This is a genomic window from Labedaea rhizosphaerae, assembly GCF_004362825.1.
In the GTDB taxonomy this organism is placed as follows: Bacteria; Actinomycetota; Actinomycetes; order Mycobacteriales; family Pseudonocardiaceae; genus Labedaea; species Labedaea rhizosphaerae.
On the sequence record NZ_SNXZ01000002.1, the window covers coordinates 1,074,926 to 1,131,900 of the forward strand.

51 protein-coding genes (1 of these 51 cut by a window edge) are annotated in these 56,975 nt (G+C 69.7%); 20 read left to right on the forward strand and 31 right to left on the reverse strand.

What is annotated here, in order from left to right:
* From EV186_RS14200 to uraD, 8 genes are all read right to left on the reverse strand, one after another.
* On the reverse strand, nucleotides 1-1,997 hold the 5' portion of the coding sequence (locus EV186_RS14200; protein WP_133849681.1) for an EAL domain-containing protein. 94 nt of this gene lie to the left of the window's left edge; the window shows 1,997 of its 2,091 coding nt (coding positions 1-1,997); the start codon lies at nucleotides 1,995-1,997; the stop codon falls past the left edge of the window.
* 237 nt (nucleotides 1,998-2,234) lie between these two features.
* Nucleotides 2,235-4,535 carry a xanthine dehydrogenase subunit D gene (gene pucD, locus EV186_RS14205; protein WP_133849682.1) on the reverse strand — a complete coding sequence of 767 codons (2,301 nt, stop codon included), beginning with the start codon at nucleotides 4,533-4,535 and terminating at the stop codon, nucleotides 2,235-2,237.
* Nucleotides 4,532-5,896, reverse strand: coding sequence for an 8-oxoguanine deaminase (locus tag EV186_RS14210; RefSeq protein WP_133849683.1), 1,365 nt, complete (start codon nucleotides 5,894-5,896; stop codon nucleotides 4,532-4,534). The genes pucD and EV186_RS14210 overlap by 4 nt, the downstream gene beginning before the upstream one ends.
* Entirely contained in the window at nucleotides 5,893-6,366 is a 474-nt protein-coding gene (locus tag EV186_RS14215) for a (2Fe-2S)-binding protein (RefSeq protein ID WP_133849684.1), read from the reverse strand. The genes EV186_RS14210 and EV186_RS14215 overlap by 4 nt, the downstream gene beginning before the upstream one ends.
* The gene (locus tag EV186_RS14220) at nucleotides 6,363-7,235 is read right to left on the reverse strand and encodes an FAD binding domain-containing protein (protein ID WP_133849685.1); all 873 of its coding nucleotides are present in this window, start codon (nucleotides 7,233-7,235) and stop codon (nucleotides 6,363-6,365) included. Before EV186_RS14220 ends, EV186_RS14215 begins: the two co-directional genes overlap by 4 nt.
* Nucleotides 7,235-8,101 carry a factor-independent urate hydroxylase gene (gene pucL / locus EV186_RS14225; RefSeq protein ID WP_133849686.1) on the reverse strand — a complete coding sequence of 289 codons (867 nt, stop codon included), beginning with the start codon at nucleotides 8,099-8,101 and terminating at the stop codon, nucleotides 7,235-7,237. The genes EV186_RS14220 and pucL overlap by 1 nt, the downstream gene beginning before the upstream one ends.
* A gap of 3 nt (nucleotides 8,102-8,104) precedes the next feature.
* Nucleotides 8,105-8,419 (reverse strand): hydroxyisourate hydrolase, encoded by a 315-nt coding sequence (gene uraH, locus EV186_RS14230; RefSeq protein ID WP_133849687.1) that lies wholly within the window; start codon nucleotides 8,417-8,419, stop codon nucleotides 8,105-8,107.
* Nucleotides 8,416-8,928, reverse strand: coding sequence for a 2-oxo-4-hydroxy-4-carboxy-5-ureidoimidazoline decarboxylase (uraD, locus tag EV186_RS14235; protein WP_243754034.1), 513 nt, complete (start codon nucleotides 8,926-8,928; stop codon nucleotides 8,416-8,418). The genes uraH and uraD overlap by 4 nt, the downstream gene beginning before the upstream one ends.
* 240 nt (nucleotides 8,929-9,168) lie before the next feature.
* Between uraD and EV186_RS14240 the strand changes: the two genes are divergently transcribed.
* Together EV186_RS14240 and EV186_RS14245 are read left to right on the forward strand one after the other, a co-directional pair.
* Nucleotides 9,169-9,657 (forward strand): hypothetical protein, encoded by a 489-nt coding sequence (locus EV186_RS14240; RefSeq protein ID WP_133849688.1) that lies wholly within the window; start codon nucleotides 9,169-9,171, stop codon nucleotides 9,655-9,657.
* 63 nt (nucleotides 9,658-9,720) lie between these two features.
* The gene (locus EV186_RS14245) at nucleotides 9,721-10,206 is read left to right on the forward strand and encodes a DUF3558 family protein (RefSeq protein ID WP_166659170.1); all 486 of its coding nucleotides are present in this window, start codon (nucleotides 9,721-9,723) and stop codon (nucleotides 10,204-10,206) included.
* Nucleotides 10,207-10,266: 60 nt separating this feature from the next.
* Here the strand turns inward: EV186_RS14245 and EV186_RS14250 are convergent, their stop codons facing one another.
* Both EV186_RS14250 and EV186_RS14255 read right to left on the reverse strand, forming a co-directional pair.
* Complete coding sequence (locus EV186_RS14250) at nucleotides 10,267-12,432, reverse strand: 3-hydroxyacyl-CoA dehydrogenase NAD-binding domain-containing protein (protein WP_133849690.1); 2,166 nt, start codon at nucleotides 12,430-12,432, stop codon at nucleotides 10,267-10,269.
* A 32-nt stretch (nucleotides 12,433-12,464) separates the two neighbouring features.
* Nucleotides 12,465-13,679 (reverse strand): acetyl-CoA C-acetyltransferase, encoded by a 1,215-nt coding sequence (locus tag EV186_RS14255; protein WP_133849691.1) that lies wholly within the window; start codon nucleotides 13,677-13,679, stop codon nucleotides 12,465-12,467.
* 89 nt (nucleotides 13,680-13,768) lie between these two features.
* Here EV186_RS14255 and EV186_RS14260 point away from each other — a divergent pair, with 89 nt between their 5' ends.
* The 3 genes from EV186_RS14260 to EV186_RS14270 are packed head-to-tail and all read left to right on the forward strand — an operon-like array spanning nucleotide 13,769 to nucleotide 16,998.
* Nucleotides 13,769-15,028, forward strand: a complete 1,260-nt coding sequence (locus tag EV186_RS14260) for a TetR/AcrR family transcriptional regulator (RefSeq protein WP_243754035.1) — start codon at nucleotides 13,769-13,771, stop codon at nucleotides 15,026-15,028.
* Between the two features lie 15 nt (nucleotides 15,029-15,043).
* Nucleotides 15,044-16,522: a cytochrome P450 gene (locus EV186_RS14265; protein ID WP_133849692.1), complete on the forward strand. Its 1,479-nt coding sequence runs from the start codon at nucleotides 15,044-15,046 to the stop codon at nucleotides 16,520-16,522.
* Nucleotides 16,523-16,566: 44 nt separating this feature from the next.
* Nucleotides 16,567-16,998 carry a DUF5313 family protein gene (locus EV186_RS14270; protein ID WP_243754036.1) on the forward strand — a complete coding sequence of 144 codons (432 nt, stop codon included), beginning with the start codon at nucleotides 16,567-16,569 and terminating at the stop codon, nucleotides 16,996-16,998.
* Between the two features lie 878 nt (nucleotides 16,999-17,876).
* Here the strand turns inward: EV186_RS14270 and EV186_RS14275 are convergent.
* From EV186_RS14275 to EV186_RS14325, 11 genes are all read right to left on the reverse strand, one after another.
* Nucleotides 17,877-18,998, reverse strand: a complete 1,122-nt coding sequence (locus tag EV186_RS14275) for an HNH endonuclease signature motif containing protein (protein WP_166659171.1) — start codon at nucleotides 18,996-18,998, stop codon at nucleotides 17,877-17,879.
* 280 nt (nucleotides 18,999-19,278) lie between these two features.
* Nucleotides 19,279-19,773, reverse strand: a complete 495-nt coding sequence (locus tag EV186_RS14280) for a hypothetical protein (protein ID WP_133849694.1) — start codon at nucleotides 19,771-19,773, stop codon at nucleotides 19,279-19,281.
* Nucleotides 19,774-19,790: 17 nt separating this feature from the next.
* The gene (locus EV186_RS14285) at nucleotides 19,791-21,056 is read right to left on the reverse strand and encodes a hypothetical protein (protein ID WP_133849695.1); all 1,266 of its coding nucleotides are present in this window, start codon (nucleotides 21,054-21,056) and stop codon (nucleotides 19,791-19,793) included.
* 24 nt (nucleotides 21,057-21,080) lie between these two features.
* Nucleotides 21,081-21,668, reverse strand: a complete 588-nt coding sequence (locus EV186_RS14290) for a hypothetical protein (RefSeq protein ID WP_133849696.1) — start codon at nucleotides 21,666-21,668, stop codon at nucleotides 21,081-21,083.
* Nucleotides 21,669-21,740: 72 nt separating this feature from the next.
* Nucleotides 21,741-22,346, reverse strand: a complete 606-nt coding sequence (locus EV186_RS14295) for a TetR/AcrR family transcriptional regulator (protein WP_133849697.1) — start codon at nucleotides 22,344-22,346, stop codon at nucleotides 21,741-21,743.
* Nucleotides 22,346-23,503, reverse strand: coding sequence for an acyl-CoA dehydrogenase family protein (locus EV186_RS14300; protein ID WP_133849698.1), 1,158 nt, complete (start codon nucleotides 23,501-23,503; stop codon nucleotides 22,346-22,348). The genes EV186_RS14295 and EV186_RS14300 overlap by 1 nt, the downstream gene beginning before the upstream one ends.
* A complete protein-coding gene (locus tag EV186_RS14305) occupies nucleotides 23,500-25,461 on the reverse strand; it encodes an acetyl/propionyl/methylcrotonyl-CoA carboxylase subunit alpha (protein WP_133849699.1) in 1,962 nt (653 codons plus the stop codon). The genes EV186_RS14300 and EV186_RS14305 overlap by 4 nt, the downstream gene beginning before the upstream one ends.
* 8 nt (nucleotides 25,462-25,469) lie before the next feature.
* Nucleotides 25,470-27,068, reverse strand: coding sequence for an acyl-CoA carboxylase subunit beta (locus EV186_RS14310; protein WP_208115599.1), 1,599 nt, complete (start codon nucleotides 27,066-27,068; stop codon nucleotides 25,470-25,472).
* Nucleotides 27,065-28,213: an acyl-CoA dehydrogenase family protein gene (locus tag EV186_RS14315; protein WP_133850255.1), complete on the reverse strand. Its 1,149-nt coding sequence runs from the start codon at nucleotides 28,211-28,213 to the stop codon at nucleotides 27,065-27,067. Before EV186_RS14315 ends, EV186_RS14310 begins: the two co-directional genes overlap by 4 nt.
* 2 nt (nucleotides 28,214-28,215) lie before the next feature.
* Nucleotides 28,216-29,889: an acyclic terpene utilization AtuA family protein gene (locus tag EV186_RS14320; protein ID WP_133849700.1), complete on the reverse strand. Its 1,674-nt coding sequence runs from the start codon at nucleotides 29,887-29,889 to the stop codon at nucleotides 28,216-28,218.
* A complete protein-coding gene (locus EV186_RS14325) occupies nucleotides 29,886-30,614 on the reverse strand; it encodes a TIGR03084 family metal-binding protein (RefSeq protein ID WP_424982815.1) in 729 nt (242 codons plus the stop codon). Before EV186_RS14325 ends, EV186_RS14320 begins: the two co-directional genes overlap by 4 nt.
* Before the next feature lie 176 nt (nucleotides 30,615-30,790).
* Here EV186_RS14325 and EV186_RS14330 point away from each other — a divergent pair, with 176 nt between their 5' ends.
* The 4 genes from EV186_RS14330 (at nucleotide 30,791) to EV186_RS14345 (ending at nucleotide 34,079) form a co-directional block, all read left to right on the forward strand.
* A complete protein-coding gene (locus EV186_RS14330; RefSeq protein WP_133849702.1) occupies nucleotides 30,791-31,348 on the forward strand; it encodes a hypothetical protein in 558 nt (185 codons plus the stop codon).
* A 19-nt stretch (nucleotides 31,349-31,367) separates the two neighbouring features.
* On the forward strand, nucleotides 31,368-33,152 hold the full coding sequence (locus EV186_RS14335; RefSeq protein WP_133849703.1) for an AMP-dependent synthetase/ligase: 1,785 nt from the start codon (nucleotides 31,368-31,370) through the stop codon (nucleotides 33,150-33,152).
* Nucleotides 33,153-33,191: 39 nt separating this feature from the next.
* On the forward strand, nucleotides 33,192-33,776 hold the full coding sequence (locus tag EV186_RS14340; RefSeq protein WP_133849704.1) for an NADPH-dependent F420 reductase: 585 nt from the start codon (nucleotides 33,192-33,194) through the stop codon (nucleotides 33,774-33,776).
* Between the two features lie 66 nt (nucleotides 33,777-33,842).
* Nucleotides 33,843-34,079: a hypothetical protein gene (locus tag EV186_RS14345; RefSeq protein WP_133849705.1), complete on the forward strand. Its 237-nt coding sequence runs from the start codon at nucleotides 33,843-33,845 to the stop codon at nucleotides 34,077-34,079.
* A 1-nt stretch (nucleotide 34,080) separates the two neighbouring features.
* Here EV186_RS14345 and EV186_RS14350 read toward each other — a convergent pair whose 3' ends face one another.
* Both EV186_RS14350 and EV186_RS14355 read right to left on the reverse strand, forming a co-directional pair.
* Nucleotides 34,081-35,034, reverse strand: a complete 954-nt coding sequence (locus tag EV186_RS14350) for an LLM class F420-dependent oxidoreductase (RefSeq protein WP_133849706.1) — start codon at nucleotides 35,032-35,034, stop codon at nucleotides 34,081-34,083.
* Nucleotides 35,031-37,091 (reverse strand): S9 family peptidase, encoded by a 2,061-nt coding sequence (locus tag EV186_RS14355; protein WP_208115646.1) that lies wholly within the window; start codon nucleotides 37,089-37,091, stop codon nucleotides 35,031-35,033. Before EV186_RS14355 ends, EV186_RS14350 begins: the two co-directional genes overlap by 4 nt.
* A 265-nt stretch (nucleotides 37,092-37,356) precedes the next feature.
* On the opposite strand from EV186_RS14355, the gene EV186_RS14360 reads away from it, so the two are divergent.
* Nucleotides 37,357-38,304, forward strand: coding sequence for a S1C family serine protease (locus tag EV186_RS14360; RefSeq protein WP_243754037.1), 948 nt, complete (start codon nucleotides 37,357-37,359; stop codon nucleotides 38,302-38,304).
* On the opposite strand, the gene EV186_RS14365 is transcribed toward EV186_RS14360, so the two are convergent.
* Together EV186_RS14365 and EV186_RS14370 are read right to left on the reverse strand one after the other, a co-directional pair.
* Nucleotides 38,301-38,651 carry a DUF4267 domain-containing protein gene (locus tag EV186_RS14365; RefSeq protein WP_133849708.1) on the reverse strand — a complete coding sequence of 117 codons (351 nt, stop codon included), beginning with the start codon at nucleotides 38,649-38,651 and terminating at the stop codon, nucleotides 38,301-38,303. The two genes, EV186_RS14360 and EV186_RS14365, sit on opposite strands and share 4 nt — an antisense overlap.
* 207 nt (nucleotides 38,652-38,858) lie before the next feature.
* On the reverse strand, nucleotides 38,859-39,251 hold the full coding sequence (locus tag EV186_RS14370; protein WP_133849709.1) for a hypothetical protein: 393 nt from the start codon (nucleotides 39,249-39,251) through the stop codon (nucleotides 38,859-38,861).
* Between the two features lie 101 nt (nucleotides 39,252-39,352).
* Here EV186_RS14370 and EV186_RS14375 point away from each other — a divergent pair, with 101 nt between their 5' ends.
* On the forward strand, nucleotides 39,353-40,183 hold the full coding sequence (locus EV186_RS14375) for a helix-turn-helix domain-containing protein (protein ID WP_133849710.1): 831 nt from the start codon (nucleotides 39,353-39,355) through the stop codon (nucleotides 40,181-40,183).
* A 2-nt stretch (nucleotides 40,184-40,185) separates the two neighbouring features.
* On the forward strand, nucleotides 40,186-40,350 hold the full coding sequence (locus EV186_RS14380) for a DUF397 domain-containing protein (RefSeq protein ID WP_133849711.1): 165 nt from the start codon (nucleotides 40,186-40,188) through the stop codon (nucleotides 40,348-40,350).
* Nucleotides 40,351-40,355: 5 nt separating this feature from the next.
* Here the strand turns inward: EV186_RS14380 and EV186_RS14385 are convergent, their stop codons facing one another.
* The 4 genes from EV186_RS14385 to EV186_RS14400 all read right to left on the reverse strand — a co-directional run bounded on the left by EV186_RS14385 (nucleotide 40,356) and on the right by EV186_RS14400 (nucleotide 44,463).
* Nucleotides 40,356-40,829, reverse strand: coding sequence for an Imm1 family immunity protein (locus EV186_RS14385; protein ID WP_133849712.1), 474 nt, complete (start codon nucleotides 40,827-40,829; stop codon nucleotides 40,356-40,358).
* Nucleotides 40,826-41,437, reverse strand: coding sequence for a DddA-like double-stranded DNA deaminase toxin (locus tag EV186_RS14390; protein ID WP_166659172.1), 612 nt, complete (start codon nucleotides 41,435-41,437; stop codon nucleotides 40,826-40,828). The genes EV186_RS14385 and EV186_RS14390 overlap by 4 nt, the downstream gene beginning before the upstream one ends.
* 76 nt (nucleotides 41,438-41,513) lie before the next feature.
* Nucleotides 41,514-43,004 (reverse strand): CoA-acylating methylmalonate-semialdehyde dehydrogenase, encoded by a 1,491-nt coding sequence (locus EV186_RS14395; protein ID WP_133849714.1) that lies wholly within the window; start codon nucleotides 43,002-43,004, stop codon nucleotides 41,514-41,516.
* Nucleotides 43,005-43,158: 154 nt separating this feature from the next.
* Nucleotides 43,159-44,463 (reverse strand): aspartate aminotransferase family protein, encoded by a 1,305-nt coding sequence (locus EV186_RS14400; RefSeq protein WP_133849715.1) that lies wholly within the window; start codon nucleotides 44,461-44,463, stop codon nucleotides 43,159-43,161.
* A gap of 238 nt (nucleotides 44,464-44,701) precedes the next feature.
* Between EV186_RS14400 and EV186_RS14405 the strand changes: the two genes are divergently transcribed.
* From EV186_RS14405 to EV186_RS14430, 6 genes are all read left to right on the forward strand, one after another.
* Nucleotides 44,702-46,369 carry a PucR family transcriptional regulator gene (locus EV186_RS14405; RefSeq protein ID WP_133850257.1) on the forward strand — a complete coding sequence of 556 codons (1,668 nt, stop codon included), beginning with the start codon at nucleotides 44,702-44,704 and terminating at the stop codon, nucleotides 46,367-46,369.
* Between the two features lie 104 nt (nucleotides 46,370-46,473).
* Nucleotides 46,474-47,193, forward strand: coding sequence for a S1 family peptidase (locus EV186_RS14410; protein ID WP_133849716.1), 720 nt, complete (start codon nucleotides 46,474-46,476; stop codon nucleotides 47,191-47,193).
* Between the two features lie 225 nt (nucleotides 47,194-47,418).
* Complete coding sequence (locus EV186_RS14415; protein WP_133849717.1) at nucleotides 47,419-48,975, forward strand: NCS1 family nucleobase:cation symporter-1; 1,557 nt, start codon at nucleotides 47,419-47,421, stop codon at nucleotides 48,973-48,975.
* Nucleotides 48,968-49,810, forward strand: a complete 843-nt coding sequence (locus tag EV186_RS14420; protein WP_133849718.1) for a nitrilase-related carbon-nitrogen hydrolase — start codon at nucleotides 48,968-48,970, stop codon at nucleotides 49,808-49,810. The genes EV186_RS14415 and EV186_RS14420 overlap by 8 nt, the downstream gene beginning before the upstream one ends.
* A 1-nt stretch (nucleotide 49,811) precedes the next feature.
* On the forward strand, nucleotides 49,812-51,197 hold the full coding sequence (gene hydA, locus EV186_RS14425; RefSeq protein ID WP_133849719.1) for a dihydropyrimidinase: 1,386 nt from the start codon (nucleotides 49,812-49,814) through the stop codon (nucleotides 51,195-51,197).
* An 11-nt stretch (nucleotides 51,198-51,208) separates the two neighbouring features.
* Complete coding sequence (locus tag EV186_RS14430) at nucleotides 51,209-52,216, forward strand: TIGR03842 family LLM class F420-dependent oxidoreductase (protein WP_133849720.1); 1,008 nt, start codon at nucleotides 51,209-51,211, stop codon at nucleotides 52,214-52,216.
* 187 nt (nucleotides 52,217-52,403) lie between these two features.
* Here the strand turns inward: EV186_RS14430 and EV186_RS14435 are convergent, their stop codons facing one another.
* Nucleotides 52,404-53,252 carry a PPK2 family polyphosphate kinase gene (locus EV186_RS14435; protein ID WP_133849721.1) on the reverse strand — a complete coding sequence of 283 codons (849 nt, stop codon included), beginning with the start codon at nucleotides 53,250-53,252 and terminating at the stop codon, nucleotides 52,404-52,406.
* A gap of 140 nt (nucleotides 53,253-53,392) precedes the next feature.
* Here EV186_RS14435 and rocD point away from each other — a divergent pair, with 140 nt between their 5' ends.
* Nucleotides 53,393-54,619, forward strand: a complete 1,227-nt coding sequence (rocD, locus tag EV186_RS14440; RefSeq protein ID WP_133849722.1) for an ornithine--oxo-acid transaminase — start codon at nucleotides 53,393-53,395, stop codon at nucleotides 54,617-54,619.
* 4 nt (nucleotides 54,620-54,623) lie between these two features.
* On the opposite strand, the gene EV186_RS14445 is transcribed toward rocD, so the two are convergent.
* Entirely contained in the window at nucleotides 54,624-56,240 is a 1,617-nt protein-coding gene (locus tag EV186_RS14445) for an ATP-binding cassette domain-containing protein (RefSeq protein WP_133849723.1), read from the reverse strand.
* 84 nt (nucleotides 56,241-56,324) lie between these two features.
* On the opposite strand from EV186_RS14445, the gene EV186_RS14450 reads away from it, so the two are divergent.
* Nucleotides 56,325-56,945 (forward strand): phosphatase PAP2 family protein, encoded by a 621-nt coding sequence (locus EV186_RS14450; protein ID WP_133849724.1) that lies wholly within the window; start codon nucleotides 56,325-56,327, stop codon nucleotides 56,943-56,945.
* Nucleotides 56,946-56,975: the final 30 nt, after the last annotated feature.

Below are 56,975 nucleotides of genomic sequence, written 5' to 3' on the forward strand. Positions count from 1 at the left end.
GCGCGCCACCACGCGGTGCGCGCGTCGTCGTCGAGGCCGGGCGCCAGGACCTTGACCCCTTCGCCGCGCACCAACTCCACCAGGCCCAGCATGGCCTTGCCGTAGAGCGAGCCCGCGACGGTCGCCCGGCCGGCGGCGCTCTCGGAGATGGCCACGATGTGCACCGGCAGGTCCTCCAGGCACGCCAGATCACCGCGGGTGCGGCCGAACCCGTTGAGCACCGCGGTGATGCCGAGGTCGACGACCGTGGTCAGGTTGTCCTCCGCGTCACCGTCCTCTGTGCACAGTGCGGCGACCGGCATGCCGATCCGCACCTCGCCCGCGGGCAGGTCGAACTCGGTGATCAGGTCGCGGACGTGGCGCACCAGGTCCGGATCCGCGGCGTGCGCGACGGACAGGTCGAGCGCGAGGGCCGGCGCCGCGTCACCGAGTTCCGCATGCCAGCGAGCGGCGGTCTCGACGGCGATCCGCAGCAGCGCCCGGCCGATCGTCAGCCCGAGCCCGGTGTCCTCGATGATCTCCATGCAACGCGCGTGGCCGAGCATGCCCAGCTCCGGGTGTTCCCAGCGCAGCTCCGCACGCACGGCCACGGTGGTGCCCGTCGCCAGCTCGACCTGCGGGCGGAACCACACGTCCAGCTCGCCGCGCTCCCACGCGCCGGGCACCGTCGCGGCCAGCGTGTAGTGCGCGATCGCCTCGGCGTCCAGCTCGGCGTCGGCGAGACCCCACTGGCAGCGGCCCTTCGCCTTGACCCGGCGCAACGTCACGTCCGCGATCCGCATCAGCTCGGCCGCGTCGACGGCACCGGCACGCCGCTGCACCACGCCGATGGTCGCGGAGGAGGCGACCGCCCGGCCTTCCTCGATGTAGACCGGCTCGGCCAACTGCTCGTTGATCCGCATGGCCAGCTCCTGCACCGGCGGCGCGGTCGGGGTCTGGTGGATGAGGATCGCGAACTCCACACCACCCAGGCGCGCGACCATCGCCTTCTCCTCGGCGACCACCTCGCGCAGCAACCGCGCCACCCGGAGCAGCAGCTTGTCGCCGACCGCGCGGCCGAGGCCGTCGTTGACCGCGGTCACGTTGTCCAGTGCCAGGTGGTACACGGTGAGCACGTCGTCGGCGGGCAACTGCGCCGCCGTGGCCTCGAGCTTGCTGACGAAGTGCTCGCGGTTGGGCAGCCCGGTCAGCGCGTCGTGCAGCACCTGGAAGGACAGCCGGTCCTCGAGCAGGTGCAGATCGGTGATGTCCTCGATCATCGTGACGTGGTAGCGCGGGGTGTCGCGGCGCAACCGGAACAGCGAGACGGACAGGAACGCCCACTTCTCGTCGCCGTCCTTGCCGATCAGCCGGCGCCGCTCGCGGAAGCGCGGCACGTCCGCGCCGGTCAGCTGTTCGTAGCGCTGGCGCAGGTACGTGCGGTCGTCCGGGTGGAAGATGTCGAAGATCGTGGCGGCCGGCGGGTCGGTCGTGCCGTAGCCGAGGATCTCCGCGAGCGCGACGTTGGTGTCGACGAGCTTGCCGTCGAGCTGGCTGATCGCCATGCCGACCGCGGTCGTGGTGAAGACCTCGCGGAACCGCGCGTCGCTGTGCTCCTTGGCGATGGTCAGCGCCCGGACCACGTCCTGCTGCTGGTCGAACAGGCGCTGGCGCGCGCCTTCGGTGAAGCCACCGGCCATCGCGCCGAGGAACGCCACGATCCGCCGGTCGAGCTCGTGGGGCTCGGCGTGATCGGCGAAGTCGTCGAGCACCGGCAGCCCGCGGCCGAGCACCTCCATGCTGGCCTGCAACGTGATCGGCGCGCGGTAGCCCCACGAGATGAGCCGCGCGCCGGTGTCCAGCGCGGCGGCGCGGTCGAAGTCGTCGGCAGAGATCAACCCGACCGCGGCATCGATCAAGTCGTGCAGCGCGGCCACGGTCGCACCGGGTGACGCCGGCACGTATTCGAGCTCGGCCAGCGTGCCGGCCCACTTCCCGGCGAGGTCAGCGCGGTTCACCGTCCGCCGCCTGACAGTCTCATCCGGCCAACATCCGTGAACTCCTGAGGGGCGTTTTCGGTCACTGACAGTGGTCAGTGGTCATCCAAGTCGCTCGATTGTGGCCTACATACTCTGCACCGAGCACGCCCCGACGGCCAGCCCTACGCGCAACCTGAGTCGGCTTTTTCCACACCCGGCTGGGTGGTGCTGATCAATATAGCCGGTTGCGCGAAATCGCGCGCCTACCCCCGCGAATCAATCGGTCGAGGTGATGTGTTCCGGGCGCACCGGAATGCGGGTCAGGGCGCGTCCGGTAGCAGCCCTTATGGCGGCGACGACGGCCGGGGTCGAGGAGATCGTCGGCGGCTCGCCGACGCCACGAAGTCCGTACGGCGCATGGGGATCGGCGAGTTCGAGCACGTCAACGGCCATCGGCGGCATGTCCAAGATCGTCGGGATCAGGTAGTCGGTGAACGACGGGTTGCGCACCACGCCGCCGGAAACCTGAATCTCTTCCATGATTGCCAGGCCGAGGCCCTGCGCAGTTCCGCCGTGGATCTGCCCGAGGACGGCATCTGGATTAATCGCTTTGCCGACATCCTGCGCGCAGGCAAGCTCGACGACCTTGATCAACCCCAGGTCGACGTCCACGTCGACCACCGCCCGGTGCGCGGCCAAGGCGTACTGAACGTGGGCGTTGCCCTGCCCCGTCACCGGATCGAGCGGGTGAGTCGGGCGGTGGCGCCATTCCACGATCCGCTCGATCGACGTAGAGCCCAGCAGTTCACCCAGCTCCACCAGCACGCCGTGCTCCGCGGACGCGATCTTGCCGCCGCTCAGCTCCAGGCCGGCCCGGGCCACGTCCAGGCGTTGCGCGGCCAGGTCGAGCACCGCGTCGCGCACCTGCCGGCACGCCTCGCGCACCGCGCCACCGGTCACATAGCTCTGCCGCGACGCGGAACTCGAGCCCGCACTGCCCACGCTCGTGTCGGCCTGCTCGACGCTGACCTGCGCGACCCCCAGCTCGGTGCGCGCGATCTGGGCCTGCAGGGTCACCAGACCCTGGCCGACCTCGGCCGCGGCGGTGTGCACCGACACGAGTGGTTCACCGTCGACCGCGAGCAAACGCACACGCGCGGTGGAATAGTCGTCAAAACCTTCAGAGAAACCGACGTTTTTGATGCCTATTGCATATCCGACACCGCGCCGCACGCCCTCACCGTGCGTGGTGTTCGAGACGCCGCCGGGCAGGTCGCGCAGGTCGGCCTCGGCCGCGCGCTCGGCGGGCAGCGGCCGGTCCCGGACGAGCTCCAGCAGCCGCGCCGCGGGCGCGGGCGAGTCGACGACCTGACCGGTCGGCATCACGGCGCCCTCATCGATGGCGTTGCGGACCCGCAGCTCCACCGGGTCCATGCCCAAGGCCGCGGCGAGCTTGTCCATCTGTGACTCGTAGCCGAAACACGCTTGCACCGCACCGAATCCGCGCATCGCGCCGCACGGCGGGTTGTTGGTGTAGACGCCGTAGCAGTCGATGCGGACGTTCGGCACCACGTACGGACCGACGCCCAGCGTCGCCGCGTTCCCGGCCACCGCGGCCGTCGTCGAGGCGTACGCGCCGCCGTCGAGCACCATCCGCGTCTTGACGTAGACGAGCTTGCCGTCCTTGGTGGCGCCGTGCTCGTAGCGCAGCCGGGCCGGGTGGCGGTGCACGTGGCCGAAGAACGACTCCTCACGGCCGTAGACGATCTTCACGGGCTTGCCGGTGTACTGCGCGAGCATGCAGGCGTGCACCTGCATCGACAGGTCCTCGCGGGCGCCGAACGCGCCACCCACGCCGGCCAGGTGCAGCCGGATCTTGTCCACCGGCATGCCGAGCGCGACCGCGACCTGCTTCTGGTCGACGTGCAGCCACTGCGTGGCGACGTAGAGGTCGATGCCGCCGTCCTCGGCCGGGACCGCGAGGCCGGACTCCGGACCGAGGAAGGCCTGATCCTGCATGCCGACCTCGTACTCGCCGGTCACCACGACGTCGGCGGTCGCGCTGTCGGGGTCGCCGTGCTGGATCGGCACGTGCCGCACGACATTGCTGCCGTGGTCCGGGTGCAGCACGGTCGCGTCGGGGGCCATGGCGGCCTCCGAGTCGACTACCGGCTCAAGCACCTCGTAGTCGATATCGATCCGGGCGGCGGCGCGCCGCGCGGTCTCGGGGTGGTCGGCGGCGACGATGGCCACCGGTTCCCCTTGGTAGCGCACGACCTCCGCGGCGAGCACCGGCTGGTCGGGGTGCTCCAGGCCGTAGATGTTCTCGCCGGGCACGTCCTCGTGGGTGAGCACGGCCTTGACGCCGGGCAGCTTCAGCGCCTCGGAGATGTCGATCGAGCGGATACGGGCGTAGGGGTGCGGCGTGCGCAACGTGGCGCCCCACAACATGTCCTCGCGCCACAGGTCCGAGGAGTAGGCGAACTCGCCCCGCACCTTGACAACGCCGTCGGGCCGGGTCGGGCTCTCGCCGACGCCACCCGCGACCGTGCCGCTCCGCTGCTCAGTACTCGTCAACGCAACGCCTCCGCTCGAACCAGAAGCCGCCTGCTCGCCTCCCGCAACCGGTGGGCGACGTCCACTTCGGACACCCCGGTGCACTCGTCGTCCTCCACCACGGTGCGCCCGCCGACCAGCAACAGCCGAAGCGCAGGCAGCGGGCCCAGCACCAGCGCCGCGACCGGGTCGGCGATGCCCGCCTGACCGAGCGCGTCCAGCTGCCACACGGCGATGTCGGCCTGCTTGCCGGGCTCGAGCGACCCGAGTTCGTCCTGGCGCCCGAGGCATTCGGCGCCACCCATGGTGGCCATCCGCAGGGCGTCGCGTGCGCTCATCGCGTCGGCGCCACCATGCAACCGAGCGAGGTAGACCGCCTGGCGCATCTCGACCCCGAGCCCACCGTCCTCATTGGACGCGGCGCCGTCCGCGCCGAGGCCGACCGGCGCCTTGGCGTTGCGCAGGTCCGCCACGCGCGCGATGCCCGCACCCAGGCGGGCGTTGGAACTCGGGCAGTGCGCGATGCCGGTGCGGGTCGCGCCGAGCCGGCGCACCGCGTCGTCGGTGAAGTGGATGCCGTGCGCCAGCCACACGTCGTCGCCCAGCCAGCCGAGCTGCTCGGCGTACTCGAGCGGCGTGCAGCCGTACTCGGCCTGGCACTGCTGGTCTTCCTCGACGGTCTCGGCGAGGTGGGTGTGCAGCCGGACCCCCTTGCGGCGGGCCAGGTCCGCGGCGCCAGTCATCAGCTCCTTGCTCACTGAGAACGGCGAGCACGGCCCGACCGCGATCCGCACCCGCGCGTCCGGCGCGGTGTCGTGGTAGCGGTCGATCGCCGTCTCCGTCGCGGCGAGCGCGTCGTCGGTCGACTCCACGACCCGGTCGGGCGGCAGGCCGCCGTGCGACCGGCCGCGGTCCATCGACCCGCGCACCGCGTGCAGCCGCAGGCCCACGGTGGCCGCGCCCGCGATGACCGCGCCGAGCTGGTCGCCGCCGTCGGCCGGGAACAGGTAGTGGTGATCGGCGCAGGTCGTGGCGCCGGTCATGGCCAGGCGGGTCAGCCCGGCGGTGGCCGCGGCGAGGGTGATCTCCTCGTCCAGCCCGTTCCACACCGGGTACAGCGCGGTCAGCCAGTCGAACAGGATGGCGTCCTGCGCGAGACCGCGGCTCGCCCACTGGTAGAGGTGGTGGTGGGTGTTGACCAGGCCAGGGGTGATCAGGCAGTCGCGGCCGTCGATGCGGCGTTCGGCGTCGAGGTCCTCGGGTGCCGGCCCGTCGCCGACCGACTCGATCACGCCGTCGGCGACCACGAGGTGCCCGCTGGCGTACTCGGTCCCGTGCGCGTCGACCGTGGCGATCGCGGCGCCGTCGATCACGATCCTCATTGCCCGCCCCCGGCGGCGGCCGCGGCGGTCCGCACGGCGTCCATGATCTTCTCGTAACCCGTGCAGCGGCACAGGTTCCCGGCCAGCGCCTCGCGGATCTCGGCGTCCGACGGGTTCGGCGTGCGCGCGATCAGGTCGTGCGCGGCGACGATGAGCCCCGGCGTGCAGAACCCGCACTGCACGGCGCCCTCGGCGACGAACGCGGCCTGCACCGGGTCGAGCTTGTCACCGTCGGCGAGGCCTTCGACCGTGCGCACCGAGCGGCCTTCGGTCTGCCCGGCGGCGACCAGGCACGAGCACACCGGCACCCCGTCGAGGTAGACGGTGCACGAACCGCATTCGCCTTGCTCGCACGCGTTCTTGGCCCCGGGCAGGCCCAGGCGTTCCCGCAGCACGTAGAGCAGGCTCTCGCCCTCCCACACGTCGTCCGCGGTGCGCTGCTTGCCGTTGACCTCGACATTGACCCTCACGCGGCCCACCTCCCGGAGCTGTAGTCCTGCCATGCCCACGCCAGGGTCCGCCGGGCGAGCACGGAGAGCGCGTGGCGCCGGTAGTCGGCGGTGCCACGCACGTCGTCGATGGGGCTCGCCGCCGCGCCGACCAGCTGTCCGAACTCGCGCAAGACGTTGTCCGGCAACGGTTTCGGGTCGTTCCAGCGGCCTTCCAGCTCGGCGGCGAGGTAGAGCTGGGCGTCCTCGGCCCGCAACGGCGTCGGGCCGGCCGAGCCGATGCCGGTGCCGACCGAACCGGTCTTCGGGTGCAGCGCGACCCCGAACGAGCACACGGCGATCACCATGGCGTTGCGGGTGCCGACCTTGGCGAACTGCTGCGGTCCGGTCGCCACCGGCACGCGCACGGCGACGATCAGCTCGTCCGGTTCGAGCACCGAACGCTTGGGGCCGGTGAAGAACTCGTGGATGCCCACCGACCGCGAACCGCGCACCGAGGCGAGGTCCACGGTGGCGTTGACCGCGAGCAATGCCGGGTGCGCGTCCCCGGCCGGCGAAGCCGAACCGAGGTTGCCGCCGACGGTGCCGCGATTGCGGATCTGCGGCGAGCCGACGGTGCGCGAGGCCATGGCCAGGCCTGGCGCGATGTCGGCGAAGCGGCGGATGATCGTCGCGTACGGCACGGACGCGCCGAGCACGAGCGTCTCGTCGTCCTCGGTCCACGTGGCCAGCTCAGGGACCTGGTTCAGGTCGAGCAACGCCTTCGGGCGGCGCTTGTCGAAGTTCAGCTCGACCATGACGTCGGTGCCACCGGCGATCGGCACCGCGTCGGGGTTGTCGGCCTTGGCCCGCAAGGCCTCCGCGAGCGTCGTTGGTCGCAGGAAGTCCATCACCACCACGCCAATCCGGCATCCGGCGCGTCCTCGGCGAGGACCGTGCCCTCGATCAGTCCGTACGGCCGGTCGGCCGCGAAGAACACCTCGCCCGGGTTGTCCAGGTCGAACGGCGACAGGTCCACCAGGAAGTGGTGCTTGTTCGGCAACGACAAGCGCACCTCGACCAGCTCGGGACAGTTCCGCAGGACCCGCTCCCCCATGGCGTTCAGGGTCTGCTGCAACGAATAGCTGTAGGTGTCGGCGAACGCCTCGAGCAGGTGCTCGCGCGCCGCCTCGTGCACGGCCGCCCAGTCGCCACTCGGCTCGGCGTGGCGCCACCGCGCGGTGACCGCCGTGGCCAGGATGCGGTCGTGGGTCTCGGGCAGCGTGGTGAAGCGATCCCTGTGGTAGCCGTGGAATTCGGAGTCCGTGGTGTTCATGACGGTCAGGTCGCCGATCCCTGATACCACCCAGGAATTCGTGCCGTCGTAGGTGACGCTCGTCGTGCGCGTGCCCGCGGCCCGGGCGAACGAGTGGTGCGCGGGTTGCCCCTGCACACTCATCCGCTGCCACGTGTACTGCTCGATCTGCACGCGCGCCCGGTGGATTGTCGGTGCGCCGTCCACGAAGTGGCGGGCGAGCCGCAACCCGAAGTCCTCGATCTCGCCGATGCCGTCGCGGGCGAAGGCGAAGACCGCGTTCTTCTGCGAGTCGGTGGGCAGCACCCCGCTGTTGTCGCCGGTCTCGTGGGTGGCGGCGAGGTCGCCCGCGAGCGTCGTGGTCACGTTCAGGTCGGTGATCGCGTGCGTGTCGCCGCGGTCGACCCGCACGATCCTGGTCTCCGCTTTGCCGTACTGGTTGTCGCCCAGCACTGTGCGCATCGGTCAGCTCCCCCGGTAGGTCGAGTATCCGAACGGGCTGATCAGCAACGGCACATGGTGGTGGGTGCCGTCGGCGATCCGGAACGTGACGACGACCTCCGGGTAGAACCCGGTGTCGCCGAGGTAGGCGTGGGTGTCGAAGACCAGCCGGTACACGCCCGGGGTCAGCGGTGGCGCCCAGTCACGCAGCCGGCCGTCGTGGTCGGTGTGCCCGCCGGCCAGCTGCACGCCGTCGAGGGTTTCCAGCCGCACCGCGATCCCGCTGGCGGGCATGCCCTTCGCCGTGTCCAGAACGTGCGTGGAGAGCGTCGCGGTCATGTGATCACCAGCTTGTCGATCCGCAGGGCGACGATGCGGGTCAGCTCGTCGCGGACCACGACGCGTTCGTCCTCGGGCGAGTTGGCCAGGCGCTGGTCGAGCGCGTCGAGGATGTCCTTGGCGGACAGGCCGGTCGCGCAGATGAGGAAGACGTGGCCGAAGCGTTCCTCGTACCGCCGGTTCCGGTCGACGAGGTCGGCTTGGGTCTGCTGGTCCTGCGTCGCCGCACTCGACTGCTCGGCCCGCGACCACGCCGATTCCGTGTCGGCGCCCCCGGCTCGCTCGCCGATGCGCGGGTGGGCGTCGATGGCCTCCCGCACGTCCTCCCACGGGAGGGCGGCGAGGACGGTGTCCGAATGCGCACGCAACTCCGAGCGGTTGCCGTAGGGGCGCAACCGGATGATCTCGTCCAGCCAGCGGCGCGACGCGCAACACGGGCGCAGCCACTCGGCGGCGTCGGCAGCGGTCGCCTGGTTCAGTTGGGTGAGGGTGATGGGCGTGTCGGCCACGTGGTGTTCTGCCTCCTGCCAGACAGCGACCTGCTGTGCAGCCGTCCCAGTAGACCCTGCTGTGCAGCCGTCTCAGTAGACACCGTGCCACCGGTCACGGCCACCGGCAGAACAGACGAATCAACCGAGGTTCAACCGGCCGGGTATTGGAGGATCCTCCAAACGGCGCCGCTGGCCGGAACGTGCCACCCGGCCCGGCTTCGGGAGCCCTCCCGGCGGTACCCGGTTAGCGTCGTCGCCATGCCGAGGCGAGTCACCCAGGTGGGTATTGGTCTGGTCGCGCTGCTGACGGCCGCGTGCACAACCGTGGAGGGAAGGCCGGTCGCCGCCGAGGTCACGACGACCACCGTGGCCCCCGCGACGACAACCACCAGTGCCCCGCCGACGACTACCACTACCACCCCGACCACCGCGCCGATCCCGAAACCCAAGGGGCCCAAGAAGGTCCAGGTGCACGCCGGGTCGAGCCTGCCCATGCGGTCGGCCTACAAGATGGCCTACGTGCAGATCGTGACGATCAGGGGCGGAGAGGTGGCGATCATCGCCGACTGGGCGGCGGGCAGCGGGGGCTCGTTCAGCTGCTACAACGACTGCTCGTTGTCGGCGGGCGACGTCGTGTCGATCAGCGAACTGTCACCCGGGTCGGTCGTCTCGCTGAACAACCTGGTGCTGGTCGTCGACACGGTCAGCGGCTCGCGGGCCCAGGTCACGGTGGGCACCCTGCACTGATCGGCATCCTCGTACAATCCGGGCCGGACCGGATTCGAGGGGAACCCAATGCGACGTGCGGTGATGACCGCTGCGGTACTGGCTTGCGTGCTCGGGCTCGCGGCCTGCAACGACGACGCAGCAGGCGCGGGCAGCCCCACCACCGGGCAACGACAAGCCGGGATGCCGTACACCGGCAACGATCCGTGCGCTTTGCTGAAGCCCGCCGACCTGCCGGAGCTCAACCAGGACAGCCAGATCCAGCCAACGGCCCTCAACGGTTCCACCTGCGCGGGCGACGACTTCATGGTCCAGATCAGCGACGGCGTCGACGGCGGTCTCGGCGACATGCAGGCAACTGGCCCGGGGGCGAAGCCCATACCCGACGTCGGTGGGTACAAGGCGGCCTTGCGCCAGACCACGATCCCGGGGCAGACGAACTGCGGTGTGGTCCTCCAGGTGACCGAGACCCAGCTCGTGCAGGTCTTCGTGACCAAGAGCGACCCGAAGCTCGCGTGCGACACCGCGAACAAGGCCGCCGCGATCGTGGCAGGCCGGCTGCCCAAGTGAGACAGACGGGCCGGTGGCCGTCACCCTCGCGCGAGTGACGGCCACCGGGGCTCTCGTCGGCTACTCGAACGTCTCGCCGTTCTTCGCCTTCTCCACCAGCGACGCCGGCGGCCGGAACTGCTCACCGTACTTGTCGGCCAGCTCATTCGCCCGCCCAACGAAGCCGGGCAGGCCGCCCGGGTACCCGTTGATGTACTGGATCACACCACCAGTCCACGGCGGGAACCCGATGCCGAAGATCGAGCCGATGTTCGCGTCCGGCACGGTGCGCAGCACGCCCTCGTCGAAGCAGCGCACGGTGTCCACCGCCTCGGCGAAGAGCATCCGCTCCTTCATGTCCTCGAACGGGATCTCCGTGGAGCCCGAGTTGAACGCCGAGCGCAGCCCCGGCCAGATGCCGGTGCGCTTGCCGTCCTCGTCGTACTCGTAGAACCCGGCCCCGCTCGAGCGGCCCTTGCGGTCGAACTCGTCGACCATCCGGTCCACAACGGACTCCGAACCGTGCTCCGGCCACTCCTTGCCCGCGGCCAGGATCGCGGCCTTGGTCTCCTTGCGGATCTTCTGCGGCAGCGTCAGGGTCAGCTCGTCCATCAGCTGCAGCGGCGGCGCCGGGTACCCGGCCTGCGCACCCGCCTGCTCGATCGACGCCGGCTCGATGCCCTCGCCGACCATCGCGATCGCCTCGTTGAGGAACGTGCCGATCACCCGGCTGGTGAAGAAACCGCGGCTGTCGTTGACGACGATCGGGGTCTTCTTGATCTGCAGCGTGTAGTCGAACGCCTTGGCCAGCGCCTCGTCGCTGGTCTTCTCGCCGACGACGATCTCCACCAGCGGCATCTTGTCCACCGGCGAGAAGAAGTGCAGACCGATGAAGTCCGCGTCGCGCTTGACGCCGGTCGCGAGGTCCGTGATCGGCAGCGTGGAGGTGTTGGACGCCAGCAGCGCGTCCGGCAGGACCAGGTCCTCGATCTCCTGGAAGACCTTCTTCTTCAGCTCCGGGCTCTCGAACACGGCCTCGATCACCATGTCGACGCCCTCGACGTCCTCGGCCTTGTCGGTCGGGGTGATCCGGGCGAGCACCTCGTCGGCCTTCTCCTGGGTCATCTTGCCCCGGGACACGGCCTTGTCGAGGATCTTCTTCGAGTACGCCTTGCCCTTCTCCGCCGCCTCGAGCGAGACGTCCTTGAGCACGACCTCGATGCCGGCGCGCGCGCTGGAGTACGCGATGCCCGCACCCATCATCCCGGCGCCGAGCACGGCGACCTTCTGCGCGGTGTACTTCTCCGGGCCGTCGGGGCGGCTCTTGCCCTTGTTGATGGCCTGCAGGTCGAAGAAGAACGCCTTGGTCATGTTCTTCGAGACCTGGCCGGTCACCAGCTCGACGAAGTAGCGGCCCTCGACCTGGAACGCGGTGTCGATGTCGACCTGCGCACCTTCGACCGCGGCCGCGAGGATATTGCGCGGGGCCGGCATCGGCGCGCCTTTGAGCTGCTTGCGCAGGTTCGCCGGGAACGCGGGCAGGTTGGCCGCGAACGACGGGTTCGACGGCGTGCCACCGGGGATCTTGTAGCCCTTGACATCCCAGGGCTGCACGGCGTCGGGGTTGGCCTTGATCCACTCCTTGGCCTTCGCCACCAGCTCGTCGGCGTCGGTGACCAGCTCGTCGATCATGCCGAGCTCCAGCGCCTTGGCCGGCTTGTGCCGCTGGCCCTGCAGCAGGATGTTCAGCAGCGCGTTCTGGATGCCGAACTTGCGCACGGTGCGGGTCACGCCACCGCCGCCGGGCAGCAGACCCAGCGTCACCTCGGGCAGGCCGATCTGGCTGCCCTTCGCGTCGAGGGCCACGCGGTGGTGGCAAGCGAGCGCGATCTCGTAGCCGCCACCCAGCGCGGCGCCGTTGATGGCCGCGACCACCGGCCGGCCCAGCTGCTCCAGCCGGCGCAGGTCGGCCTTCATGTTGGTGACGTTCTCCCACACCTTCGGCGCGTCGGCCTTGGTCGCCTTGATCAGCAGGTCGAGGTCGCCGCCGGCGAAGAACGTCTTCTTGGCCGAGGTGACCACCACGCCGGTGATCGAGTCCTTTTCGGACTCCAGGCGCTCGATCGTCTCGTGGAACGACGTGCGGAAGAGGTCGTTCATGGTGTTGGCCGACTGGTTCGGGTCGTCCATCGTCAGGGTGACGATCCCGTCCGCGTCGGTCTCCCAGCGGAACATGTTCTCACTCATCTTTGGGTGCTTTCCTTGTCTCGCCAGGGTTGTCAGACGCGCTCGATGATGGTCGCGGAGCCCATGCCGCCGCCGATGCACAGCGTCACCAGCGCGCGGCGCAGGTTCTGCCGCTCCAGCTCGTCGACCATCGTGCCGAGGATCATCGCGCCGGTCGCGCCGAGCGGGTGGCCCATCGCGATGGCGCCGCCGTTGACGTTGATCTTCTCGTGCGGGATCTCCAGGTCCTTCATGAACTTCAGCACGACGGCGGCGAACGCCTCGTTGAGCTCCCACAGGTCGATGTCGTCCGGGGTCAGGCCAGCGGACTTGAGCGCCTTGCGCGCGGCCGGCGTGGGACCGGTGAGCATGATCGTCGGGTCCGAGCCGGTGGTCGCGGTGGACACGATCCGGGCCCGCGGGGCCAGGCCGAAGTCCTTGCCGACCTGCTCGTTGCCGACCAGCACCAGCGCGGCGCCATCGACGATGCCCGACGAGTTGGCCGCGGTGTGCACGTGGTTGATCTTCTCGACGAAGTGGTACTTCTGCAGCGCCACCGCGTCGAACCCGCCCATCTCACCGATGCCGGCGAACGACGGGTTCAGCTTGGCCAGACCCTCCACAGTGGGGTCCGGGCGCATGTGCTCGTCGTGGTCGAGCACGGTGATGCCGTTGCGGTCGACGACTGGCACGACCGACTTGGTGAAGTAGCCGCCCTCCCAGGCGCGCGCCGCGCGCTTCTGCGACTCGACCGCGTAGGCGTCGACGTCGTCGCGGGAGAAGCCCTCGATGGTGGCGATCAGGTCGGCGCTGATGCCCTGGGGCACGAAGTAGGTCTCGTAGTTGGTCTCCGGGTCGATGAACCACGCACCGCCGTCGGAGCCCATCGGCACGCGCGACATCGACTCGACGCCACCGGCGATGATCAGCTCGTCCCAGCCGGCGCGCACCTTCTGCGCCGCGGTGTTCACGGCCTCCAGGCCGGACGCGCAGAACCGGTCGAGCTGCACGCCCGCGACCGTGTCCGGCAGCCCGGCCACCATCGCGGCGCTGCGGGCGATGACGCCGCCCTGCTCACCGACCGGCGACACCACACCGAGCACGACGTCGTCGATGCGGTTCGGGTCGACGTTCGGGTGCCGACGGCGCAGCTCGTCGATCAGGCCGACCACGAGCGAGATCGGCTTGGTGCCGTGCAGGGAACCGTTGTTCTTCCCACGCCCGCGTGGGGTGCGGATCGCCTCGTAGACGAAGGCCTCGGTGGTCACTGTCTGATCCTCTCGCCGCTAATCCTCATTAACATGGTGGCCCGAATCCGCTGGTTGTCAACGGCACGTCCGTGTCTTAGCGTTGTTAGTTGGCTCTTACCGCGCCGGGAGGTGACGCCGTGCAGGCCGAGGGTGGCGCCACCCGCTCGAGCAGCCGCAGAGAGCGGCTCGCCGATGCCGCGGCGGAGCTTTTCCGCAGGTACGGGTACCCGGCGGTGAGCGTGGCCGACATCGCCGCGGCCGTCGGCGTGACCGGTCCGGCCCTCTACCGGCACTTCAAGGGCAAGCAGGCGATCCTCGCGCACGTGCTGCTCAACGGCATGGACGCGCTGGCCGCGGTGGTCGATGAGGCATCCGTCACATTCGCCGGCAAACCCCAGAAAGCCCTCGACCGCATCGTCGAACGGCAGGCCGAGCTGTCGGTCGCGCACCGCGACATCTCCGCGCTGTGGCGCTGGCAGGGCATGCACCTCGAGGACGCCGATCGCCGCCGGCTGCGCAAGCGCGGCGGCGCGATGCTCGGCCAGTGGTCGCAGCTGCTGGTGCGGGTGCGTCCAGGCCTCTCCCCCGCCGACGCCGACCTGCTCTGCTGGGCCGCGTTCAGCGTGTTCGGCAGCGTGGCCGTGCACCACGCGTCGCTGCCGAAGCGCCGGTTCGAGCAACTCCTGGTCACCCTCGCCGACGCCGTGCTGTCCGCGACCCTGCCCACCGGCGCGGACGACACGGAGGACGCGGGCGGCGACGAGAGTTGGCGGGCGGTGCCGGCCGAACCGTCGCGGCGCGAGGAACTGTTGTCGGTGGCCACGCGCCTGTTCCACCAGCGCGGCTTCCACGCGGTCAGCATGGAGGACATCGGCGCGGCCGCGGGCATGGCGGGGCCCAGCGTCTACCGGCACTTCGACAGCAAGGCGAGCATCATGCTGGCCGCCGCCTACCGCATGGCCGACGGGCTGGAGGTGGACGTGCGGCGCGCGCTGGCCGCCGCCACCGACCCGGCCGACGCGCTGCACCGCATCGTCGCGTCCTACGTGGACTTCGTGGCCAACTCCGACGGCGTGGCGATGCAGTACGGCCAGGAGCTCGCGGCCGTGGCCGAACGCCACCGCACCGAACTGCGCAAGCGCCAGCGCGACTACGTGGCGCACTGGGTGCGGCTGCTGCGCACCCTGCGACCGGAGGTGTCCGAGGCGCAGGCCCGGATCACCGTGCACGCCGCCCTGACCGTGATCAACGACCTGCCGCGCACCCGCAGCGTGCGCACGCGGCCCGCGCTGGCCGCCGAACTGACCGAACTGGCCATGACCGTGCTGACCGCGGCGGGCCGAACGAACGTGGAGTCGCCAGGGTAGGAACGGGAGGCCGGTATGTCGGTAACAGTCACCAGCACGAGCCCGCGCACACAGCGGCGGCTCACGGGGCCGGTGCGGGTCGGGCGGCCGAGCCCGTTGCTGCCGGGGCTGACCCAGCCGGTCGCCGACCGGTTCGACGACTGGTTGCTGCGGCGCTCGCACCAGCCGACTCCGCTGGCCACCCCGCCACCCGGCCTGAAGCCTGTGATGGGCGATCCCGGCATGCCGGTGCTCGGCTACACGATGCAGAACCTGCGCCTCGGCCTGGAGTTCATGCTGCGCCGCTACGAGACCTACGGGCCGGTGTCGTGGATGCGTGCGTTCGGCATGACCCTGGTGTCGGTGGGCGGCGGGGACGCCGTGCAGGAAGTGCTGACCAACAAGGACAAGGCGTTCTCCCAGCAGGGCTGGACCGCGTTCATCGGGCCGTTCTTCCACCGCGGCCTGATGCTGATGGACTTCGACGAGCACCTGGCCCACCGGCGGCTGATGCAGCAGGCGTTCACCCCGGCCCGGCTCGCCGGCTACCTCGATCAGGTGTCCGCGGTGATCGCCGCCAGACTCGACACCTGGCCGACCGGGCCCGCCGTGCGCGTGTACCCGCTGCTCAAGCGGCTGACCCTGGACGTCGCGGTCCGCACGTTCATGGGCGGCAACCTCGGCGCCGACCGGGAGCGGCTGACCAAGGCGTTCATCGCCACGGTGCGGGCGGGCACCGCCGTCGTGCGCAAGCCCGTGCCCGGTGGCCGCTGGGCGGCGGGGTTGCAGGGCCGCAAGGTGCTGGAGGAGTTCTTCCGCTCGCGGGTCGCGGCCAAGCGGGCCGGCGATGACGACGACCTGTTCGCGGCGCTCTGCCACGCCCGCGACGAGGACGGCTCGGCGTACACCGACGAGGACGTCGTCAACCACATGATCTTCCTGATGATGGCCGCGCACGACACGTCCACGATCGCGACGTCGGCAGTCGTCTACTTCCTCGCCAAGTACCCGGACTGGCAGCAGGCCGTGCGGGCCGAGTGTTCCGGCGACGCGGGGGTGACCACCGACCTGCTCGCCGAACTGTCCACACTGGACATGGTGATCCGCGAGTCGATGCGGCTGGTCGCGCCCGTGCACGTGATGTCGCGGCAAGCGGTGAAGGACACGTCGATCCTCGGCCACCACATCCCGGCGGGGACGATCGTCGGCATGTCGCCGTGGCTGAGCCACATGCTGCCGGAGTACTGGACGGACCCGCTCTCGTTCGACCCTTCGCGGTTCGGTCCCGATCGCCGCGAGGACCGGTCGCACCGGTACGCGTGGATGCCCTTCGGCGGCGGCGTGCACAAGTGCATCGGGATGGTGTTCGGGCTCAACGAGATCAAGACCCTGGTCCGCGCGCTCACGCAGCGGTTCGACTGGTCGGTGCCCGCCACGTATCGGACCCCTTGGGATCCGGTTTCGCTGCCGATCCCAGCCGACGGCCTCCCGGTGGCGCTCACCCGCCGCGCCTGACGCATCTCACACCGCCACGGGGCATGACCGGACCCTAGAATCCGTTGCAGGGAGGGACCGACGCGAAGGAGCTGGTCCTGATGGTGCGGCCGAACCCGCTGCAGTGGATCTGGTACGCGTACGGCGGCACCCTGCCCGAGCGCTACCGCGAGTGGGTGCTGCACGACATCACGACCCGCACGTGGCTGGTGCGCCACACGATCCGCACGCTGATGTTCGTGGTGCCCATCCTGGTCGCGCTCTACCTGGTCTTCGGGCTGGTCGTGCACCTGCCGGGCTCGATCCTGTGGCCGGCGATGGCGCTGGGCGTGATCGTCGGGCTGTACTACTCGTTGTCCTACGCCCGCGAAACCGGCGACCTGCGCCTGGTGAAGTACGGCTACCCCGGCGGGCACGGCACCCAGATCCGCGACAAGCGCAACGAAGGCGCCACCGAACAGCGCGCACGCAACTACGACGCTCGCTGGCGCAGCTGAGTCGCCTTCTCCCGGTTGGCCGGCGCGTGCTTGCGATTGTTTCGGGCCCTCGAGAGGGGTGGCTGCCGCGGGTGTTCGCCGCTGGTGGCTGGGTTGGTCTCGGGGCTGGGGCGGCGAACACACCCTTGCCAACGGTGCCGGTGGTCGCGCTGCTTTAGTGGCTCGGTTGAGGGGTTGCGCTGCGAGAGCGGGCTGCGGCTTGCCGCTGGTCCCGGTGGCGGCTGAGTTGCGGGCATGCGTTCGATGCTGGGCGGCTGTTGCGGGGTGGTGGCCGAGTCTCTTCATGGTGGTTGCTCTCGCGGTGAAGTTGCTTGCCGCGGGTTGGCGGCTGGAACCGGGTGACTGATGTTGGTTGTCTGGTCGTTTTCGGTTGCTCTCGTGTGGGTGTTGCTGCCGCGGGTGTTCGCCGCCGGTGGCTGGTTTGACCTCGGGGCCGGGGCGGCGAACACCCTTGCCAACGGTGCCGGGTGGTCGCGCTGCGAGGGTGGCCTGGCTGAGGGGTTGCGCTGCGAGGACGGGCTGCGGTTGCCGGTGGGGGCTGGGTTGCGGGCATGCGGTCGTCGGGGGCGTTCGATGCTGGGCGGTGGCTGGGTTTTCGTAGGTGGTTGCTCTCGCGGTGGAGTTGCTGGCCGTCGTTGGTGGCTGGGACTGGGTGACTGATGTTGGTTGAGTGATCTTTCCCGGTTGCTCTCGTATGGGCGTGGCTGCCGCGGGTGTTCGCCGCCGGTGGCTGAGTTGGCCTCGGGGCGGGGAGCGGCGAACACCCTTGCCACCGGTGCCGGTGGTTGCGCTGCGGGGGTGGCCCGGTTGAGGGGTTGCGTTGCGACGGCAGCCTGCGGTTGCCGGGGTGGTTCCGGCGGTGGCTGAGTTACAAGAATTCACGCAGAGCGTTGCAACCACGGCGGTGGGGTGAATACCGGCAGCCCGTTATCCATATGCACCGTCCATTCGGTGTGATGGATCAGCCGATGGTGATACGGGCACACCAACACCAGATTATCCAATGTCGTCGATCCGCCGTCGGCCCAATGCTGAATGTGGTGGGCGTGACACTGGTGTGGTGTTCGCGCGCAGCCGGGCGCGGCGCAGCCTTGGTCTCGGATGGCGAGTGCTCTGCGCAATCGTTTATCAGCCAATCGGCGAGTTTCCCCGATATCCAGTGGCTGGGATTTGCCGTCGAGGACGACGGGGATGATTTTCCCCTCGCAGGCCACGCGGCGGGCCTGCTCCGGAGCCAGCGTGCGGCCATCATCGAGCATCGCGCGGCCGATCCGAGTCTGCAGAGTCTCCAAAGAGACCGTCACCGCGATGTGCGGACGCTCGCCGCCCTCGGCGGGGGCGTGGCCGGAGTCGGCGGCGAAGCCGATGATCTCGGCCAGTGCGTCACCCTGACGCTCGCTCAAAGTCCGGTCATCCTGAGGCTGCGGCTTGGCCAGCGGGGAGAGCAGCGCGCGCAGCACGCTCGCGTCTTCGCCGCCGAGCCGGAACTGGCCTGACAGCGACCCGTCGCGGTGTTCGTACAGGTCCAGCGTGTTCTGCGCATCCACCACCGTTCGTTCGACCGGCTTGCGACCGTCCGGGTTCAGAGCGGCGACGATGCGCTCGCCCAGGCGGATGAGCTGGGTCGGGTTGAACTTCCGCGCCAGCCCGGTCATGTCTACTTCGACTTGTTCGGCGTGCTCGAGTGGGACCGACTCCACCGTGGTGGCGATCTTGTCCACATGCGCACCGGAGATCTCCCCAGCCGCCATCGCCGCCCGCGCCGCGGGCAGCCGCGGCGGGATCACCTGCCCGGTGATCCCGACCTTCGGGCACAGCAACTCGACGTGGTGTTCGAGGCGTTTGGCTTCCGGGGCGGTGACGTGCAGGACGTCTTGCAGGAACCGCCATAGCTGGGGGTAGCCGGACTCTTTCCACTCAATCTGGGAAATGTCGTCGAGCAGCTTCAACTCCAGCCGCCGCAACTGCGCGACAGTCGAGTTAAGCTCCCCCAGCTCCATACCCCAGATCATACCACGCCATTCGAACAAATGGTCTAACACGAACGAGGGAACAATCGCCGGAATATTCCGATCTTCCACGCAACCCAGCCATCGCCGGGTCTACCCGCAAACGGCAGGAAAACAGCGCAACGCAACCATTCAACCCAGCCACCTACGCAACGCAAACCGCCGGCACCGTTGGCAAGGGTGTTCGCCGCCCCAACCCCGAGGCCAACCCAACCACCCAGCGGCGAACACCCGCGGCAGCCGCTCGTAATTCGAGGCCAAGAACCCGGAGCTACTTGTCACGCCCCAACGGATCACTGTCCTCGAACCACTCCTCCTCATCCGCATGCTCAAAACGATGCATCTTCCCCAGCGATGTCTGCGCCGGAGGCTCAGAGACACCAGGCAGCACCCCAATGTCGATCAACTTCTCCAAGCTGGCAGGCGGCACCCGCGACAACGACCGGAACGCGGCAGTCACCTCCGAATCGGCCGGCGCGGTCCCCGCCAACCCTTCGACCACCTCGCGCCACGAGAGGTGTCCGCGGTCGATCCGTTCAATCACCTTCTGCCACTCCGGGGTCTGAGCGTGGCCGCGAACGAACTTCTCGATCCGCTCGATGTCCTCATCGGACGGTGGAGCGTCGCCCTTCGCTGCCGTTTTCGCTTCCAGCGCCTCGGTTTTCGCCTCGACCTCGCGCCCTTGTTCATACGCATAGTCGATGCGGGCGTCGAGCTCGCGCTCGGCCTGCTCCATCTCGGCGGTGTAGTAGCCGTGGTACGGCATGGCTTTCCCCCGTTCCGTCAGCGGCCTTGTTCGGCGCCGGTTTGGATCTGGTCGAGTTTCGTCAGCGCGTCATCGGCCTGGTCGACGTGCTGGTTGAGCTTGCCCTGCTGGTCCTGCAAGTTCTTGCGGTGCTCGTTGATGGTCTCGCCGGTGGCCACGGCGTCCTGCAGGTTGCCCACGTCGGGGATGGTCTTGATGGTGTCGATCAGCTCGGACAGCGTCTGGAAGTAGTTCTTCATCGTGTCGACGACGTTGCGGATCGCGTCGAAGAGGTTGAACACGGCCTTGGCGGTGTTCACGATCTCCATGATGTCGTCGTAGAGGTCGTCGATGTCGATTCCGAAGATCCACCCCAGGTACTTGGCCGCGGACTGGATCGCCGTCCACGCCCAGCCGAGGATCGGGATGCACTTCGTGGCGATCTTGCGGGCCGCGTTGAGGATGGCCTTGATCGCGTTGACGGCCAGTTGCGCGATCTTCTTCGAGACGTCGGCGATCTTGTCGTAGCCCTTGGCGACGAACTCGCCCAGGGCCTTGCCCGCCCAGACCGCGCCTTTGTCCCAGAACACGTCGATGAACTGCTTGAGCGCCTCGGCGGCCGACCCCTGCCAGTACGTCGTGCCCAGCGTCGTGGTGTTGGCGCCGAGGTTGCTGATGAACTTGCCCAGGTTGTCGCCGACGCTCTTCCACGCTTCGCCGTTGGCCGAGATGCTGTTGTAGTTGCCCGCGAGCGGCGAGATGATCGAGTCGGTGAAGCCCTTGCCACCGTCCACATCGAACTCGGACCAGATCCAGTCGAGGACGGTGAGCACCGGACCGGTGTCGAGGTCCTCGGTGTAGTTCGTCGGCGGCCGGTCGATCGCCTTGATGTCCAGCTCGGTGTAGTGGAACTTAGAGTAGCCGCCGTCGGTGTAGTTGTCGTAGGCGTCGCCGCCGTACCCCGAGCCGTAGGTGACGTCCTTGTCGTTGTCCTTGTCCAGGCCGTTGCGCTGGAAGATCGTGACGTTCGACTGGTCGACGTAGCCGTAGTGCTTCGCGACGCCCCGCACGCCGTCGCCGAGGTCGCACAGCTTGTGCTGCATCAGGCTGAACGCCGAGCCCACCAGCGTCGACGCGTCCCCGCTGACGATCTTGCCGAGCGGGTCGAGCAGGCCGGTGAACCCGTCGGCGCTCATCCCTTCGCGGCGGGCCAAGTCCTCAATGGACGGCAACGTCTTACCCGCTTCCGCGCCGAGGTAGAGGCCGAAGTCCGCCAGTTGGTCCTTGTCGACGACGTAGTTCATCGCTTGATCCCCCGATTCGTTGTTCTACTTGCCGATCGCCGCTTGGAGCTTCGCCACCAGTTCCAGGGCGAGCGGTTTGAGCTGGGCGAGCGTCGCGTCGCCGAGCACCGACACCTCGAGGGCGAGCCGCTCGCTACCGGCCCGGAAGACCACGGCGAGCTTGTGCGCGGTCAGGCCGCCGCCGCTCATGGTCGCGTCCGGCCCGAACCCGGCGAGCACGCCGACCCCCGGCACCTGCTCGTACTTGCCCGGCGCGGCGTTCTCGGTGGCGCGATCGGTGAACGCGCCGTCCAGCACCTGCTTGTCGGACCTGTCCGCCCTGGTGGTGGCGACGTCGGTCGACAGGCCGGGCACGCCCGTGTGGTAGTTGCACATGTAGGTCACCGTGATCGGTGCCTTGCCGACCCGACGGCTGTCCCGGATGCCGGGTTCGACGTCGAGCGCCTTCTTGATCGTGGCGCTGTCGAGCAGGTCGCACGCCTGCTGCTCGGTGATCTTCGTCAGCACCGAGCCCGGCGCGCCGGTCGAGACCGGAGCCGGGTCATCGGCCTTCGACGAACAGGCCGCCAACGCCAGAACGGCAGCGCACAGCCCTGCGACCACCCTGACCATGACACCCCTTCACGCCGCCCCGTTAGGCCATTCGGCCTAACGGGACCATAGCGTTTCACGACAAAAGGGGCATCAGGATGCGGTCAGAACGTCCTCCAACATGCGGGTCCATTCGGCGAGGACCCGAGCGCGGCGCTTGCTGTCGTCGGTGAGCAGGTTGGCCAAGCCGAGACCGCGGGCGAGGTCCAGGGTAGCCTGGATGGCTTCGCGCACACCGGGTTTCACCTCGTCGGCGGCCAGCGCCTCCACCGTCAGCCGGTGCGCCTCGCGGCCGACGTGGGCCTCGAGCGGCACCACCTTCGCCCGCAACTGTTCGTCGGACGAGGCCGCCACCCACAGTTGCAGAGCGGCGCGGAACATCGTGCCCGAGTACATCTCGCCGATCATGCCGACCACGGTCTCGACGCGGGCCGGGCCCGCGGGCAGGTCGGCCAGCGACGCCCGCAACGCGTCGATGCGCTGGCTGCTGATGTGCTCGACGGCCGCGGTCACCAGGTCCTCCCGGGTCGGGAAGTGGTGCTGCGTGGCCCCGCGGGACACACCCGCGCGCTCCGCGACGACCGCCACCGTGCTGCCCGACCAGCCGACCGTGGCCAGGCAGTCGATGGCGGCCTCCAGCAACCGCTGCCGGGTGGCCCGGCTGCGGTCCTGCTGCGGGACGCGGGCTTCGAGGCTCATCAGTACGACTTCGGCAGGCCCAGCGAGAACTGCGCGATGAAGTTGAGGATCATCTCCCGGCTCACTGGCGCGATCCGGGTCAGCCGGGACGCGGCGAGCAGCGAACCGAGGCCGTATTCGCTGGTCAGGCCGTTGCCGCCGTGGGTGTGCACAGCCTGGTCGACGGCCTTGACCACAGCCTCACCCGCCGCGTACTTGGCCATGTTCGCCGACTCGCCGGCGGCCATGTCGTCGCCCGCGTCGTAGAGCGCGGCCGCCTTCTGCCCCATCAGCTTCGCCAGCTCCAGTTGCACGTGCGCGTCGGCGAGCGGGTGCGCCACGGCCTGGTGGCTGCCGATCGGCGCCTTCCACACGGTGCGGGTGTTGGCGTACTCGACGGCCTTGGACAACGCGAAGCGGCCGGTGCCGACGGCGTAGGCGGTCGCCATGATCCGCTCGGGGTTGAGCCCGGCGAAGAGCTGCGCGAGCGCGGCGTCCTCGGAGCCGACGAGCGCGTCGGCGGGCAGCCGCACGTCGTCGAGGAACAGCGAGAACTGCCAGTCGGCAGACACCATCTCCATGTCGATGCGGTGCGCGGTGAAGCCCTCGGCGTCGGTCGGCACCACGAACAGCGCCGGCTTGAGCTTGCCGGTCTTGGCGTCCTCGGTGCGCCCGACCACGAGCACCGACTGCGACTCGTCGACGCAGGAGATGAACACCTTGCGGCCGTTGAGGATCCAGCCGTCGCCATCGCGCTTGGCCGTGGTGGTGAGCTTGTGGGAGTTGGAACCCGCGTCGGGTTCGGTGATCGCGAACGCCATCCGCAGCGTGCCGTCGGCGAAGCCGGGCAGCCAGCGCCGCTTCTGCTCGTCGGTGCCGAACCGGGCGATGATCGTCGCGCAGATCGCCGGCGAGACGACCATCTGCAACAGGCCGCACCCGGCGGCCGCCAGCTCCTCGCAGACCGCCGCGAGGTCGCCGATGCCACCGCCACCGCCGCCGAACTCCTCGGGCACGTTCACCCCGAGGTAGCCGAGCTTGCCCGCCTCGGCCCACAGCTCGTCGGTGTGCTCGTTTGCCTTGGCCCGCTTGAGGTAGTACTCGTGCCCGTACTTGCGCCCGAGGTCGGCGACCGCCTTGCGCAGCGCGATCCGCTCCTCGCTCTCCACGAAACTCATGATGGGATCTCCTCGGGGGTCACGACGGCGAGAACCGTGCCGACCTCGACCTGGTCACCGGCCGCCACCGGCAGTTCGGACACCACGCCGGTGACCGGCGCGACGATCTTGTGTTCCATCTTCATGGCCTCCAGCCACAGGATCGGCTGGCCTTCGGTCACCCGCTCGCCTTGCGTGGCGCCGACCCGGATCACCGTGCCGGGCATCGGCGCGAGCAGGGAGCCCGGCGCCACCTGCGCGGCCGGGTCGGTGAACCGCGGCGTCCGGGTCAACGTCACGGGCCCGAGCGGCGAGTCGACGCACACCGTGTCCGCATAGGACGCGACCGCGAACGTGCGCCGGACCCCGGCGACGTCGAGCACCACTCGGTTCGGCGAGGAGTCCACAAGCGACACGTCGTCGAAGCCGTCGGCGGTCAGGCCGCCCCGAGTCAGCAAGTACTTGATCTCGTGGTCGCCGTAGGTGCGCACCTGCGGCTGCGACACGACGTTGCGCCAGCCGCTGGGCAACCGGCCGAGCACCCGGGCCTGCTCGCGCTCGGCCGCGGCGTCGGCGAGCGCGGCCGCGAGGGCCGACAGGCGCTCGGTGTCCTTGTCCGCCAACGGTTGTGCGAGCGTTGACAGGCCGTGCTTGTCGAAGAATGACGTGTCGGTGTTCCCCGCCAGGAACGCCTCGTGCCGCAGCACCCGCACCAGCAGGTCCCGGTTCGTGGTGAGGCCGTGCAACTCGGCGCCCGCGAGGGCGGCGGCGAGCCGGCGGGCCGCCTCCGGGCGGGTCGGCGCCCACGCGATCACCTTGGCCAGCATGGGGTCGTAAAAGACGCCGACCACGGAACCGGCACGCACTCCCGAATCTAGGCGCAGCCCGCGCGAACCGCCGAGCGCGAACTCCACGTCGACACCGGGGATGGCGAACCGGTGCAGCACACCGCTGCTCGGCCGCCAGTCCTGCGCGGGGTCCTCGGCGTAGAGCCGGACCTCGATGGCGTGGCCGTGCGTTGCCGGTGACGTCGCGCCGAGCTTGCCGCCGTCGGCCACGTCCAGTTGCAGCGCCACCAGGTCCAGGCCGGTGGTCAGCTCGGTGACCGGGTGCTCGACCTGCAGCCGGGTGTTCATCTCCAGGAAGAAGAACTCGCCCTGCTCGTCGGCCAGGAACTCCACGGTGCCCGCGCCGACGTAGCCGATCGCCGACGCCGCCTTCCCGGCCGCGTCGAAGAGCCGCTCGCGCATCCCGTCGACCCGCTCCACCAGCGGCGACGGTGCTTCCTCGACGACCTTCTGGTGCCGGCGCTGGATGGAGCACTCGCGCTCGCCGACCGCCCACACCGTGCCGTGGGTGTCGGCCATGACCTGCACCTCGATGTGCCGGCCGGTGGCCAGGTAGCGCTCGCAGAACACGGTCGGGTCGCCGAACGCGGACGCGGCCTCGGTGCGTGCCGCCTCGAGCTCGGTCGGCAGGTCGGCCAGCGACCGCACCACCCGCATGCCCCGGCCGCCGCCACCCGCGGACGCCTTGACCAGCACCGGCAGGTCCGCCTCGGTGACCGCGTCCGGATCGAGCTCGGCGAGCACGGGCACCCCCGCGTCGGCCATCAGCTTCTTCGACTCGATCTTCGAACCCATCGACTCGATCGCCTCGGCGGGCGGCCCGATCCAGGTCAGCCCGGCCGCGGTGACCGCGCGGGCGAATTCGGCGTTCTCGGACAGGAAGCCGTAACCGGGGTGGACGGCATCGGCGCCCGCAGCGCGAGCGGCCTCGACGATCTTCTCGGCCCGCAGGTAGGTCTCGCCGGGGGTGTTGCCCGGCAGGCGAACCGCGGCATCGGCCTCGGCGACGTGCGGGGCGTCCGCGTCGGCGTCGGCGTAGACGGCCACGCAGCCGAGTCCCAGCGAACGGCAGGTGCGGAACACCCGGCGGGCGATCTCACCGCGGTTGGCGACCAGTACGGAAGTGATCATGCCCGTCCTCACATCCGGAAGACGCCGAAGCCCTCGGCGCCCTGGACTGGTCCACTGTGGATCGCCGACAGGCTCATCCCGGCCACCGTGCGGGTGTCGCGCGGGTCGATGATCCCGTCGTCGTAGAGCATCCCGGACAGGAACATCGGCACGGACTGCGCCTCGATCTGGCCCTCGACCATGGCCCGCATGTTCTTGTCGAACTCCTCGTCGTAGGGCCGGCCCTTGCTCGCCGCCGACTGCCGGGCGACGATCGACAGCACGCCCGCGAGCTGCTGCGGGCCCATCACCGCGGACTTCGCCGAGGGCCACGCGAACAGGAAGCGCGGGTCGTACGCCCGCCCGCACATGCCGTAGTGCCCGGCGCCGTAGGACGCGCCCATCAGGATCGAGATGTGCGGGACCTTCGAGTTGGACACCGCGTTCACCATCATCGCGCCGTGCTTGATGATCCCGCCCTGCTCGTAGTCCTTGCCGACCATGTAGCCGGTGGTGTTGTGCAGGAACAGCAGCGGCGTGTCGATCTGGTTGGCCAGCTGGATGAACTGCGCCGCCTTCTGCGACTCCTCGCTGAACAGCACGCCTTGCGCGTTGGCGAGGATGCCGACCGGGTAGCCGTGCACCCGCGCCCAGCCGGTGACCAGGCTCGAGCCGTAGAGCGGCTTGAACTCGTCGAAATCGGAGCCGTCGACCACGCGGGCGATCACCTCGTGGGGGTCGAACGGGATCTTCAGGTCGGATGGCACGATGCCGAGCAGGTCCTCGGGGTCGTGCACCGGTTCGGCGTAGTCCGGCTCGGGGGCCGGGCCGTGCTTGCGCCAGTTGAGCCGCTTCACGATGGACCGGCCGATGCGGATCGCGTCCTGCTCGTCCAGCGCCAGGAAGTCGGCTAGGCCGGACGTGCGGGCGTGCATCTCGGCGCCGCCCAGCGACTCGTCGTCGGACTCCTCACCCGTCGCCATCTTCACCAGCGGCGGCCCGCCCAGGAACACCTTGGCGCGTTCCTTGACCATCACGACGTAGTCGGACATGCCCGGCAGGTACGCGCCACCGGCGGTGGAGTTGCCGAAGACCAGCGCGACCGTCGGCACCTTGGCCGCCGAGGCGCGGGTGATGTCGCGGAACGTGCGGCCACCGGGGATGAAGATGTCCTTCTGCGTCGGCAGGTCGGCCCCGCCCGACTCGACCAGGTTGACCGTGGGCAGGCGGTTCTCCGCGGCGATCTGCGCGGCACGGAAACCCTTGCGCAGCCCGTACGGGTTGACCGCACCGCCCTTGACCGTCGGGTCGCTGGCGATCACCAGGCACTCGGTGCCCTCGATGACGCCGATGCCGGTCACCATGCTGCCGCCGACGGCGAAGTCGGTGCCCCAGGCGGCCAGTGTGGACAGTTCGAGAAACGGCGAGTCGCGGTCCAGCAACAGCTCCACGCGTTCACGGGCCAGGAGCTTGCCCCGCTTGTGGTGGCGAGCCGTGTACTTCTCGCCGCCGCCGGCGATCGCCTTGGCGTGCTCGGCGTCCAGCTCGGCGAGCTTGGCGAGCATCGACTCGCGGTTGCCCGCGAAGTCGTCGGTCCGCGCGTCCACCCCGGTGCCGAGCACGGTCATGTGTGGTACCCCAATCGCTTGGCGACGACTTCCGCCATGATCTCGTCGGCACCGCCGCCGATGCCGAGGATCCGCGAGTCCCGGTAGTGGCGCTCCACTTCGGACTCGCGCAGGTAGCCCATCCCGCCGTGCAGCTGGACGGCCTGGTCCACGGCATACTTGCACGCCTCGACCGCGGCGTTCTTGGCCATCGACACCTGCGCGACGACCTCCTGCCCGGCCGCGATGCGCACCGCGACGTCGCGGGCGTAGGTGCGCGCGAGGTCGATGCGCTGGGTCATCTCGACCAGGCGGTGCTGGATCAGCTGGCGCGAGATCAGCGGGCGGCCGAACGTGCTGCGGTTGCGCACCCAGTCAAGGGTGAGGTCCAGACAGCGCTGCGCGGTGGCGTAGGCCTGCACGGCCAGCGTGATCCGCTCCACCTGGAACTGCTGCATGATCTGCACGAAGCCGGAGTTCTCGGGGCCGACCAGGTTGGCCACCGGCACCCGGGCGTCCACGAAGGACAGTTCGGCGGTGTCGGAGCAGAGCCAGCCCATCTTGTCGAGCTTGCGCGCCACGGTGAAGCCAGGCGTGTCCCGCTCGACGACCAGCATGCTGATGCCGCCGTAGCCGTCCGCGCCGGTGCGGACCGCGGTGGTCACGAAGTCGGCGCGGGCGGCCGAGGTGATGAACGTCTTGGCCCCGTTGACGACGTAGTGGTCGCCGTCGCGGACCGCGCGCGTGCGCAGGGCGGCCACGTCCGAGCCGCCGTCGGGCTCGGTGACGGCGAGCGAGCCGATCTTCTCCCCCGCCAGCGTCGGCTTGACGAACCGCTCGATCTGCCGGGCGTCGTTCGCGCCGACGATGTGCGGCAGGGCGATGCCGTGCGTGAACAGCCCCGCGAGGACCCCGGACGAGCCGCCGGCCTGCAGGATCTCCTCGGTCAGCACGACGACGTCGAGCAGGTCGCCGCCGGAGCCGCCGTGCTGCTCGGCGAACCCGATCCCGAGCAGGCCGAGCGCCGCCGCCTTCTTGTGCAGCTCACGCGGCAGTTCGCCGTCGGCCTCCCACCGCGCCAGGTTGGGCACGATCTCGGCCTGGGTGAACTTGCGGACCGTTTCCCGCAGCTGACGGCGTTCCGGGGTCGCGAAGACGTCGTGGATGCTCACAGCAACGCCTCCGGAATGTCGAGCGTGCGCGAGCGCAGCCACTCCCCGACCGCCTTGGCCTGCGGGTCGAACCGGGTGGACGCGGCGACGCCCTCGCCGAGCAGGCCGTGGATCACGAAGTTGACGGCATTCAGGTTGGGCAGCGGGTACCGGTCGATGTCCAGCTCCGCGGCCTCGGGCAGCAGTTCCCGCAGCTTGGCCACGGTCAGCTCTTGCGCGAGCCAGGGGTAGGCGTCGGCTTTGCGCACCCAGACGCCGACGTTGGCGTCGCCGCCCTTGTCGCCGGAGCGAGCGCCGGCGACCACGCCGAGCGGCAACCGTTTGGTGGGACCGAAGTCCACGTCGAACAGTTCTGTTTGCGCCGCAGGCGGTTCGGTGTGACCGGTGACGGGCGGGTCGATGACCTTCTCGGTGCCGTCGGGCAGCACCGCGACGTGCTCGACGGCGTCCAGCGGCACGTACTCGGGCCGGTAGACGCCGACCGGCGTGCCGTCCCCGGGCGGCGACGTCAGCGTGAAGCCCGGGTAGGACGCGAGCGCCAGCTCGACACTCGCCCGCGAGAACGCCTTGGCACGCTTGGGGTCCGGGGTCTTGATGGTGACGTGCAGGAGAGCGCTCGCGGCCTCTTCGGTGTCGGCGTCGGCGTGGTCGGTGCGTGCGAGCGTCCACGTGAGACCGTCGGCACCCACGGCGTCGAGGAGCTGGCAGCGGACCAGCTCGGCCTTCGCGTCGATGTCCAGTCCACACAGGACGAACGTCATGCTGTTGCGGAACCCGGCGAGGGTGTTCACGCAGACCTTGAGCGTCTCGGGCGGCGGCGTGCCGGTCGCGCCGGAGATCCGCACCCGGTCCGGGCCGTCCTGGGTCAGCTGGAGCGTGTCGAACGCCGTGACCACGTCGGGCCCGGCATACGCGGGGCTCGCGATCTCATAGAGCAGCTGCGCGGTCACGGTTTCCACGGTCACCGCGCCGCCGGTGCCCTCGTGCTTGGTGATCACGCACGAGCCGTCGGCCTCGATCTCGGCCAGCGGGAAGCCGGCGTGGCCGAGGTCGTGCTCGGTGAAAAACGAGAAGTTGCCGCCGGTGGCCTGCGCGCCGCACTCCAGGACGTGCCCGGCGGCGGTCGCGCCGGCGAGCGCGTCGTAGTCGTCGCGGGCCCAGCCGAAGTGCGCGGCGGCCGGGCCGACCACCAGCGACGCGTCGGTGACCCGGCCGGTGACCACGATGTCGGCCCCGGCGCCGAGGCACTCGGCGATGCCGAACGCGCCGAGGTAGGCGTTGGCGGTGAGCGCGCCGTCGAAGCCGAACTCGGCCGCGCGCGGCAGCAGGTCGTCGCCACGCACGTAGGCGATCTTGACGTCGAGGTTGAGCGTCGCCGCCAGCTCGCGCAGTGCCTCGGCCAGCCCGGCCGGGTTGAGCCCGCCCGCGTTGGCCACGATCTTGACGCCGCGATCCACGGCGACCGACAGGTTCTCCTCGAGCTGGCGCAGGAACGTGCGCGCATAGCCGCGAGAGGCGTCCTTCATCTTGTCGCGGCCGAGGATGAGCATGGTCAGCTCGGCGAGGTAGTCGCCGGTCAGCACGTCCAGCGGGCCACCGGTGAGCATCTCCTTGACCGCGTCGAACCGGTCGCCGTAGAAGCCGGACGCGTTGCCGATCCGGAACGTCATCGCGATCCCTTCTCGCGACCGCCGCCGGGCGGCCCGGCGAACGCCTGCGCGATGTCCAGCCACGCGTCGGCGTCCGGCCCCTCGGCGACCAGCGCGGTGTCCGCGCGGTGGGTGCGCTGGGTGACGAGCAGGCAGAAGTCCAGGGCGGGCCCGCTGACCCGCTGGGCCGCGTCCTCGGGACCCCAGGTCCACAGTGCACCGTCCGGAGCGGACAGTTCGACCCGGAACTCCTCGGCCGGCGGGGTGCGCCCGTTGAGGACGTGGGCGAAGTCGCGGGTGCGCACCCCGATGTGCGCGACGTGCCGGAGCCGGGCGGTCGGGGTCCGCGTGATGCCGAGCGCGTCGGCGACGTCCTGGCCGTGCGCCCAGGTCTCCATGATCCGTGCGGTGGCCATCGAGGCGGCGCTCATCGGCGGGCCGAACCAGGGCAGCTTCGTGCCCTTCGGCACGGTCGCGAGCGCGGCCGCCAGCTCCTTGCGACCGGCCCGCCACTTCTCCAGCAGCTCGGCCCGCGGCAGGGCGGCACCCTCGTCCGCGCTGCGGTCGACGAAACCCAGCGGGTCGTCGCCGGCCTCCGCGAGACCGCGCTGGAACGCGTCGACGTCGGTGGCCGCGTGCAGGGCGGCGGTGTCGGTCCACGCGAGGTGGGCGATCTGGTGCGCGACGGTCCAGCCGGCGGCGGGCGTCGGCGTGGCCCACCGGTCGTCGGGCAAGGTCGCGACCATGGCATCGACCTCATCACCCTCGGCGGTGAGGTCGGCAAGCAAGGCGCTCAGCTCCACGCGTTCACCGTGGCACGCCGGTTCTGCCGAATCAAGCATGCGTGCTTGATTTTTTCGGTAACGCCCCCGGCGATTCCTCGATAGGCGATTCAGGTCCAGTCCGAAATCGGGGGGTTGTCGTGGTTCAGCCCAGCAGCGAGGTGCCGATCCGGTGGTCGGCGCAGACGCGACGCCGTTACGTGCGGTTCCTGTGGACGGAACTCCTCTCGCTGGTCGGCGGCGCCGCCGTCTTCATCGCCCTTCACCACGACCGGAACTCGGTGTACGGCATCGTCTTCGCGGTCGTCGTCGTGGGGGTGCTGGGCGTGGGACTGCTCTGGTTCGACCGCCGCTGTTCGACCTACGTCCTGTCCGGCACGGTCTTGTGGTCGCGCGGGCTGCCGAAGCGCCGGCGGGTCGACCTCGCCCAGGTGGTGACCGGCGCCATCGCGACCCGCGAGCAGAAGTGGCTCGGCACCAACGGCAAGTGGTCGACGCTGACGCTCGCCGACGCGGCCGGCGGGCGGCTGCGCACCATGGTCACCAGCCAGCGCATCACTCACCTCTTCGAGCCCGAGGACCTCCGGATGATCGCCGATGTGCTGACCCGCTCCGCGGCGCCGAAGGCGCACGACGTCGCCCGGCAGCTGCGCTCGATCGCGGATCAAGGCCAATCGGACATTGACCTGAAGCTGTGAGCCGGGTCACGCTCAGGGCATGACCTCTGATGTCCGCGTCGACGCCGCTCCGGACCCGACGGACCCCGCCGCGCCCGCGCCCGCCACGCTCTGCGCCGCGTTCCAGGCCACCGCGGCCCGCTACGCCCACCAGACCGCGGTGCGCACCCCGGACGACTCGCTGAGCCTGACGTGGGGCGAGTACGCCGACCGGGTCCGCCACATCGCGGGCGGGCTCGCCGGGCTCGGCGTCGGTCCGGGCGACACCGTGGCGCTGATGATGGTCAACCGCCCCGAGTTCCACCTCGCCGACACCGCGACCCTGCACCTGGGCGCGACACCGTTCTCGGTCTACAACACCTCCGCACCCGAGCAGATCAAGTACCTGTTCGGCAACGCGGGCAACCGGGTGGTGATCACCGAGAAGCAGTTCCTGCCGAAGTTGCGGGGCCTCGACCTCGACCACGTCCTGTGCGTGGACGACGGTCCTGGCCTCGGCGGGCTGGCCGAGCCCGCCGACTTCGACTTCGAGGCGAGCTGGCGCGCGGTCGAAGCCGACGACGTCGCCACGATCATCTACACCTCGGGCACCACCGGCCCGCCCAAGGGCGTGGAGCTGACCCACGCGAACCTGGTCGCCCAGTGCACCGCGACAGCGAAGATCTTCCCGCCGTCCGGTTCGGACAGCGGCATCTCCTACCTGCCCTCCGCGCACATCGCCGACCGCTGGGCGTCGCACTACTCCCCCATGCTCTACGGCGGCGAGATCACGTGCGTGGACGACCACCGCAAGGTGCTCGGCGTGCTGACGAGCGTGCACCCGACGATGTTCGGTGGGGTGCCGCAGATGTGGTACAAGCTCAAGGCCGGCATCGAGGCGATGATCGCCCACGAGCAGGATCCCGCGAAGCAGCAAGCGATGCAGTGGGCCATCGACACCGGCCGCAAGTACGTGCGCGCGGGCCAGGAAGGGACCGTCCCCGACGAACTGGCGGCCGAGTACGCCAAGGCCGACGAGCTGGTCCTGTCCAAGATCCGCGCGAAACTCGGCCTGGACCGGGTCCGCAACTCATGTTCCGGCGCCGCGCCCATCGCCCCGGAAGTGCTGGAGTTCGTGTGCGGCTTGGGTTTGCCGGTCCTCGAGCTGTGGGGCATGTCGGAGTTGTCGTGCTGCGCGACGATCAACCCGCCCGGCGGCATCAAGATCGGCACCGTGGGCACGCCGATCACCGGCGTGGAAGTGCGCTTGGCCGACGACGGCGAACTCCTGGTCCGCGGCCCGACGGTGATGAAGGGCTACCGCAACGACCCGGAGCGGACCAAGGAGACCATCGACGCCGACGGCTGGCTGCGCACCGGCGACGTGGCCACGATCGACGAGGACGGCTACGTCACGATCATCGACCGCAAGAAAGAACTGATCATCAACAGCTTCGGCAAGAACATGTCGCCGGCCGCCATCGAGAACGCGATCCGCGCCGCCTCACCGTTGATCGGCCAGGCGGTGGTGATCGGCGACGACCGCCCGTACAACGTGGCGCTGCTGGTGCTGGACCCGGACATGGCCGCGAACTTCGCCCGTCAGTACGGCCTGCCCGATCCGTCGGTGGAAGCGGTGTCCGTCCACCCCGGACTGATCGGCGCGATCGAAGCGGCGATCGACGAAGCGAACTCGCATCTGTCCAGAGTGGAGCAGATCAAACGCTTCACGGTCCTGCCGACGGTCTGGGAACCCGGCGGCGCGGAACTGACGCCGACGGTCAAGCTCCGTCGTCGTCCCATCGCCGACAAGTACAAGGAGCAGATCGAACAGCTCTACGCGTGACCGCGGGAACAAATCGGCCCGCCGTGCGTTTGGGCGGGCATGACAACAGCAGTGATCGGCACCGGGTTCATCGGCGGCACGCTGGGTCGTGCCTTCGCGAAGGCGGGCCTGCCCACCGTCTTCGGCTCCCGCCACCCGGAGGACACCTCGGTCGCCGAGGACTCGGGCGCCACCGTCGCGACGATCGAGGACGCCGTCGCCCAGGCAGACACGATCGTGCTCGCCCAGCCGTCGGCCGCGGTCGAAGAGTTCCTCAAGGCCAATGACCTCGCGGGAAAGCTCGTCATCGACGCCACCAACAACGTCGGCGCGCCCGTCGCCAACCACGCAGCGGCCGTCGCCGAGCACGCCCCGCGGGCCCGCTACGCCCGCGCGTTCAACACCCTCGGCGGCGAGAACTTCGCCGATCCCGACTTCGACGGTGTCAAGGCCGACCTGTTCTTCTCGGCCACGGAGGCGGATCGCGCGGTGGTCGAGCAGCTGATCGAGGCCGTGGGCCTGCGCCCCATGTACCTGGGCGAGAACCAGCAGGACACCGTGGACGGCGTGCTGCGCCTGTGGTTCGCCCTCGCCGTCGGCCAGGGTCGCGGGCGCCATCTGGCGTTTCGCACCCTGACCCGATAGGACCGTTCGGCGGACGCCCGAGCAGCGGATTGCCGCGCGTGCGGGCCGCAGGAACACTTGCGTGTCATGCGAATGGTGTTGGGCGCCGTGATGGCGGTGGTGACCGGTGTGGTGCTCGCGGGTACCGCGTCCGCAGGCACACAGACGACGACTCAGGAGCTCTTCGGGCCGTACCCGACGCAGCAAGCCTGCAACGACGACCGGGTGAACTACCACGACACCCAGCCGTGCTTCTACGGCGACCCGACCGGGCCGTTGCGCCCGCTCGCCTGGTACTTCTGGGCGCCGCTGCAGCCGAGGTAGCTCAGCCCGGCGGGGTGAGCGACAACGCCAGGGCGGCCGGGTCCTCGCCCGTCGGCAGCACGGCGATGACCGGTGTGTCGAGGCCGGCCGCCTGGTATTCGGCGATGCGCTCGCGGCAGGCGTCCACGCTGCCGTGCACGATCAGGTCGTCGACCACGCTGTCCGGGATGGCGGCGTTGGCGCCCTTGCGGTCCCCGGCCGCCCACGCGTCGTGCATGGGCTTCAGGGCTTCGCCGCGGCCGAGCCACTCGTGGAACGCGGCGTACACCGGCACGGTCAGGTAGCTGCTGATCATCATGCGGCCCAAGCCACGAGCGGCCTCTGCGTCCGTGGTCGGGCACACGAAGATCCGCGCCACCAGCTCCGTGTCCGGGCCGACCTCCGCCCGCACGCGCGGCACGTCCGAAGGCGCCAGCCAGTTGGTGATCGCGCCGTCGGCCTCTCGCGCGGCCAGTCGCAACATGCCCGGCCGCAACGCCGCGAGCATCACCTGGGGCGGCGGCACCGGCGGCCGCTCGAGCCGGAACTTCGAGACCGAGAACGTGTCGTAGGAGGCGGTGACCTTCTCCCCCGCCAGCGCCGCGCGCAGGAACCGCAGCGTGTCCCGCGACCGTTTGAACGGCTCGTCGAACGCCATCGCGTTCCAGCTGTTCACGATCACCGGCGACGACGTGCCGATGCCCAGCACGAACCGGCCCGGTGCGAGTTCGGCGATGGTCGCGGCGCTCATCGCGAGCAGGCCCGGACCACGCGTGTACACCGGCACGATCGCGGTGCCCAGCCGCAGCGTCGGCGCCCACTGCGAGGCCAGGGCCAGCGGGGTGAACGCGTCCGTGCCTGCGGTCTCGGCCGACCAGATGTCGGTGAAACCCAAGTCCGGCAACCGTTCCACCAGCGAACGGTGCGCGGTCAGCGGCACGCCGGTCAACGGCAGCGTGATACCCCAGCGACTCATGACTGACCCCGATCCAAAGCCTCGAAAAGCCATCGCACCTGCATCATCAGGAAGTTCTCCGCGGTCTGCTCGTCCTGCGGCGTCATGTGCGTGACCGCCACGAGCGGCACCAGCGCGTGCGGCTTGCCGGCCGCGGTCAACGCCGCGGAGAGCCGCAACCCGTGCGCCACAACGACGTTGTCGTCGGCCAGACCGTGGATGATCATGAGCCGGGCGCGCAGGTTGTCCGCGTCGTCCATCAGCGAGTTGCGCTTGTACACCTCCGGCTCCTCGTCCGGGTGGCCGAGGTAGCGCTCGGTGTAGTGCGTGTCGTACAGCGTCCAGTCGGTCACCGGCGCGCCCGCGATCGCGGCGTGGAAGACGTCCGGGCGGCGCATCGCCGCGAGCGCCGACAGGTAACCGCCGTAGGACCAGCCGCGGATCGCGACCCGGTCCATGTCCAAGTCGGGGTGCGAATCGGCCAGCGCCTGCAACGCGTCGATCTGGTCCTTCAACGTCACCGACGCGAAGTTGTGGTGGATCTCGCGGTCCCAGGCCGGCCCGCGCCCCGGCGTGCCGCGGCCGTCGGTGATCACGACCGCGAAGCCCTGGTCGGCAAACCACTGCGACGTCAGGTAAGCGTTGCGCGACGCGAGCACCATCTGCGCGTGCGGCCCGCCGTACGGGCTCACCAGCACCGGCAGCTTCCCGCTGCCCGGCTGGTGACCGGTCGGGTAGAGCACGGCCGTGCGCAGTGCCCGCTCCCCGACCGTGGCGAACCGGACGTTCGGCGTCAGCGGCGGCTGCACCGGCTCGGATCTGATGGTGCCGACGTCCGCGCCGTCGCGCAGCACCCGCACCCGCGGGCCGGAGTAGTCGAGCGACCACGACGACAGCACCGTCACGTTCCCACCACGCGCGCCGCCGTGCACACCGTCCGCAGTGGACACCTGCACCGCGCCACCCGTGTCGCCGGTGAACACGTGGATCTGCCGCGGGTCGTCCAGCGATGCCGTGAACAGCACGTCCTCGCCGACGTCAAGCACCGACCGCACCTGCGTGGTGTCGCCGGTGACCGCCTTGTCCCCGATCACCAGCCGGTACGCGCCGTCCAGCGCCTGCACGGTGACCAGCTGACCGTCGGCGGTCCACGCGGGCACCCCGGGCACGATGTCGACCCAGGTGTCGTCGGTCTGCTCGAACACGAGCTCGGTCGCCCCGGTCGCCGGGTCGATCGACCGGACCTGGATCGTGCGCTGGTCGCGCGACTGCACGGCGATCAGCGGCGGCCCGCCCGCCGACCAGTGCGCGGTGACCAGGTAGGGCAGCGCCTCGTTGTCCCAGTCCACGTCGACCCGGTTGCCGTCGAGGTCGACCACGCCCACCGTCGTCACGACGTTGGGGGTGCCTGCGGCCGGGTAGGCGACCTTGGTGGGTTCGGTGCCCGGGTTGGCCGGGTCGGCGATGTACCAGCGCTGCACCGGCGTGCGGTCGGTGAACGAGACCAGCAGCCGGGTGCCGTCCGGCGACCACCAGTAGCCGCGCGATCGGTCCATCTCCTCGGCGGCGATGAACTCCGCGACGCCGCAGGCGTGCTCCTCGGTCTCCGGCTCGGCCAGCGCGCGGTCGCCGCTGCCGTCGACGGCGATGACGCGCATGGCGTTGGCCGACACGTAAGCGACGTGCTGCCCGGTCGGGTCCGGTCGCGGGTCGACGACCGGGGTCGCGGTCTCAAGCGCACGGACCTGGCCGTCCACGGCGACGAACACCTTGCCGGACAAGGCGAACGCGACGACGCGGGCATCAGCGTCGGTGGCGAGGCCGACGACCCCGGCGGCCTGCTCGCGGGCGCGTTCGCGGCGGGCCCGCTCCTCGGGCGAGAGCTCCTCGTCGCCGCCGAGCAGGGCCGCGGGGTCCGCCAGCACGGACTCCTGCCCCGTGGCCACGTCGAGCTGCCAGAGCTGGTGGCTGCGGTCCTCGCCGGAGGCCGAGCGCAGGAACAGCACGCGGGCGCCGTCCGGGGAGACGGCGAACTGCCGCGGGGAGCCGAGGGTGAACCGCTGGGTGCGCGCCTGCATGCGCAAGAAGGAGTCACTCACGCCACGACCCTAACCAGCCGGTCCCCGATCGGGCGATGGCGCGCGGGCGCGACTTGCTCACGTCCCGTCCGGGCTTGGACTTGACCACGTACCAACCGCCGCCGGTTTGTCCCGTGCGCAAAATAATCGGACATCTTTATAGTTCATAACCAATAATAATTCTGAGGACGGCTCACACCGCTTTCTTGGCCGCGCCATCGCCTTCTCTCAGCCGGATCACATGAAGCGGGCCTTGAGTGGAGGCATGACCGAGAACATGCAGCAGCAGAATCCCCATGGGCAGCCCAACCCGCTCTTCACCCACCAGCCGCCGCCTCAACAGATGTGGCCGCAAGCACCGCGGCAGCCAACCCGCCAGCCCGGCAAGGGCCGGCGCGGCGCCGTCGCGATCGTCGCCGGCGCCGTGCTCGCCGCGGGGGCGCTGGGCGGGGCGGCGGGCGCGTACTTCGGGCACGACACGACCGCGGGCGTGGCCACCGTGAGCACCCCGCTGGCGACGCCGACGGGCGACACGGCGACGACCGACGTCAGCGCCGTCGTCGCCAAGGTGAAGAACAGCGTGGTCGAGGTGACCGTGACGTTGCCGAACGGCGAGGAGATCGGGTCCGGCGTGGTCCTGTCCGCCGACGGCCGCATCCTGACCAACAACCACGTCATCGCCGACGCGGGCAACGGGAAGATCACCGTCACCTTCGCCGATGGGCGCACCGCGAACGCCACCGTCGTCGGGTCCGACACGACCAGCGACCTCGCCGTCATCAAGGCCGAGGGTGTCAGCGGGCTGACCCCGGCCACGCTCGGCGACTCGAGCACGGTGAAGGTCGGCCAGGAGGTCATCGCGATCGGCTCGCCCGGCGGGCTGCAGAACACCGTGACCACCGGCATCGTCAGCGCGCTGAACCGCGAGGTGAACATCGAGGGCGAGCAGCAGCAGCGCAACCAGCAGCAGTTCCCGTTCACCGGCAACGACAACTCGGGCTCGTCCGGCGTGTCCTACAAGGCCATCCAGACCGACGCCTCGATCAACCAGGGCAACTCCGGCGGTCCGCTGTTCGACCTGAACGGCGCCGTGATCGGCATCAACTCGGCGATGTACTCGCCGGTGACCGGCCAGAACGGTTCCGCGGGCAGCGTCGGGATCGGCTTCTCGATCCCGATCAACACCGCGAAGTCCGTGATCGCGAAGTTCTAGTCGTGCAGCACGGTCAACGCGCTCAGCGCGGTGAGCAGTGCCCACCCGGCCGCGACGCCGACGACCTTCTTGCGGGTGTCGGCGTCGGGCGCGTGCCCGCCGAGCACGACCGCGTCGCCGACGTCGGAGAGCACCCGCACGGCGAGCGCCACCTGGGTGGCACGCGCCGAGGGCGCCACCGCCAGGGCGAGCCCGGACGCGAGGTCACGGGCGCCGATCGACCGGGCCAGCGCCTTCGCCGACTTGGGCGTGCGGCCCACGGCGTCGGTGAGCTTGCACGGCTCGGTCAGCAGCGTCGGCTTGGCCAGCACCGCCCCGCCGTAGATCGCGGTTGCGGCTCCGATCACCCGCGGCACCCAGGACATCGGAAACCCCTCTCACCGGCACATGACTGAAAGGGGCATACCACCAGCCTGGGTGCCTCAAACCGGCAAGATCACTCGTTGCGGGGGAAGCCGAGGTTCACCGAGGAGGTCGCCGGGTCAGGCCAGCGGTTCTTGGCGCCGCCCGAGGCCTGCACCCGCTTGCCGTGGCCCGGGGGCCAGGGATGTCGCCTATCCCATCGGCAGAAGACGTCCGGCCGGTCGGTCAAGTCTCGCGACGATTTCGGCCACGATCGCCTCGCCTTCCGCATGGATATCTGGTCGCCGTTCGGACAGCGGCAGCCATTCGCCGGGTTCCTCACCGCGCGCCCACGCGGCCGATCGACGGCAGCAGTAGGCCATGCCGGCTGTCCACTCCTCCACGAGGTGACGTTTGATCCGATCAGCTGCAAGCTCCTCGGCCCGCTGTTCCAGGCGCCATTCGTAGAAGTCCGCCCATTCCTCATTGGCGGCAGCCACGTCGGGGTTCGGCAGCGTGATCCGCCCGGTAGCGAAGTACCAGCCGATGAAATCGGGCCGCGAATGGTCTCGCAGATATCGCTGGATATGCGGCCACCGGCTCACTTGCATTCCATGCCTCCTGAAAAGATGTGGACCTACTCGACGAACGGTAGGGTCCCTTCCGGAAGCGCGCTTGCGTTTCCCAGGGTGGGAAGGAATCATCAGTGCCGAACAAACGACAGCCGCCGAGGCCCCGCGACCGGATCATCGGCGCTCGCTTGCGCGCGATCCGCAAGGAGCGGACAAAGCTGAGCCTCGAAGCCGCCGCGAAGATGCTCGGGTGGGGTTTGGCGACCATGTCCCGAACGGAGAACGGTCTGCGCTATATCACCACCGAAGAGGTGGCGATGGTGCTGACCGCGTACCGGATTCCGTCGGCCGAACGCAACCAGATCATCACGGAAGCCCGCGCGGAGAACGCCTCGGGCTGGTGGGACCGGCCGCTGCCCGGAGTTCCCGCCGAGATGGGCACCTTGGCCAGTTACGAGGCAGACGCCACCAGCCTGACCGACTGGACGGTAACCATGGTGCCGGGCCTGCTCCAGATCGAGGAGTACGCCATGGCGTTCATGGCGTCGGACGATGTGCCACAGGAACTGGCTGAGTTGCGCTGGGTGGCTCGGCGCAGACGGCAGAAGATCTTGGGCACGCTCGACTACACGTCCTACATCTGCGAAACCGCGCTACGCACCCCGTACGGCGGCCCCGAGGGCCATCGTAAGCAGCTCCGGCACCTGCTGACCGCACGTGACCGTGGAATCCCGGTTCGGGTCGTGCCCGAGCACCTACCAGTCGGACTTGCCAACCACTCCTGGCTATACATGACGTTCCCCCACACCACGCCCGTGGTGAATGTCGAGGTTGCCGGCGGTGGCATCTACCTGCACGACGAACAGGCGGAGCCCTATGCCACGATGCTCGCCAGACTGGATCGCGTAGCCCTTCCCACCCGCGAAAGCCAGACTATGCTGCGGTCGATCCTGAAGGAGGCATGATCATGAATTGGCGGAAGTCAAGCTTCAGCCAGTCCAGCGGCAACTGCGTCGAGGTCCGGCAGGACCTGAACGCATTGCGTGACAGCAAGAACCCCGCTGGCCCAGCCCTGTCCGCGGACCTGCCGCAGCTGCTGGCCACCATCAAGTCCGGCAAGCTGCACCACTGATCAGCTCATTGAACCCACTGGGAGTCGCGCCAGCGGACGGTCTCGGGACGCACACCATCGAGCAAGTATGCCCGCACGATAGCGCGGAGCTGATCGCGGCTCATCACATCCCTGGGCTCGAACTCGATCGCACCCTGGGAGTCGAAGGGAAGCCTCGGCGCGTCGACCCGGCCGTCGCCCTGGGCGATGAAACCGCGTGACCGTCCGTCGGCGTTGACCTCGCGAAAGTAGACCGCACCGCCGTCCGGCCCAACAGCGACAAGCATCATCGGTGCCAACTCGGCGTGTAGCGGGTCGTACGGCCGGTCCCCGAGGTGAATCTCCCGATGCCCACGTACGTACGCCGGGGCGGCCTCGGGCGGAGGGCTCACGATGGCATCGACCAACTCGTCCACCGAGCGCAGTTGGAAGAAATTGCGCCATTCGCGGGGTCGCTCGTCGAACCGGACTGAGATGACCGGCGTCGCCGCTCTCGTCATGGTGTCGCCCTCCCCTCCAAAGTTACGGGTTCGTCAGCGTCAAGCTCCCACACGTACAGTACCGACCCCTCCGGCAGAATGGCCGGAACTGCTTGCTGACAGCCCATCGCCGGGCCACAGACCTGCGGGTTGTTGATGGCCACCACCGCCGCGGTGACGCCGTCGTGGCGCATCTTCGCCGCGATCTTGGTCTCGACGTGCGATATCACCGTGGGCTGGCCACGTTCCGGGTAATTGAAGTCTGAATCGCGCAAATAGGCGTCCGCCAGGTCTGAGAAGTGGTCGTATCCACTGGTCATCGTCTGGGGCGCGGCGCTGGCCGAGGTCATGTACCGACCGACAGTCAACTTGAGATCGCGGATGGCTTCCTGCTGATCATGCGCCCACGCCGAGTCGCCCACGGCCTCGCGGAGGTAGTCCGGACAGCTGTCGTCGTCGGCGTAAGCAACAGCGCCTGACGAGCTGGAACCGGACGCTTCACACGCCGTGTCGTCCCCACCGAACGGGTTGAGGTCAAGCCCGCAGGACTTCGCGACGATGACGACGAGAATCGCGGCAACGGCCCAGCCGACCAACTTTCCGACGCATCCGCTGCCGTTTTGCGCCACTCTTCCCCTGCCGCTCCTCAGCACTCTCCGAGTCGCCAAGGTTACCGACTGTCGCGCAAACCCTGCCAGGCGGCTTTCACTCGTTGCGGGGGAAACCGAGGTTCACCGAAGAGGTCGCCGGGTCAGGCCAGCGGCTGGTCACGACCTTCGCGCGGGTGAAGAACTGGACGCCTTCCGGCCCGTACGCGTGTGCGTCGCCGAAGAGGGAGTCCTTCCAGCCACCGAAGGAGTAGTAGCCGACCGGGACCGGGATGGGCACGTTCACGCCGACCATGCCGACCTCGACGTCGTCGGTGTAGCGCCGGGCCGCGCCGCCGTCGCGAGTGAACACCGCCGTGCCGTTGCCGTAGGGGTTGTCGTTGACCAGCTTGATCGCGTCGTCGTAGCTGCCCGCCCGCACGACGGACAGCACCGGGCCGAACACCTCGTCGGTGTAGATCTTCATCTGCGGCCCGACCTTGTCGAACAGCGTGGGGTTGAGCCAGAAACCGCCCGCCGCGCCGTCGACCGGACCGCCACGACCGTCCACGACCAGCTCGGCACCCTCAGCCACGCCGGACTCCACATAGGACGCGACCTTGTCCCTGTGCGCGGCGGTGACCAGCGGGCCCATGTCGCACCCGCGCCGGCCGTCGCCGATCTTGAGCTTGGCCATCCGCTCGGTGATCTTGGCGATCAGCTCGTCGCCGATCGGGTCGACGGCGACCACGACGGAGATCGCCATGCACCGCTCCCCCGCCGAGCCGAACCCGGCGGACACGGCCGCGTCGGCGGCCACGTCCAGGTCGGCGTCGGGCAGCACGACCATGTGGTTCTTGGCGCCGCCCAAGGCCTGCACGCGCTTACCGTGGCTGGTGCCGGTCTCGTAGATGTAGCGGGCCACCGGCGTCGAGCCGACGAACGAGATCGCCTTGACGTCCGGGTGCTCGAGCAACGCGTCGACCGCGACCTTGTCGCCGTGCACGACGTTGAGCACGCCGTCGGGCAGCCCGGCCCGCGCCCACAGCTCGGCCAGGTAGATCGACGCCGACGGGTCCTTCTCGCTGGGCTTGAGCACCACGGTGTTGCCGGTCGCGATCGCGTTGGGCAGGAACCACAACGGCACCATGGCCGGGAAGTTGAACGGCGAGATCACGCCGACCACGCCGAGCGGCTCGCGCACCGAGTGCACGTCGACCGCCGTGGACGCGTTCATGCTGAACCCGCCCCGCACCGCGGTCGGCAGCCCGCAGGCGAACTCCACTGACTCCAGCGCGCGCTGCACCTCACCGGCCGCGTCGTCGAGCACCTTGCCGTGCTCGGCCGTGATGATCGCGGCGACGTCGTCGCGGTGCGCGGCGAGCAGGTCGCGGAACTTGAAGAGCACCGACGTGCGCGCGGCCAGGGAAGCCTTGCGCCACGCGGGGAACGCCCGCTTGGCCGCGGCGACCGCCTCGTCGACGTCGGCGGCCGAGGCGTAGTCGACGATCCCGGTGACCTCACCGGTGGCCGGGTCGTAGACGTCGCCGGTGCGCTCGGCCACGCCCAAGCTGGGCTTACCGTCGATCCAGTGGCTGATCCTGGTCACAGTTCCGCCTCCCCGGATTTTCCGGAAATGGTTGCGTTGGATTGCGACGGCCCGGCTCCGTGGGCTTCCGTGGCCGGGTTGCGTCCCGTTCCCCTTGGCCGCCGGTTGACGGCTGCGCGGCTTGAGCTCACTCGCGACGCGGACACATGAGGTGTCATCGAGCTTCCTCCAGGTCTTGGGTCGCGGCGGCGATCGCGGCGCCGAGGCCGGCGAGCGCCTCTTCCACCTCGTCGTCGGTCAGGGTCATCGGCGGCGCGAGCCGGATGACGTTGTTGTGCATGCCGCCCTTGCCCACCAACAGGTTCCGCGCCTTCGTGTGCTCCAGCACCCGGACCGCGGCGCGCGGGCTCGGCTCCTTGCCGCCGGGCTCGACCAGCTCGACGCCGATCATCAGGCCCTTGCCGCGCACGTCGCCGACGATGGGGTTGGCGGCGGCGATCTCCCGCAACCCGGCGAGCATCCGCGCGCCCTGGCGGGCCGCGTTGGCCTGCAGGTCGTGCTCCAGCACGTAGTCCAAAGTGGCGTGTGCGCCGGTGGCGGCGACCGGGTTGCCGCCGAAGGTGGAGATGGAGTTCGCGGTCAGGCAGTCCATGACGTCCTTGCGGGCGATCAGGCCGCCGATCGCGAGGCCGTTGCCCAGACCCTTGGCGAAGGTCATCATGTCCGGCACCACGTCGTGGGCCTGCATGCCCCAGAAGTGCTCGCCGGTGCGGCCCCAGCCGGTCTGCACCTCGTCGGAGATCAGCAGGATGCCGTACTCGCGCAGCACCTCGGCGAACGCGCCGAACAGGCCGTCGGGTGGCGTGCAGAACCCGCCGACGCCCTGGATCGGCTCGGCGATCATGCAGGCCACGTCGCCCGCCGTGGTCGTCTGGATGACGTCGCGCAGGTCGGCGACGCACGCCGCGATGTAGTCCTTTTCGGACAGTTCGCCGAACGGGCTGCGGTACGGGTAACCGCCGTGCACGTAGCTCACCTTCACCGGGGAGAGCGCGCTCGCCGCCCAGCCGCGGTTGCCGGTGATGCCGACGGTCGCGAACGCGCGGCCGTGGTAGGAGTTGCGCATCGCCAGCACCTGGTTGCTCCTGCGGTACTGGGTGGCAAGCATCAACGCGGTCTCGTTGGCCTCGGTGCCGGAGTTGGTGAAGAACACCTTGGCGTCCGGGATGCCCGAGAGCTTCGCGATCTTCTCGGCCAGCTCGACCTGCTGACGGATCAGGTAGAGCGTCGAGGTGTGCAGCACGCCGGTGTCCAGCTGCTTGCGCACCGCGTCGCTGATCTCGGCGACGTCGTAGCCGATGGCGTTGGTGAGGATGCCGGCGAAGAGGTCCAGGTAGGTGCGGCCGGTCGAATCGGTCACCCGGCGCCCGGCCGCGTGCACGATCTCGATGGGCTCCTCGTAGTAGAGCGCCAGCCAGTCGGGCAGCACGGCGCGGTGGCGATCGAGGAGTTCGGACATGTCGCGTGTCCTCCCGGAGGTTGGTGACGGCCGTTGCCGAGTGTGCTGGCCACCACGGCCAGGAACCATGCGCAACATGTATCGGCCTGACCGGCCGAGCCGTACAGTGTGTCCGCGTAGCCGAGTACCCCGCAACCGGCGGCCAAGGGGAACGAGACGCAGCTCGGCCACGGACGACCTGTCGGCTGGACCTCGCCGACCCAACGCAACCATTTTCGGAAAATTCGGGGAGGCGGAACTGTATCCGACGGTTGCTCAAGTGCTGGCCCTGCCGATCGTGCGGCAGGGCAAGCCGACCGTGGTGGCCGGCCACGACGCCCTCGACCGGCGGGTGCGCTGGGTGCACGTCGCCGAGATCGCCGACATCGCGAACTTGCTGCGCGGCGGCGAGCTGGTCCTGACCACCGGCATCGCGCTGCCCGACGACGACGCCGCGCTGACCCGCTACATCGACGGCCTGGCCGAGATCGGGGTCGCGGGCGTGGTCGTCGAGCTGCTGCGGCACTGGAGCGACAAGCTGCCGACCGCTTTGGTCGATGCGGCCGAGCGGCACGGGCTGCCGCTGGTCACCCTGGCCAAGGAGACGCGCTACGTCGCCGTGACCGAGGCCGTGGTCGGGCTGATCGTCGAGGCGCAGGTGGCGGAGCTGCGGGCGGCCGAGCAGGTGCACGAGACGTTCACCGCGCTCACCGTGGCCGGCGCCGAGCCCGGCGAGGTGCTGCGTGAGGTCGCGCGGATCTCCGGGCTCCCCGTCGTGCTGGAGACGCTCGCGCACGAGGTCCTCGCCTACGACACCGCGGGCGCCGACCCGACCGAACTGCTGGACGGGTGGGCCGTCCGCTCGCGTGCGGTGTCGCTGACCGAGCGGACCAGCTACGACGAGGAGACCGGCTGGCTGGTCACCGTGGTCGGCGCGCGCGGCAACGACTGGGGCCGGCTCGTGCTCGTCTGCGCGGGGACCAACCCCGGCCCGCCGCCGCACCGCCACGTCGTGGTCGCCGAGCGGGCCGCGTCGGCGCTGGCCGTGCACCGGCTGGTCACCCGGGACCGGGAGAGCCTCGAACGCCACGCCCACCGCAACCTGCTCACCGAACTGCTCGCGTCGCCGACCCAGCGTTCCGACCTCACGGCCCGCACCGCGGCCCTCGGCGTGCCGCTGGCCGGGCGGCGGTTGATCGGCGTCGCCGTACGCCCGGCCACCACGGTGACCGGCACCGGCGCCAAGCCGGCGCCGTCGATGGCGACCCAGGCCGTGCTGCGCGACCTCGCCGAGGCCACGGCGCTGGCCGCGCGCCGGGCCCGAGTGGCCGCGCTCGTCGGCGTCGTCGACGACACGAGCGTGCGCGCGCTGCTCTCGCTCACCCCGCAGGCCGACGAGGAGGCGGTGCTCGGCCGGCTGGCCGAGGCCCTGCACAAGGCGGCGGCCGCCACCGCCCGCGCGGTGCCGGTCGTGGTCGCCGCGGGCAGCACGGTCGCCGAGCCCGGCGGCGGGCGGCGCAGCCTGATCGAGGCCGCGGACATCGCGAAGGCCGCCGTGCGCGGCCCGGCCCCGGCCGGGGGCTACCACCGGCTGCGTGACGTCCGGTTGCGCGGGCTGCTCTACCTGTTGGCTGACGACGATCGTCTGTCGGCCTTCGCCGAACGCGAACTCGGGCCGCTGCTGGCGCGCGACCGCAAGCACGGCAGCCGATTGCTGGACACATTGCGGCACTACTGCGCGCACGGCGGGAACAAGTCGGCGGCAGCTGCCGCGGCACATATGTCGAGGACCGCATATTACCAACAGCTGAGCCGGATCGAGCAGGTCCTCGGAGTGTCCATTGAGGACCCCGAGTCCATGTTGTCGCTGTATGTCGCGTTGCTCGCCTTAGAGGTCAACGAAGGCGAGCCGACGCCGCGGGATTGACGACTTTCGTAGGTGGCCACTCGGCAAAACCGCCGGATAACGTGGAAAACGTCGCGCCCGGATTTGGCGTGACAAATGCATTGTCGTGCGAAGGGTAAAGCCATATGCGAAAGTCGAGGGTCATCGCGGCCGCGGCGGGAGCCGTGCTCGCGATGGGGATCGCATCGGCCGGTTACATCGCGACCGCTGATTCGTCACCGACGCCGAACATCATCGGTGGCACCACGGTGGATTCCGCACCGTGGGGGGCGCAGATCTTCTGGGACGACCAGACGGAGTACGGCGGCTTCGAGTGCTCGGGCACGATCATCTCCGCCGAGTGGGTGCTCACCGCGCAGCACTGCCTCAACGCGCCGGGCATGCACGTGAAGGTCGGCGACGTGGCGCTGGGCTCGGGCACCGAGTCCGCGGTCGACCGGCAGGAGGCGTCGCCCAACGGCGACATCGCCCTGTTGCACCTGGCCACGCCGATCGACGCCGAGTACGTCCAGCTCGCGAACGCCGACCCCGCCGAGGGTGACACGAACCAGATCTACGGCTGGGGCCGCACCGAGGGCGACAGCCCGCCGAGCGACACCCTGAAGACCGCGGACGTGCAGGTCACCGGGACGAGCACGGACGCGTTCGGCGGCACGGCGATCGCCAGCAAGGGCGTGAGCGGTGCTTCGTGGCACGGCGACTCCGGTGGCCCGGAGATGGCCGGCGGCGTGCAGGTCGGCGTCTGCTCGACCGGGGAGAACTCGGGCAGCGACCCGAACGGCACGCAGAACTACGCCAGCGTTGCCGCCAGCCGCGACTGGATCCAGCAGACCGCCGGGGTCTGATGACCGGCACGTAACAGCCGCATAGCGCGAAGGGCGACGGCCACACGGCCGTCGCCCTTCGTCATGTCCGGGGCATGACAGGCAACGGGCAATGTGTTCGCCGTCACAGCCAACGGTGAACACTCTGCCACTGCCGGGCACCTCGGGATCACTCAACGATGCCGTGATGGACCCGGGTGACCGATCCCGGCTGCCGCATTGGGTACGAAGTGGAGTGAGCGCCCGATGACCGACCAACTCGAACAACGGGGGAACGCCGCGGGCCAGGTCGAGCTGCCGGCCGAGGCCTTGGCTTCGTTGGCGGACAGCCGCTTCTACAACGTCGAGCTCGCACCCGTGCCCGTCGAGAAGCGCACGTGGTCGACCTACAACTACTTCGCGCTGTGGATGGGCATGGCGCACAACATCCCCAGCTACCTGCTGGCGTCCTCGCTGGTGCTGATGGGGATGAGCTGGCTGCAGGCGTTCCTGACCATCACGGTCGCGAACCTGGTGGTGCTGATCCCGATGCTGTTGAACAGCCACGCGGGCACCAAGTACGGCATCCCGTTCCCGGTGTTCGCCCGCGCGTTCTACGGCGTGCGCGGGGCGAACCTGGCGGCGTTGCTACGGGCTTTCATCGCCTGCGGCTGGTTCGGCATCCAGACCTGGGTCGGCGGTGAGGCGCTCTTCGTGATCATCGGGCGGCTCACCGGCGACGGCTGGACCAACTCCGCGCAGGTCGCGGGCCAGCACTGGACGTTGTGGCTCTGCTTCGCCCTGTTCTGGGTCGTGCAGATGCTGATCATCTGGCGCGGCATGGAGGCCATCCGCCGGTTCGAGAACTGGACCGCTCCCCTGGTGTCCCTCGGCTTCATCATCATGTTGATCTACGTGCTGGTGAAGGCCGGTGGCGTCGGTCCGATCCTGTCGCAGCCCTCGAAGCTCGGCTGGGGCAGCGACTTCTGGAAGGTGCTCGCGCCGACGCTGATGGCGATGATCGCGTTCTGGTCCACGCTCTCGCTGAACATGCCCGACTTCACCCGGTTCAGCCGCGGCCAGCGCCAGCAGGTGCGCGGTCAGGTTCTCGGCCTGCCGACCACGATGTCGTTCATCGCGCTGGTCGCCATCCTGACCACGTCGGGCGGGCAGGTGCTCTACGGCGACGCGATCTGGGACCCGGCGCAACTGGCCAGCAAGTTCGACAGCTCGCTGGTCGTGGTGGTCGCGCTGATCGCCCTGGTGCTCGCCACGATCTCGGCGAACCTCGCGGCCAACGTGGTCAGCCCGTCCTACGACTTCTCCAACGCGTTCCCGCGCAAGATCACGTTCGCGCTCGGCGGGCTGATCACCGGCGTGATCGGCATCCTGATGCAGCCGTGGCGGCTGCTGGCCAACGCCGACGTCTACATCAACGGCTGGCTGACCTTCTACGGCGGTCTGCTCGGCGCGGTCGCGGGCGTGCTGATCGCCGGGTACTGGGCGCACGCGCGGACCCGGCTCGAGCTCGCCGACCTCTACCGCGAGAGCGGCCGGTACTGGTTCACCGGCGGCTGGAACTGGCGCGCGGTGCTCGCGACGCTGATCGGCGCCGTGCTCGCGGTCGGCGGCGCGTACACCAAGGCCGGAACGTCCGGCCCGTTCCCCGAGGACGGGATGATCCCGTTCCTCAAGTGGTTCTACGACTACAGCTGGGTGGCCGGCCTCGTGATGGCGTTCGTGGTCTACCTGGCGCTCGTGACGACCAGCACCGGGCGGGCCACCGCGCCGGTTCGGCTACAGGAAGGAGAGGCCAGTGCCTGAGATCATCAGGGCGGGCCTGGTCCAGCAACGCTGGACCGGTGACAAGGAGTCCATGATCGCCAACGCGGTGCGCGCCATCGAGAGCGCGGCCTCGCAGGGCGCCCAGGTGGTCTGCTTGCAGGAACTGTTCTACGGCCCCTACTTCTGCCAGGTGCAGGACGCGGACTTCTACTCCTACACCGAGGCCATCCCGGACGGCCCGACCACGAAGCTCATGCAGGACGTCGCGAAGCAGCACGGCGTCGTGCTGATCGTGCCGATGTACGAAGAGGAACACCCCGGCGTCTACTACAACACCGCCGCGGTCATCGACGCCGACGGCAAGTACCTCGGCATGCACCGCAAGAACCACATCCCGCAGGTGAAGGGCTTCTGGGAGAAGTTCTACTTCCGGCCCGGCAACCTCGGCTACCCGGTGTTCGAGACCGCGGTCGGCAAGATCGGCGTCTACATCTGCTACGAGCGCCACTTCCCCGAGGGCTGGCGGGCGCTCGGCCTGGGCGGCGCGCGGATCGTGTTCAACCCGTCGGCCACCAGCCGCGGGCTGAGCGAATACCTGTGGCGCCTGGAGCAGACCTCGGCGGCCGTGGCCAACGAGTACTTCGTCGGCACCATCAACCGGGTCGGCGTGGAACCGTTGGGTGACAACGACTTCTACGGCCAGTCCTACTTCGCCGACCCGCGCGGGCAGATCATCGGCGAGGCCGCGTCGGACACCGAGGAAGAGGTGGTGGTCCGCGACCTCGACATGGGTCAGCTCGCCGAGGTCCGCGACCTGTGGCAGTTCTACCGCGACCGCCGCCCGGACACCTACGACTCGCTGACGAGGCCGTGACATGCGAACGCTGATCAAGGGCGGCACGGTGGTCAACGCCACCGGCGCCGTCGTCGCCGACGTCCTCGTCGAGGACGAGACGATCGCCGCCGTCGCGGCACCCGGCGTGTTCGAGAACGCCGACAAGGTGATCGACGCGGCCGGCAAGTACGTGATCCCCGGCGGCATCGACGCCCACACCCACATGGAGATGCCCTTCGGCGGCACGTTCTCCGCCGACACGTTCGCCACCGGCACCACGGCCGCGGCGTGGGGTGGCACGACCACGATCATCGACTTCGCGGTGCAGGCCAAGGGCACCTCGCTGCTGTCCACACTGGACAAGTGGCACGAGAAGGCCGACGCCCACTGCGCGGTCGACTACGGCTTCCACATGATCGTGTCCGACGTGAACGACACGTCGCTCAAGGAGATGGAGTCCTGCATCGCGGCGGGCGTGAACAGCTTCAAGATGTTCATGGCCTACCCCGGCGTCTTCTACGCCACCGACGGGGAAATCCTGCGTGCGATGCAGAAGGCCACCGACACCGGCGCGATGATCATGATGCACGCGGAGAACGGCATCGCGATCGACCAGCTCGTCGCGCAAGCGATTGCCGCCGGGCGCACCGATCCGGTCGAGCACGGCCTGACCCGGCCGCCGGAGCTGGAGGGCGAGGCGACGTCGCGAGCGATCCAGCTCGCGAAGGTGACCGGCGCGCCGCTCTACATCGTGCACCTGTCGGCGCGGCACGCCCTCGCGGCCGTGGCGCAGGCACGCGACGCCGGGCAGAACGTGTTCGCCGAGACCTGCCCGCAGTACCTGTTCCTGTCCCTGGACGACCTGGCCAAGCCGGACTTCGAGGGCGCCAAGTACGTCGCGTCTCCCCCGCTGCGGCCCAAGGACCACCAGGACGACCTGTGGCGGGGCCTGCGCACCAACGACCTGTCCGTGGTGTCCACCGACCACTGTCCGTTCTGCTTCGTGGAGCAGAAGGAACTGGGGCGCGGCGACTTCTCCAAGATCCCCAACGGGATGCCGGGCGTCGAGCACCGGATGGACCTGCTGCACCAGGGCGTGGTCGGCGGGAAGATCTCGCTGGCGCGCTGGGTGGAGGTCGCGTCGACCACGCCGGCCCGGATGTTCGGGCTGTACCCGCGCAAGGGCGTCATCGCGCCGGGCGCCGACGCCGACATCGTGGTCTACGACCCGCAGGCGACCACCCACGTGTCGGCCGAGACCCACCACATGAACGTGGACTACTCGGCCTACGAGGGCTGGGAGCTCAAGGGCAAGGTCGACACGGTGCTGTCGCGGGGCTCGGTCGTGATCGCCGGCAACGCCTTCCACGGCCGCGAGGGCCACGGGAAGTTCCTGTCGCGCGACCTGTCGCAGTACTTGGTCTGAAAGGGACGGTCATGGACTTCGGAGTGGTGCTGCAGACCGACCCGCCGGCAAGCGACGTCGTCCGGCTGATGAAGGAGGCGGAGGCGGCCGGATTCAGCCACGGCTGGACGTTCGACTCGTGCGTGCTGTGGCAGGAGCCGTTCGTCATCTACTCGCAGATCCTCGCCAACACCTCGTCGCTGACGGTCGGGCCCATGGTCACCAATCCGTCCACAAGGGACTGGTCGGTGACCGCGTCGCTGTTCGCGACGCTGAACGACATGTACAGCAACCGGACCGTGTGCGGCATCGGCCGCGGCGACTCCGCGCGCCGGGTGATCGGCCAGAAGCCCGCGTCGCTGGCGGTCCTGAGCGACGCGATGCACGTGATCAAGGAGCTGGCCGAGGGCCGCGAGGCGCAGCTGCACGGCGCACCGGTGCGCATCCCGTGGGTGCGCGACGGACGGCTGGAGATGTGGATGGCCGCCTACGGGCCGAAGGCGCTGAAGCTGGTCGGCGAGCAGGCCGACGGGTTCATCCTGCAGACCGCGGACCCGGCCATCGCGCGCTGGACCATCGGCGCGGTGCGCGACGCCGCGCGGGCGGCCGGGCGCGACCCGGGCGGGATCACCATGTGCGTGGCCGCGCCCGCGTACGTGGGGACCGACGTCGAGCACCAGCGCGAGCAGTTGCGCTGGTTCGGCGGCATGGTCGGCAACCACGTGGCCGACCTGGTGACCCGCTACGGCGAGTCCGGCCCCGTCCCGCACGAGCTGACCGACTACATCCGCGGCCGGCAGGGCTACGACTACGCCCACCACGGCAAGGCCGGCAACCCGTCGACGGACTTCGTGCCCGACCAGATCGTCGACCGGTTCTGCCTGCTCGGCCCGGCGTCGGCCCACCGCGACCGGCTGGCCGAACTGGCCGAGCTCGGCGTCGACCAGTTCGCCCTGTACCTGATGCACGACCAGCGCGAGGAAACCCTTGCCGCCTACGGAAAAGAGGTAATCGGCTCGGTCGCCTCCCCCACCCCCTGACCCAACCGCCCCACCCTCCAACCGGGCGTGTCCCACACCCCCGCCGGGCGTGTCCCCCGTTCCGACCGGGTGTGTCCCACAGTCCGATCGGGTGTGTCCCCTCGTCCGGCCGGCTGTGTCCCTTCTTCCGGCCGGGCGTGTTCCCCGTTCCGGCCGGGTGTGTCCTACAGTCCGGCCGGGCGGGGGCTCAAGTGGAGGCTTTGAGCGCCGCGATCTCCGCCTTGACGTCGTAGTCGGGTTTCGGGGGTCGCGGCGCCATCTCCTCCAGGGTCTCCAGCAGCAGGTGCGCGATGGCCCAGTTGCGGTACCACTTGCGGTCGGCGGGCACGACGTACCAGGGCGCGACGTCGGTGCTGCAACTGGCGAGCGCGTCGGTGTAGGCGGCCTGGTAGTCGTCCCACTTGGCCCTGGCCCGCAGGTCGGCCGGGTTGTACTTCCACTGCTTCTCGGGGGTGGTGAGCCGGCGCAGCAGGCGCTCGCGTTGCTTCTCCCGCGAGATGTGCAGCATGCACTTCACCAGCGCCACGCCCTCGGCGGCGAGCTCGGCCTCGAAGGTGTTGATCACCGCGTAGCGGCTGCGCCACTGCTCCTCGGACACCAGCGACTCGACCCGCGCGATCAGCACGTCCTCGTAGTGCGAGCGGTCGAACACGCCGATCATCCCAGGGCCGGGCACCTGTTTGCGGATCCGCCACAGGAAGTCGTGGGTCGATTCCTCCTCGGTGGGCTTCTTGAACGACGCGATGTGCAGGCCCTGCGGGTCGACCAGCCCGCACACGTGCCCGATCGTGCCGCCCTTGCCCGAGGTGTCCATGCCCTGCAGCACCAGCAGCACCCGCCGTGGGTCGCGGCCGCCGACGCCTTGGGCGAAAAGCGCCTCCTGCAGGGTCGCCAGGCGCTTGCCGACCTCGACGAGGTCCGCCTTGGCGGCCGACTTGGACTTGGGTCCGATGGGGATCTTGCGGGGCTTCGCGGACAGACAGCCCCGGTCACCAGGCCGTACCCGCAATTCGTCGCGCACCTTCGCCGCTGCCATGATTCGCAGGGTAATCGGAATCACCCGCACCCGCCCTGTGCAACGATCCACCGCGAGATAGCTCATCGGCGCAACGAAGTGCCGTCTCAAGCAACGTCTGGCGGATGAAATCGACGCATCCGGCGCCTTAGCCTGAGAGTATGACCACCACCGTGCACCCGACCGCGACTACCGCTGCCGAGTTCATCGCTCTGGACGAGCGCTGGAGCACCCACAACTACCACCCGCTGCCGGTGGTGATCGCCGAAGCCGAGGGCGCGTGGGTGACCGATGTGCACGGCAAGCGCTACCTGGACTTCCTTGCCGGGTACTCCGCGTTGAACTTCGGCCACCGCCACCCCGCGCTGATCGCCGCGGCCACCGCGCAGCTCGGCCGGGTCACGCTGACCAGCCGGGCGTTCCACCACGACCAGCTCGGCCCGTTCTGCCAGGAGCTGGCCGAACTGACCGGCACCGACCTCGTGCTGCCGATGAACTCCGGGGCCGAGGCCGTCGAGTCGGCCATCAAGCTCGCCCGCAAGTGGGCCTACCAGGTCAAGGGCGTGCCGGCCAACACCGCGGAGATCGTGGTCGCCGGGTCCAACTTCCACGGCCGCACCACCACGATCGTCTCGTTCTCCACCGACGAGGTGGCCCGCGCCGACTACGGCCCCTTCACCCCGGGCTTCGTCGTGGTCCCCTACGGCGACGCCACCGCGCTGGCCGCCGCGATCTCGGACCGGACCGCCGCGGTCCTGGTCGAGCCGGTGCAGGGCGAGGCCGGGGTCGTCGTGCCGCCCGCCGGCTACCTGGCCGAGATCCGCAGGCTGTGCGACGAGCGTGGCGTGCTGATGATCGCCGACGAGATCCAGTCGGGCCTTGCGCGCACCGGCGAGCTGCTGGCGCTGGACCACGAGGGCGTCCGCGCCGACCTGTACACGCTGGGCAAGGCGCTGGGCGGCGGCATCCTGCCGGTGTCCGCGGTGGTCGGCAAGCGCGAGGTGCTCGGCCTGCTCCGGCCCGGCGAGCACGGCTCCACCTTCGGCGGCAACCCGCTGGCGTGCGCGGTCGGCCGCGAGGTGATCAAGCTGCTGCGCACCGGCGAGTTCCAGGAGCGCTCGGCCAAGCTCGGCGCGCACCTGCACAACCGGCTGGGCGAGCTGGTCGGCCGGGGCGTGGCCGAGGTGCGCGGGCGCGGGCTGTGGGCCGGCGTCGAGATCGCCGCGGGTGGCCCCGAGGGCCGGGCGGCCTCGGAGGCGTTGGCGCTGCGTGGCGTGCTGTGCAAGGAAACCCACGAGACGACGCTGCGGGTGGCACCGCCGCTGGTGATCACCGAGCAGGAGCTCGACACCGGCGTCGACGCGATCGCCGAGGTGCTCGCCAAGTAGCGGGTCACCGAATGCGGTGGACGCGCCCTTCGTCCCAGATGGGCGCGTCCACCTCGGACACCGCGCCGTCCGCGCCGAAGACCAGGAACCGGTCGAACGAGCGGGCGAACCAGCGGTCGTGGGTCACCGCGAGGACCGTGCCGTCGAACTCCTCCAAGGCATCCTGCAACGCTTGAGCCGAGGCCAGGTCGAGGTTGTCCGTCGGCTCGTCCAACAGCAGCAGCGTCGCGCCGCCCAGTTCCAGCAACAGGATCTGGAAGCGCGCCTGCTGGCCACCCGACAGCGTCTCGAACCGCTGCTCCCCCGCCGCCGCGAGGCCGTAACGGGACAACGCGGCCGCGGCCGTGCCGCGGTCCATGCCCCGGCGGGTGCCCTCGCCGAGCCACAGGATGTCCACCAGCGTGCGACCGGTCCACTCCGGGTGGTCGTGCGTCTGGGCGAACAACGCCGGCCGCACCCGGGCCCCCAGCTTCCAGGAACCGTTGTGCCGCACGGCATCCCCGGCGAGCAGGCGCAGGAAGTGAGACTTGCCGGAACCGTTGGAGCCCAGCACCGCGATCCGGTCGCTGTAGAACACCTCCAGGTCGAACGGCGCCATCAGGCCGGTCAGCTCCAGCCCGGCGCACGTCACCGCGCGCACGCCAGTGCGGCCACCACGCAATCGCGGCCGCACCTTGTGCTCGACCGGTGGCAACGGCGGCGGGCCGGCCTCCTCGAACTTGCGCAACCGGGTCTGCGCCGCCTTGTACCGCGCCGCCATCCCGTCGTTCACCATGGCCGCGCGCTGCATGAGCTGCACCAGCTCCTTGAGCTTCTGGTGCTCCTCGTCCCAGCGCCTGCGCAGCTCGGCCAGCCGCTCGTGGCGTGCCTGCCGCGCCGCGGCCCACGTCGCGAAGCCGCCACCGTGCGTCCACGCGGTGCCGCCCTCCACGGTGATCACGTGCGTGGCCACCTCGGCCAGCAACGCACGGTCGTGGCTGACGAGAAGCACCGCTTTGGGCGTCTCGACGAGCTGCCGTTCCAGCCACCGCTTGCCCGGCACGTCCAGGTAGTTGTCCGGCTCGTCGAGCAGCAGCACCTGTTCCGGGCCACGCAGCAACGCCTCCAGCACGAGCCTTTTCTGCTCGCCGCCCGACAGCGTGCGCACCTCCCGGAACCGCGCCCGGTCGAACGGGATGCCAAGCGCCGCAACGGTCACCGTGTCCCACAGCACCTCGACGTCGTAACCGCCGGCCTCACCCCAGCCGGCCAGCGCGTTCGCGTACCGCAACTGCGTCGGCTCGTCGTCGGCGTCCATCATGGCGAGCTCGGCCGCGTCCAGTTCCACGGCGGCGACGCGCACGGCGGCGGGCGCCACGGCCAGCAGCAGGTCGCGCACGGTGCGGTCGTCGCGCACCGAGCCGACGAACTGCGGCATCACGCCGAGCCCGCCCTGCACCGACACACCGCCGTCCTGGCTGTCCTCGCCGGAGAGCAGGCGCAGCAGCGTCGTCTTGCCGACGCCGTTGGCCCCCACGACCGCGACCACCTGGCCCGCGCTGACCCGAAGCGACACCTCGTGCAGCAGGCGTCTGCCGTCGGGCAGGCTATAGCCGAGGCCACTGGCCTCCAGGAAACCCATGCCGCGATGGTGCGCCGAAGGCCCCGCCCAGGCCACCGATTTTGTCGGCATAGTGGTGGAGTGCTGTTACCTGCCCGCAAGCCCGTGCTGATCGGTGCCGCCGTAGCGGCGGTCGTGATGGTCACGCTCGGCGCGCTGTTCTCCGGGCAGCACGGCCCCACCGCGTTCGACCAGTCCGTGTTCGACGCCGTGCACACGCACGTGCCCTACTGGGCGCTGCGGCTGATGAAGGCGCCGACCAACCCGATCCTGCTGATCGCGGTGCTCGCCGTCGTGGCCCTGGTGGCGTTCGCGAAGCGGCGGTTCGACCTCGCGGTGCTGGCCGCCGCCGGGCCCGGATTGAGCGTGGCGCTGTCCAGCCTTGCCCTGAAGCCGCTGTTCGGCCGCCGCTACTACGACACGTACCTGGCCTACCCCAGCGGCCACACGACGGCGCTGACCGCGACGATCTTCGTCCTGCTGGTCGCGGTCGCCACCTTGGGCCGAACAGCGCTGACCGTTGCGGCATTCGGTGCTGCCGCGGTGGTGCTGGCCTGTGCTGTGATCGGACTGGTGGGACTCAGGTATCACTACATGACGGACACGATCGGCGGTTTCTGTGTCGCCGGTGCAACCGTTGCACTGGTTGCTTCCGTATTGGACAGTAGTAGCACCAAGCACACGCACCGTGACCAGCAGGGGCGTGGCGTTCACTCGATGAAGTGAGGGGACCACCGCGTGGCGCTACGAACCCGG

Bases quoted from the DNA above. Each gene is read 5' to 3' on its own strand.
- EV186_RS14345 (WP_133849705.1), top strand. From the start codon at position 33,843: ATGCGAATGGTGTTGGGCGCCGTGATGGCGGTGGTGACCGGTGTGGTG.
- EV186_RS14360 (WP_243754037.1), top strand. From the start codon at position 37,357: ATGACCGAGAACATGCAGCAGCAGAATCCCCATGGGCAGCCCAACCCG.
- EV186_RS14380 (WP_133849711.1), top strand. From the start codon at position 40,186: ATGAATTGGCGGAAGTCAAGCTTCAGCCAGTCCAGCGGCAACTGCGTC.
- EV186_RS14290 (WP_133849696.1), bottom strand. From the start codon at position 21,668: ATGGTCAGGGTGGTCGCAGGGCTGTGCGCTGCCGTTCTGGCGTTGGCG.
- EV186_RS14220 (WP_133849685.1), bottom strand. From the start codon at position 7,235: ATGGACTTCCTGCGACCAACGACGCTCGCGGAGGCCTTGCGGGCCAAG.
- EV186_RS14325 (WP_424982815.1), bottom strand. From the start codon at position 30,614: ATGGTCGCGACCTTGCCCGACGACCGGTGGGCCACGCCGACGCCCGCC.
- EV186_RS14310 (WP_208115599.1), bottom strand. From the start codon at position 27,068: ATGACCGTGCTCGGCACCGGGGTGGACGCGCGGACCGACGACTTCGCG.
- pucL (WP_133849686.1), bottom strand. From the start codon at position 8,101: ATGCGCACAGTGCTGGGCGACAACCAGTACGGCAAAGCGGAGACCAGG.
- EV186_RS14285 (WP_133849695.1), bottom strand. From the start codon at position 21,056: ATGAACTACGTCGTCGACAAGGACCAACTGGCGGACTTCGGCCTCTAC.
- uraH (WP_133849687.1), bottom strand. From the start codon at position 8,419: ATGACCGCGACGCTCTCCACGCACGTTCTGGACACGGCGAAGGGCATG.
- EV186_RS14445 (WP_133849723.1), bottom strand. From the start codon at position 56,240: ATGGGTTTCCTGGAGGCCAGTGGCCTCGGCTATAGCCTGCCCGACGGC.
- EV186_RS14400 (WP_133849715.1), bottom strand. From the start codon at position 44,463: ATGTCCGAACTCCTCGATCGCCACCGCGCCGTGCTGCCCGACTGGCTG.
- EV186_RS14240 (WP_133849688.1), top strand. From the start codon at position 9,169: ATGCCGAGGCGAGTCACCCAGGTGGGTATTGGTCTGGTCGCGCTGCTG.
- EV186_RS14305 (WP_133849699.1), bottom strand. From the start codon at position 25,461: ATGATCACTTCCGTACTGGTCGCCAACCGCGGTGAGATCGCCCGCCGG.
- EV186_RS14430 (WP_133849720.1), top strand. From the start codon at position 51,209: ATGGACTTCGGAGTGGTGCTGCAGACCGACCCGCCGGCAAGCGACGTC.
- EV186_RS14295 (WP_133849697.1), bottom strand. From the start codon at position 22,346: ATGAGCCTCGAAGCCCGCGTCCCGCAGCAGGACCGCAGCCGGGCCACC.
- hydA (WP_133849719.1), top strand. From the start codon at position 49,812: ATGCGAACGCTGATCAAGGGCGGCACGGTGGTCAACGCCACCGGCGCC.
- EV186_RS14385 (WP_133849712.1), bottom strand. From the start codon at position 40,829: ATGACGAGAGCGGCGACGCCGGTCATCTCAGTCCGGTTCGACGAGCGA.
- EV186_RS14265 (WP_133849692.1), top strand. From the start codon at position 15,044: ATGTCGGTAACAGTCACCAGCACGAGCCCGCGCACACAGCGGCGGCTC.
- EV186_RS14275 (WP_166659171.1), bottom strand. From the start codon at position 18,998: ATGGAGCTGGGGGAGCTTAACTCGACTGTCGCGCAGTTGCGGCGGCTG.
- EV186_RS14250 (WP_133849690.1), bottom strand. From the start codon at position 12,432: ATGAGTGAGAACATGTTCCGCTGGGAGACCGACGCGGACGGGATCGTC.
- EV186_RS14210 (WP_133849683.1), bottom strand. From the start codon at position 5,896: ATGAGGATCGTGATCGACGGCGCCGCGATCGCCACGGTCGACGCGCAC.
- EV186_RS14320 (WP_133849700.1), bottom strand. From the start codon at position 29,889: ATGACGTTCCGGATCGGCAACGCGTCCGGCTTCTACGGCGACCGGTTC.
- EV186_RS14355 (WP_208115646.1), bottom strand. From the start codon at position 37,091: ATGCAGGCGCGCACCCAGCGGTTCACCCTCGGCTCCCCGCGGCAGTTC.
- EV186_RS14410 (WP_133849716.1), top strand. From the start codon at position 46,474: ATGCGAAAGTCGAGGGTCATCGCGGCCGCGGCGGGAGCCGTGCTCGCG.
- EV186_RS14435 (WP_133849721.1), bottom strand. From the start codon at position 53,252: ATGGCAGCGGCGAAGGTGCGCGACGAATTGCGGGTACGGCCTGGTGAC.
- EV186_RS14280 (WP_133849694.1), bottom strand. From the start codon at position 19,773: ATGCCGTACCACGGCTACTACACCGCCGAGATGGAGCAGGCCGAGCGC.
- EV186_RS14415 (WP_133849717.1), top strand. From the start codon at position 47,419: ATGACCGACCAACTCGAACAACGGGGGAACGCCGCGGGCCAGGTCGAG.
- EV186_RS14350 (WP_133849706.1), bottom strand. From the start codon at position 35,034: ATGAGTCGCTGGGGTATCACGCTGCCGTTGACCGGCGTGCCGCTGACC.
- EV186_RS14300 (WP_133849698.1), bottom strand. From the start codon at position 23,503: ATGAGTTTCGTGGAGAGCGAGGAGCGGATCGCGCTGCGCAAGGCGGTC.
- EV186_RS14335 (WP_133849703.1), top strand. From the start codon at position 31,368: ATGACCTCTGATGTCCGCGTCGACGCCGCTCCGGACCCGACGGACCCC.
- EV186_RS14245 (WP_166659170.1), top strand. From the start codon at position 9,721: ATGACCGCTGCGGTACTGGCTTGCGTGCTCGGGCTCGCGGCCTGCAAC.
- EV186_RS14340 (WP_133849704.1), top strand. From the start codon at position 33,192: ATGACAACAGCAGTGATCGGCACCGGGTTCATCGGCGGCACGCTGGGT.
- rocD (WP_133849722.1), top strand. From the start codon at position 53,393: ATGACCACCACCGTGCACCCGACCGCGACTACCGCTGCCGAGTTCATC.